Annotated in this window: 61 protein-coding genes (1 of these 61 running past the window's edge); 30 read left to right on the top strand and 31 right to left on the bottom strand. The window is 64.8% G+C overall.

Annotation, left to right across the window (positions count from 1 at the left end; translation table 11 throughout):
• Window positions 1-237 carry the 3' portion of a serine hydrolase domain-containing protein gene (locus tag ACIA8G_RS35560; RefSeq protein ID WP_396423134.1) on the top strand. It extends 582 nt beyond the left edge of the window, so 237 of the gene's 819 nt are visible here — the last part of the coding sequence; its start codon lies beyond the left edge, outside the window; its stop codon occupies window positions 235-237.
• Here the strand turns inward: ACIA8G_RS35560 and ACIA8G_RS35555 are convergent.
• Window positions 221-547 carry a hypothetical protein gene (locus tag ACIA8G_RS35555; RefSeq protein WP_396423133.1) on the bottom strand — a complete coding sequence of 109 codons (327 nt, stop codon included), beginning with the start codon at window positions 545-547 and terminating at the stop codon, window positions 221-223. The genes ACIA8G_RS35560 and ACIA8G_RS35555 overlap by 17 nt on opposite strands.
• 19 nt (window positions 548-566) lie before the next feature.
• Window positions 567-1,391 carry an SDR family NAD(P)-dependent oxidoreductase gene (locus tag ACIA8G_RS35550; RefSeq protein ID WP_396423132.1) on the bottom strand — a complete coding sequence of 275 codons (825 nt, stop codon included), beginning with the start codon at window positions 1,389-1,391 and terminating at the stop codon, window positions 567-569.
• A gap of 356 nt (window positions 1,392-1,747) precedes the next feature.
• On the opposite strand from ACIA8G_RS35550, the gene ACIA8G_RS35545 reads away from it, so the two are divergent.
• From ACIA8G_RS35545 to ACIA8G_RS35520, 6 genes are all read left to right on the top strand, one after another.
• Window positions 1,748-1,936 (top strand): hypothetical protein, encoded by a 189-nt coding sequence (locus ACIA8G_RS35545; protein ID WP_396423131.1) that lies wholly within the window; start codon window positions 1,748-1,750, stop codon window positions 1,934-1,936.
• Between the two features lie 34 nt (window positions 1,937-1,970).
• The gene (locus ACIA8G_RS35540) at window positions 1,971-2,204 is read left to right on the top strand and encodes a hypothetical protein (RefSeq protein ID WP_396423130.1); all 234 of its coding nucleotides are present in this window, start codon (window positions 1,971-1,973) and stop codon (window positions 2,202-2,204) included.
• A 466-nt stretch (window positions 2,205-2,670) separates the two neighbouring features.
• Window positions 2,671-3,333 carry a hypothetical protein gene (locus ACIA8G_RS35535; protein WP_396423129.1) on the top strand — a complete coding sequence of 221 codons (663 nt, stop codon included), beginning with the start codon at window positions 2,671-2,673 and terminating at the stop codon, window positions 3,331-3,333.
• On the top strand, window positions 3,330-4,382 hold the full coding sequence (thiL, locus tag ACIA8G_RS35530; RefSeq protein WP_396423128.1) for a thiamine-phosphate kinase: 1,053 nt from the start codon (window positions 3,330-3,332) through the stop codon (window positions 4,380-4,382). The genes ACIA8G_RS35535 and thiL overlap by 4 nt, the downstream gene beginning before the upstream one ends.
• Window positions 4,383-4,394: 12 nt before the next feature.
• Window positions 4,395-5,153 (top strand): hypothetical protein, encoded by a 759-nt coding sequence (locus ACIA8G_RS35525; protein WP_396423127.1) that lies wholly within the window; start codon window positions 4,395-4,397, stop codon window positions 5,151-5,153.
• Window positions 5,144-5,812: a class I SAM-dependent DNA methyltransferase gene (locus ACIA8G_RS35520; RefSeq protein ID WP_396423126.1), complete on the top strand. Its 669-nt coding sequence runs from the start codon at window positions 5,144-5,146 to the stop codon at window positions 5,810-5,812. Before ACIA8G_RS35525 ends, ACIA8G_RS35520 begins: the two co-directional genes overlap by 10 nt.
• On the opposite strand, the gene ACIA8G_RS35515 is transcribed toward ACIA8G_RS35520, so the two are convergent.
• Both ACIA8G_RS35515 and cmk read right to left on the bottom strand, forming a co-directional pair.
• On the bottom strand, window positions 5,760-6,146 hold the full coding sequence (locus ACIA8G_RS35515) for an HIT family protein (protein WP_396423125.1): 387 nt from the start codon (window positions 6,144-6,146) through the stop codon (window positions 5,760-5,762). The two genes, ACIA8G_RS35520 and ACIA8G_RS35515, sit on opposite strands and share 53 nt — an antisense overlap.
• Before the next feature lie 230 nt (window positions 6,147-6,376).
• A complete protein-coding gene (gene cmk / locus ACIA8G_RS35510) occupies window positions 6,377-7,054 on the bottom strand; it encodes a (d)CMP kinase (RefSeq protein WP_396423124.1) in 678 nt (225 codons plus the stop codon).
• A gap of 877 nt (window positions 7,055-7,931) precedes the next feature.
• Between cmk and ACIA8G_RS35505 the strand changes: the two genes are divergently transcribed.
• The 8 genes from ACIA8G_RS35505 (at window position 7,932) to ACIA8G_RS35470 (ending at window position 16,719) form a co-directional block, all read left to right on the top strand.
• Complete coding sequence (locus tag ACIA8G_RS35505) at window positions 7,932-8,405, top strand: hypothetical protein (protein ID WP_396423123.1); 474 nt, start codon at window positions 7,932-7,934, stop codon at window positions 8,403-8,405.
• Entirely contained in the window at window positions 8,300-9,022 is a 723-nt protein-coding gene (locus tag ACIA8G_RS35500; RefSeq protein WP_396423122.1) for a helix-turn-helix domain-containing protein, read from the top strand. The genes ACIA8G_RS35505 and ACIA8G_RS35500 overlap by 106 nt, the downstream gene beginning before the upstream one ends.
• Window positions 9,019-9,660 carry a DUF2637 domain-containing protein gene (locus ACIA8G_RS35495; protein ID WP_396423121.1) on the top strand — a complete coding sequence of 214 codons (642 nt, stop codon included), beginning with the start codon at window positions 9,019-9,021 and terminating at the stop codon, window positions 9,658-9,660. The genes ACIA8G_RS35500 and ACIA8G_RS35495 overlap by 4 nt, the downstream gene beginning before the upstream one ends.
• Window positions 9,661-9,981: 321 nt before the next feature.
• Window positions 9,982-10,302: a DUF4265 domain-containing protein gene (locus tag ACIA8G_RS35490; protein ID WP_396423120.1), complete on the top strand. Its 321-nt coding sequence runs from the start codon at window positions 9,982-9,984 to the stop codon at window positions 10,300-10,302.
• Between the two features lie 167 nt (window positions 10,303-10,469).
• Entirely contained in the window at window positions 10,470-10,871 is a 402-nt protein-coding gene (locus ACIA8G_RS35485; RefSeq protein ID WP_396423119.1) for a hypothetical protein, read from the top strand.
• Window positions 10,872-11,470: 599 nt separating this feature from the next.
• Window positions 11,471-12,763 carry an NB-ARC domain-containing protein gene (locus tag ACIA8G_RS35480; protein WP_396423118.1) on the top strand — a complete coding sequence of 431 codons (1,293 nt, stop codon included), beginning with the start codon at window positions 11,471-11,473 and terminating at the stop codon, window positions 12,761-12,763.
• A gap of 113 nt (window positions 12,764-12,876) precedes the next feature.
• Complete coding sequence (locus ACIA8G_RS35475) at window positions 12,877-16,185, top strand: tetratricopeptide repeat protein (RefSeq protein WP_396423116.1); 3,309 nt, start codon at window positions 12,877-12,879, stop codon at window positions 16,183-16,185.
• A gap of 216 nt (window positions 16,186-16,401) precedes the next feature.
• Window positions 16,402-16,719, top strand: coding sequence for a hypothetical protein (locus tag ACIA8G_RS35470; RefSeq protein WP_396423115.1), 318 nt, complete (start codon window positions 16,402-16,404; stop codon window positions 16,717-16,719).
• A gap of 591 nt (window positions 16,720-17,310) precedes the next feature.
• Here the strand turns inward: ACIA8G_RS35470 and ACIA8G_RS35465 are convergent.
• Complete coding sequence (locus ACIA8G_RS35465) at window positions 17,311-18,255, bottom strand: hypothetical protein (protein WP_396423114.1); 945 nt, start codon at window positions 18,253-18,255, stop codon at window positions 17,311-17,313.
• A 189-nt stretch (window positions 18,256-18,444) separates the two neighbouring features.
• Between ACIA8G_RS35465 and ACIA8G_RS35460 the strand changes: the two genes are divergently transcribed.
• Window positions 18,445-18,666, top strand: coding sequence for a hypothetical protein (locus ACIA8G_RS35460; protein ID WP_396423113.1), 222 nt, complete (start codon window positions 18,445-18,447; stop codon window positions 18,664-18,666).
• A gap of 57 nt (window positions 18,667-18,723) precedes the next feature.
• Here the strand turns inward: ACIA8G_RS35460 and ACIA8G_RS35455 are convergent, their stop codons facing one another.
• Complete coding sequence (locus ACIA8G_RS35455) at window positions 18,724-18,999, bottom strand: hypothetical protein (RefSeq protein ID WP_396423112.1); 276 nt, start codon at window positions 18,997-18,999, stop codon at window positions 18,724-18,726.
• 297 nt (window positions 19,000-19,296) lie between these two features.
• On the opposite strand from ACIA8G_RS35455, the gene ACIA8G_RS35450 reads away from it, so the two are divergent.
• Together ACIA8G_RS35450 and ACIA8G_RS35445 are read left to right on the top strand one after the other, a co-directional pair.
• Entirely contained in the window at window positions 19,297-19,818 is a 522-nt protein-coding gene (locus tag ACIA8G_RS35450; protein ID WP_396423111.1) for an RNA polymerase sigma factor, read from the top strand.
• Window positions 19,808-21,001, top strand: coding sequence for a hypothetical protein (locus ACIA8G_RS35445; protein WP_396423109.1), 1,194 nt, complete (start codon window positions 19,808-19,810; stop codon window positions 20,999-21,001). The genes ACIA8G_RS35450 and ACIA8G_RS35445 overlap by 11 nt, the downstream gene beginning before the upstream one ends.
• Before the next feature lie 1,446 nt (window positions 21,002-22,447).
• Here the strand turns inward: ACIA8G_RS35445 and ACIA8G_RS35440 are convergent.
• The 3 genes from ACIA8G_RS35440 to ACIA8G_RS35430 all read right to left on the bottom strand — a co-directional run bounded on the left by ACIA8G_RS35440 (window position 22,448) and on the right by ACIA8G_RS35430 (window position 26,376).
• Window positions 22,448-24,028: a hypothetical protein gene (locus tag ACIA8G_RS35440; RefSeq protein ID WP_396423108.1), complete on the bottom strand. Its 1,581-nt coding sequence runs from the start codon at window positions 24,026-24,028 to the stop codon at window positions 22,448-22,450.
• Window positions 24,029-25,165: 1,137 nt separating this feature from the next.
• Entirely contained in the window at window positions 25,166-25,726 is a 561-nt protein-coding gene (locus tag ACIA8G_RS35435; protein ID WP_396423107.1) for a hypothetical protein, read from the bottom strand.
• A complete protein-coding gene (locus ACIA8G_RS35430) occupies window positions 25,723-26,376 on the bottom strand; it encodes a hypothetical protein (RefSeq protein ID WP_396423106.1) in 654 nt (217 codons plus the stop codon). Before ACIA8G_RS35430 ends, ACIA8G_RS35435 begins: the two co-directional genes overlap by 4 nt.
• Window positions 26,377-27,520: 1,144 nt before the next feature.
• Here ACIA8G_RS35430 and ACIA8G_RS35425 point away from each other — a divergent pair.
• Together ACIA8G_RS35425 and ACIA8G_RS35420 are read left to right on the top strand one after the other, a co-directional pair.
• Window positions 27,521-28,117: a tyrosine-type recombinase/integrase gene (locus ACIA8G_RS35425; protein ID WP_396423290.1), complete on the top strand. Its 597-nt coding sequence runs from the start codon at window positions 27,521-27,523 to the stop codon at window positions 28,115-28,117.
• A gap of 200 nt (window positions 28,118-28,317) precedes the next feature.
• The gene (locus ACIA8G_RS35420) at window positions 28,318-28,632 is read left to right on the top strand and encodes a hypothetical protein (protein ID WP_396423105.1); all 315 of its coding nucleotides are present in this window, start codon (window positions 28,318-28,320) and stop codon (window positions 28,630-28,632) included.
• A 152-nt stretch (window positions 28,633-28,784) separates the two neighbouring features.
• Here the strand turns inward: ACIA8G_RS35420 and ACIA8G_RS35415 are convergent, their stop codons facing one another.
• From ACIA8G_RS35415 to ACIA8G_RS35405, 3 genes are read right to left on the bottom strand one after another with little or no spacing between them, the layout of a single operon-like run.
• Entirely contained in the window at window positions 28,785-29,993 is a 1,209-nt protein-coding gene (locus ACIA8G_RS35415) for a hypothetical protein (protein ID WP_396423104.1), read from the bottom strand.
• Between the two features lie 3 nt (window positions 29,994-29,996).
• Window positions 29,997-31,997 carry a hypothetical protein gene (locus tag ACIA8G_RS35410; RefSeq protein WP_396423103.1) on the bottom strand — a complete coding sequence of 667 codons (2,001 nt, stop codon included), beginning with the start codon at window positions 31,995-31,997 and terminating at the stop codon, window positions 29,997-29,999.
• A 1-nt stretch (window position 31,998) separates the two neighbouring features.
• Complete coding sequence (locus ACIA8G_RS35405) at window positions 31,999-33,609, bottom strand: hypothetical protein (protein ID WP_396423102.1); 1,611 nt, start codon at window positions 33,607-33,609, stop codon at window positions 31,999-32,001.
• 1,502 nt (window positions 33,610-35,111) lie between these two features.
• On the opposite strand from ACIA8G_RS35405, the gene ACIA8G_RS35400 reads away from it, so the two are divergent.
• The 5 genes from ACIA8G_RS35400 (at window position 35,112) to ACIA8G_RS35380 (ending at window position 37,965) form a co-directional block, all read left to right on the top strand.
• Entirely contained in the window at window positions 35,112-35,651 is a 540-nt protein-coding gene (locus tag ACIA8G_RS35400; protein WP_396423101.1) for a hypothetical protein, read from the top strand.
• On the top strand, window positions 35,648-36,268 hold the full coding sequence (locus tag ACIA8G_RS35395; RefSeq protein ID WP_396423100.1) for a helix-turn-helix domain-containing protein: 621 nt from the start codon (window positions 35,648-35,650) through the stop codon (window positions 36,266-36,268). The genes ACIA8G_RS35400 and ACIA8G_RS35395 overlap by 4 nt, the downstream gene beginning before the upstream one ends.
• Complete coding sequence (locus ACIA8G_RS35390; protein WP_396423099.1) at window positions 36,265-36,873, top strand: DUF2637 domain-containing protein; 609 nt, start codon at window positions 36,265-36,267, stop codon at window positions 36,871-36,873. The genes ACIA8G_RS35395 and ACIA8G_RS35390 overlap by 4 nt, the downstream gene beginning before the upstream one ends.
• A gap of 263 nt (window positions 36,874-37,136) precedes the next feature.
• Window positions 37,137-37,562 carry a hypothetical protein gene (locus tag ACIA8G_RS35385; protein ID WP_396423097.1) on the top strand — a complete coding sequence of 142 codons (426 nt, stop codon included), beginning with the start codon at window positions 37,137-37,139 and terminating at the stop codon, window positions 37,560-37,562.
• A 142-nt stretch (window positions 37,563-37,704) separates the two neighbouring features.
• Window positions 37,705-37,965, top strand: a complete 261-nt coding sequence (locus tag ACIA8G_RS35380; RefSeq protein WP_396423096.1) for a hypothetical protein — start codon at window positions 37,705-37,707, stop codon at window positions 37,963-37,965.
• A 221-nt stretch (window positions 37,966-38,186) separates the two neighbouring features.
• Here ACIA8G_RS35380 and ACIA8G_RS35375 read toward each other — a convergent pair whose 3' ends face one another.
• The 16 genes from ACIA8G_RS35375 to ACIA8G_RS35300 all read right to left on the bottom strand — a co-directional run bounded on the left by ACIA8G_RS35375 (window position 38,187) and on the right by ACIA8G_RS35300 (window position 49,253).
• Entirely contained in the window at window positions 38,187-38,432 is a 246-nt protein-coding gene (locus ACIA8G_RS35375) for a hypothetical protein (RefSeq protein WP_396423095.1), read from the bottom strand.
• Between the two features lie 368 nt (window positions 38,433-38,800).
• Window positions 38,801-40,810 (bottom strand): DNA ligase D, encoded by a 2,010-nt coding sequence (ligD, locus tag ACIA8G_RS35370; RefSeq protein ID WP_396423094.1) that lies wholly within the window; start codon window positions 40,808-40,810, stop codon window positions 38,801-38,803.
• A gap of 103 nt (window positions 40,811-40,913) precedes the next feature.
• Window positions 40,914-41,219 (bottom strand): hypothetical protein, encoded by a 306-nt coding sequence (locus ACIA8G_RS35365; protein ID WP_396423093.1) that lies wholly within the window; start codon window positions 41,217-41,219, stop codon window positions 40,914-40,916.
• Window positions 41,212-41,541: a hypothetical protein gene (locus ACIA8G_RS35360; protein WP_396423092.1), complete on the bottom strand. Its 330-nt coding sequence runs from the start codon at window positions 41,539-41,541 to the stop codon at window positions 41,212-41,214. Before ACIA8G_RS35360 ends, ACIA8G_RS35365 begins: the two co-directional genes overlap by 8 nt.
• A 188-nt stretch (window positions 41,542-41,729) precedes the next feature.
• Window positions 41,730-41,990 carry a site-specific integrase gene (locus ACIA8G_RS35355; RefSeq protein ID WP_396423091.1) on the bottom strand — a complete coding sequence of 87 codons (261 nt, stop codon included), beginning with the start codon at window positions 41,988-41,990 and terminating at the stop codon, window positions 41,730-41,732.
• A gap of 161 nt (window positions 41,991-42,151) precedes the next feature.
• Window positions 42,152-43,012, bottom strand: coding sequence for a formyltransferase family protein (locus ACIA8G_RS35350; RefSeq protein ID WP_396423089.1), 861 nt, complete (start codon window positions 43,010-43,012; stop codon window positions 42,152-42,154).
• On the bottom strand, window positions 43,009-43,686 hold the full coding sequence (locus ACIA8G_RS35345; protein ID WP_396423088.1) for a formyltransferase family protein: 678 nt from the start codon (window positions 43,684-43,686) through the stop codon (window positions 43,009-43,011). The genes ACIA8G_RS35350 and ACIA8G_RS35345 overlap by 4 nt, the downstream gene beginning before the upstream one ends.
• Window positions 43,686-43,853, bottom strand: coding sequence for a hypothetical protein (locus ACIA8G_RS35340; RefSeq protein ID WP_396423087.1), 168 nt, complete (start codon window positions 43,851-43,853; stop codon window positions 43,686-43,688). Before ACIA8G_RS35340 ends, ACIA8G_RS35345 begins: the two co-directional genes overlap by 1 nt.
• 344 nt (window positions 43,854-44,197) lie before the next feature.
• Entirely contained in the window at window positions 44,198-44,839 is a 642-nt protein-coding gene (locus ACIA8G_RS35335; protein ID WP_396423086.1) for a hypothetical protein, read from the bottom strand.
• On the bottom strand, window positions 44,836-45,204 hold the full coding sequence (locus ACIA8G_RS35330) for a hypothetical protein (RefSeq protein WP_396423085.1): 369 nt from the start codon (window positions 45,202-45,204) through the stop codon (window positions 44,836-44,838). The genes ACIA8G_RS35335 and ACIA8G_RS35330 overlap by 4 nt, the downstream gene beginning before the upstream one ends.
• Window positions 45,205-45,381: 177 nt before the next feature.
• Window positions 45,382-45,858: a hypothetical protein gene (locus ACIA8G_RS35325; protein ID WP_396423084.1), complete on the bottom strand. Its 477-nt coding sequence runs from the start codon at window positions 45,856-45,858 to the stop codon at window positions 45,382-45,384.
• A gap of 204 nt (window positions 45,859-46,062) precedes the next feature.
• Entirely contained in the window at window positions 46,063-47,124 is a 1,062-nt protein-coding gene (locus tag ACIA8G_RS35320) for a DUF3560 domain-containing protein (RefSeq protein ID WP_396423083.1), read from the bottom strand.
• A gap of 81 nt (window positions 47,125-47,205) precedes the next feature.
• Window positions 47,206-47,706 carry a GNAT family N-acetyltransferase gene (locus tag ACIA8G_RS35315; RefSeq protein ID WP_396423082.1) on the bottom strand — a complete coding sequence of 167 codons (501 nt, stop codon included), beginning with the start codon at window positions 47,704-47,706 and terminating at the stop codon, window positions 47,206-47,208.
• 148 nt (window positions 47,707-47,854) lie between these two features.
• The gene (locus ACIA8G_RS35310) at window positions 47,855-48,292 is read right to left on the bottom strand and encodes a hypothetical protein (protein ID WP_396423080.1); all 438 of its coding nucleotides are present in this window, start codon (window positions 48,290-48,292) and stop codon (window positions 47,855-47,857) included.
• 81 nt (window positions 48,293-48,373) lie between these two features.
• Window positions 48,374-48,844: a hypothetical protein gene (locus ACIA8G_RS35305; RefSeq protein ID WP_396423078.1), complete on the bottom strand. Its 471-nt coding sequence runs from the start codon at window positions 48,842-48,844 to the stop codon at window positions 48,374-48,376.
• A gap of 130 nt (window positions 48,845-48,974) precedes the next feature.
• Window positions 48,975-49,253 carry a hypothetical protein gene (locus ACIA8G_RS35300; protein WP_396423077.1) on the bottom strand — a complete coding sequence of 93 codons (279 nt, stop codon included), beginning with the start codon at window positions 49,251-49,253 and terminating at the stop codon, window positions 48,975-48,977.
• Between ACIA8G_RS35300 and ACIA8G_RS35295 the strand changes: the two genes are divergently transcribed.
• From ACIA8G_RS35295 to ACIA8G_RS35285, 3 genes are all read left to right on the top strand, one after another.
• Complete coding sequence (locus tag ACIA8G_RS35295) at window positions 49,227-49,544, top strand: hypothetical protein (RefSeq protein ID WP_396423076.1); 318 nt, start codon at window positions 49,227-49,229, stop codon at window positions 49,542-49,544. The genes ACIA8G_RS35300 and ACIA8G_RS35295 overlap by 27 nt on opposite strands.
• Window positions 49,545-49,583: 39 nt before the next feature.
• Window positions 49,584-50,612, top strand: a complete 1,029-nt coding sequence (locus ACIA8G_RS35290; RefSeq protein WP_396423075.1) for a pentapeptide repeat-containing protein — start codon at window positions 49,584-49,586, stop codon at window positions 50,610-50,612.
• Between the two features lie 387 nt (window positions 50,613-50,999).
• The gene (locus ACIA8G_RS35285) at window positions 51,000-51,161 is read left to right on the top strand and encodes a hypothetical protein (protein WP_396423074.1); all 162 of its coding nucleotides are present in this window, start codon (window positions 51,000-51,002) and stop codon (window positions 51,159-51,161) included.
• Window positions 51,162-51,171: 10 nt separating this feature from the next.
• Here the strand turns inward: ACIA8G_RS35285 and ACIA8G_RS35280 are convergent, their stop codons facing one another.
• The 3 genes from ACIA8G_RS35280 to ACIA8G_RS35270 form a co-directional block, all read right to left on the bottom strand.
• Window positions 51,172-51,765: a hypothetical protein gene (locus ACIA8G_RS35280; protein WP_396423073.1), complete on the bottom strand. Its 594-nt coding sequence runs from the start codon at window positions 51,763-51,765 to the stop codon at window positions 51,172-51,174.
• Window positions 51,766-51,996: 231 nt separating this feature from the next.
• Window positions 51,997-52,740 (bottom strand): hypothetical protein, encoded by a 744-nt coding sequence (locus ACIA8G_RS35275; protein ID WP_396423072.1) that lies wholly within the window; start codon window positions 52,738-52,740, stop codon window positions 51,997-51,999.
• Between the two features lie 142 nt (window positions 52,741-52,882).
• Window positions 52,883-53,863: a hypothetical protein gene (locus ACIA8G_RS35270; protein ID WP_396423071.1), complete on the bottom strand. Its 981-nt coding sequence runs from the start codon at window positions 53,861-53,863 to the stop codon at window positions 52,883-52,885.
• 226 nt (window positions 53,864-54,089) lie between these two features.
• Here ACIA8G_RS35270 and ACIA8G_RS35265 point away from each other — a divergent pair, with 226 nt between their 5' ends.
• Window positions 54,090-54,926 carry a hypothetical protein gene (locus tag ACIA8G_RS35265; RefSeq protein ID WP_396423070.1) on the top strand — a complete coding sequence of 279 codons (837 nt, stop codon included), beginning with the start codon at window positions 54,090-54,092 and terminating at the stop codon, window positions 54,924-54,926.
• Window positions 54,923-55,162: an Rmf/CrpP family protein gene (locus ACIA8G_RS35260; protein WP_396423069.1), complete on the top strand. Its 240-nt coding sequence runs from the start codon at window positions 54,923-54,925 to the stop codon at window positions 55,160-55,162. Before ACIA8G_RS35265 ends, ACIA8G_RS35260 begins: the two co-directional genes overlap by 4 nt.
• Window positions 55,163-55,211: the final 49 nt, after the last annotated feature.

Genomic DNA, 55,211 nt, shown 5'->3' with positions numbered 1-55,211 from the left:
AACGACTGGGGCCTCGGCTTCGAGATCCGCGACGGCAAGTCGCCGCACTGGACCGGCCTCTCCCACTCGCCGCGGACGTTCGGCCACTTCGGCCAGTCCGGCACGTTCCTGTGGGTCGACCCGGACATCTCCGCCGCCTGCGTCGCGCTGACGGACCTGCGCTTCGGCCCGTGGGCCGTCGAGGCGTGGACGCCGTTCTCCGACGGCGTGCGCGCGGAACTCAGTCAGCGAGCCTGAGAGCCAACTGCCGGAGGATCTCCTGCACGTCGGCGTCCTCGTAGTCGTTCTCGTACGCCTGAGCGACGCCGTGGAACGCGTAGAGCAGCCCGGCGGTGAACCAGCCGAACTGCGAAAGCACCTGGTCCATGGCCTGCTTGATCGCCTGGGCGCTGGCCTCGTTCACCTCGCCGTCGACCTTGACCTCGTAGCTGAACACGCCCTCCTGCAACGACTTGAGGGCCATGCGCAGGTAGTCGTTCGACTCCGCGCCGTCGTAGCTGAGCGTCAGGACGCCGAGCGCCCGCTGCATGATCTCGCGCTGCTCCACACCGGAAACGGTACGGGGATCAGCGTCCCCACCTGACCCAGGCCGGATCCTCGGGCACGAGCTGCCGCTCGAAGGCCTCGGCGATGCTGTCGAGGTCCCACTCGTCCCGCTCGAGCAGGGGTTCCTTCGGCGAGGTCTGCAACATGACGTGCAGCCGCCCCCTGGCAAACCTGATCAACTGCCCGGTGACCTTCGCCGCAAGATCGCTCAGCAGGTACGTGACCAGCGGCGCGATCGTCTCCGGCGGCGGACTGGGCACGACGGCCTTGGTATCCGCCACCGACATCCGCGTCCAGGCGATCGGGCACACCGCGTTGACCCGGATCCCCCGATCGTGCAGCTCAGCCGCCGCACCGGACGTGATGCTCGCGACGGCCCCCTTGGACGCGGAGTACGTGAGCGCGGTCGGCTGCCCGACCATCGCCACCGAGCCGAGGTTGACGATCGACCCGCGCCGCATGCTCTGCACGGCCGCGTTGGTGCAGTAGAGCGTGCCGAGCACGTTGATCTCGATGAGCTCGCGCATCCTCGCCGGGTCGTCGTGACCCAGGTCCGCCTGGTACCGGATGCCCGCGTTGTTGACGAGCCCGTCGATCCGGCCGAACGCCGCCGTGCAGGTGTCCACCATCGCCTCGGCCTGCGCGGGGTCCGCGACACTGCCGGGGCTGGTGACGGCCCTCCCGCCTTTGAGGGTGATGAGCTCAGCGACCTGCGTCGCCAGCGGGCCGTCGACGTCGTTGACCACTACAGCGGCTCCGGCTGCGGCGGCGTGGGTGGCGAACGCCCGCCCCAGGCCCTGTCCCGCGCCGGTGATGACCACGGCCTTGCCCGCCAGAATCCCCATACCTCGAGTGTGGCGAGTCCCACTAACTGAGTGCTCAGTCGCGTCGTTGAGTGGCGGGTGGGGGCGCCGAACGGCGTACGTGTCGCGACGACCGGTTGCTTCCCAAACGCTTCCGCAGATCAACCGCTGTGAAAAGTGTGCGCCGTTCAGGTTCGTTCACAGCCGAATGTGCACTTCATGGGGGATCGACGGCTTCGTGCGCTGCCGCTGCTGGCGGGACGTCAAGGCCACGCCGCCGGCCTGCCTCACCGGCCTGATCGTGATCGAGGAAAGGTTCTTCGCCCTCTCGGTCCCCTACAAGGGCAACGAGGAACTCCACGCCGCCCTGGATCAGTGGGGAGAAGGCGCCCGCCCGCATGGACCACGCCTTCGAGAACGTTGGCAACTGGACGTTGTACCACGGCTTCCAGCACGAACTGGCCTTGCTAGGCCGGGACCACTTCTCCGTCCTGCACACCACGCTGCCCGATGGCAACGGCGGCGCCACCCGTCGTCCTCGGCTGCGGCCGCACTCTCCGAACTGGAGCTCTTCACCTGGCTGGTGAACACACCGGCGAGGTCATCTGGGAGCAGATCCACGTGTACGGCGGCCTGGTCGTGATGACCGCCAAGGCCCAGATGGGCTTGGACCTCAACGGCTTCTTCGTCCTCGTGGACTCCGGCGAGGTGTTCTGCTCCACGCGCTTCCGACAGGGAGTCGCCGAGGGCAAGGTGACGTTCACCGATGGTCCGCATTCCGTGACGCTCCCGATCCATCCGATCGGATCCGCATCCCGCAGCCTTGCAGTCCGCACCCCAGCCGCAGAGCCCTGACTTCTTCACCTACTCCGTCAACACCCTGGCCAAGCTCTTCAGGGCGTCAGTCGAAACCGGCATCCCCGTCGTCTGGTGCTGATGTCCGATAAACGCGTCCCAGAGACGAGGCCATCTAGGCGCGAAGCGCCAGCTGGCCGGGGTCCGGAGGCGAAGGCCCGGCAGGGGTTCGGGGGGCTGGCCCCATGCGTGAACTGAGGGAGCGCTGCGCCGCGCATGCCACCTGCCACGGCCGCAACGATTCCATCCGACATCAAATTGCCACCAGCCATCCGAACGAATTCCCGACCAGCCGGAATTCGCCACCAAAGCGATACGGAGATTGATGTCCATAGAATGTCCATTAATCCGGTTGCGACATTCGAGCTAACCTCGGCCAGCACGCACTGATTCGCCATCGAACTGCGCCACGATCTCAGACACGTTGCCCAAGGCGATGTCCGAAGTTCGACACAAGGGGTCGCAGGTGATCAACATGTCGCAGTGCGATGGCGCAGACTTCTGCGAGGAAATCGCCGGAGCCACCGAGACGTCGTTCAGCCGATTCTACGAAGGCGACCCGCCACATCGGCGAGCCTGGTCCACTGCGAACTTCGAAGTGCTCGCCGACATGTCACCTCTTGTAACGGGCCACCTCCTGTTACTCCCCCGCAAGCACTACCTGTCGTTCGCCCAAGTGCTCGGCGACCACCCCGGCGAAACCGAAGAACTACTGAGCGACATCACGAGCATGTACCGCCATACGTTCGGCGAACCGCTGATCTTGGAACACGGTTCAGGTGTCGACCACGAAACTCATGCGTGCATCACTCACGCCCACCTCCACCTGCTCCCGGTCGACGCGTCTGCTGTGGACGAGCTGCTGATCAGCGACGCGCTCTCGTACGTCGACCTCGAATCGATCACCGACCTCCGCAACCCGCCGTGGCTTGAATCGCCCTACTTCCTGCGCCACCACCGAGGGCACAGTCGCGTGTACATGCCGAACGGAAACCAGAAACGTCAGTACCTCCGCTCCATTGTCGGCACGACTCTCGACATCCCCGATCCCGAATGGGACTACGCGGTGATCGTTCGCAAGGACTGCCTGCGTCGAACGATGAAACTGGTCGAAAGCTGGTCACGATGAGATCCGACGAACCCACCCGGCTTGCGAACATCATTGCGAGTCTCTTCCGCGACCAGTCCACCGAGACCGAGCAGATCGTGGTGGACGAAAGAAGCACCGTCGACCTCATCGCCGGAGCAGACGCCCAAGACGACTGCGCGGTCTTCCGCTTGAGCGGCGAGCACGAGTTGGTGGTGGGTTCCGACTACGTCCGGGGCACCAAGTTCCGCCTATACGAAATGGGTCACCTCAGTGAGTACAACCTGGGCTATTATCTTGTTGCAGCCAACTTGAGCGACATCGCCGCCATGGGTGCACACCCCATCGGTCTGCTGTCCGTTGTGCGTTATCCGTCGGACATGAGCGACGAGTCATTCGAAAGCATCATGCAAGGCATCAAAGACGCCTGCACGAGGTTCCGCTGTCCCAACATCGGCGGCGACATCGGCAGTGCCGAGAGGTTGATCCTGTCCGCATCGGCGCTCGGTACCTGCCGGCGTGGGACTGCACTGTTCCGCAGCGGTGCAAAGCTCGGCGATCTTGTCTGCATCACCGCCCCGACCGGGTTGGCCGGAGCCGCCATGGATTATCTCCGCGCGAAGAAGCCCAGTCCAACCGTCGACAACCTGCATCTGGACACGATGCTCGACAGCTGGCGGTACCCCAGCGCACGGGTCGACGAGGGAATCGCGCTCGCCGCCAGCAGACGCGTCACGTCCTGCCAGGACACGTCAGACGGACTGAAGGCGACCATCGAATGCATCGCGTCAGCCAGTGGGGTCGGGATCACTGTCTTCGAAGACTCCGTTCCGGTACCCGCATCCGTCGCCGCGGTCGCTCGCCATCTGGGCCTGGATCCGTTCGTGTTCGTCTTCGGCGATTCCGTCGACTTCGAGCTCACCTTTACAGCACCTCCCGACGCCGTCGACCAGCTGAGGAAACAGATGGCGCTGCACGTGATCGGTGAGGTCACCGACTCCGGCGAGGTCCTGCTGCGCAGATCCGATGGCAGTCACGCATCCCTGCCCGGTGAGGCGTGGAGACACGCTCCCGAAGAAGTCGGCAGGTAATGGGTGAAGCAGATGACGGCCAGGCTGCTGGACAGATCGGCACTGCTCCTGGCCACGATCGGGCTGGCCGGCAAGGCGTACGACGTCCCGTCCAAGCAGTTCTGGGACACGCTCGTCCAAGGCCGGGGTTACGTACCGCTGGTGCTCCTCGGACTGGCAGGCGTGTTCGGTGCGCTCACGCCGTTCGAGAGCCACCACAAGCGGTCAATGCTCGATCGAAACGTCACGAGCCGGCGGAGGATCCTTTCCGGCTTCGGCAGGATGCTCGAGATCAGCAGCAAGATCCAGCCGCCGTTGAACACCGGCGATCTGGCGATGCACATCTGGCGGCGGAAGAGGACGCTGCGGCACCCGATCGGCGGAGTGCTGACCAGGATGAGCACCTACAGGATGTCGACCTTCCCGCTGAATCGGACGTTCACACCGAAGAAGGGGATCGGCATCGTCGGGCAATGCTGGCAGTTCAACAAGGAGATCTTCTTCAACGCCAGCCCGCTCATCGCGATGCTGAACACCGAGGAGAAGTTCGACGAATACGTGCAATCGCACGGTGCCGCAGCTGTGATGAGCCTGACGTGGAAGGACTTCAGCGAGTTCAACCATCGCTCGGCACTGCTCGCCACGCCGATCCGCAACGGACGGAGCCGCTTCATCGGTTGCATCAGCGTCGACGCGAGCCGCGGCTTCGAGGTGCTCCACTGTCGCGAGCTGATCGAGGAGATGACTGAACTCGGTCTGGCGATAGGTCAGGAGAACTTCGAGTGCACGTAGATGATCCACGCCTGACCGCGATCACCGCAGCGACCAGACAGGCGTACGACGAGAACGCCGCTCAATATGCACGCGCGACCGACAAGCTCGAGTACTTCCCTGGCATCGAAGAGGAGTTGGAAAGATTCCGCACCATGGTGCCGAGCGGTCGTGTGCTCGACCTGGGCTGCGGTGCCGGACGCGACACCCGGCATCTCATTTCAGGTGGACGTGACGTGGTCAGCGGTGACCTGAGCAGCGAGCTTCTCAAGATCACCGGCCGCGAGGCGGGCACGAAACTGGTCCAACTCGACCTGCTGGCCCTACCGTTTCGCGACGGTGCGTTCGCCGGGGTGTGGGCATCGGGAAGCCTGCTGCACGTGCCCAGCACCGCCCATCCACAGGCGCTCAACGAGATCTACCGGGTGCTGTCCGACGGTGGAGCGACGGCGATCAGTCTCCGCGACGGCGAGGCCGAGGGATGGCGCCTGGGCGAACGTATGAACAGCAAGCGATGGTTCACCTTGCGCCATCCCGATCAGGTGGCGCAGGAGATGGAGTCCACTGGCTTCACTTCGGTCAGCTGGGCGTACTGCGGGCGGCGCAACTGGTTCATCGTCGAAGCGATCAAGACTTGTGGGCCCACTCATCGGGATGAGGGCCCGGCAGGATCTGCCTGATGCCGCCGCGAGGATCTTCGACGTCTCCCTCGTACCGCGGGATGAGATGGATGTGCAGATGATCGACTGTCCGACCTGCCGCAGCGCCGTCGTTGACGCCGATCGTGTAGCCCTCGGGACTGAACTGGTCGTCGATCTTCTTGCGCGCTTCCTGCATGAGTTCGAAAGCCTCGGCCATCTCCGTCGCGGTCAGATCGAACAGTGACTCAACGTGCCGACGCGGCACCACTTCTACATGGCCTCTGGAGCTCGGGTAGTTGTCCCGGCGGACGACGAAGTTGACGCTCTCAATCAAGATCTCGTTCAGAGAACTGTCATCCAGCTTGCAGAACAAGCAATCAGCCTGGCCACGTGGCCTGGTTCCGGATTCCTTCACCTCGACTGACTGCCCCATAGCGCCCCTTTTCTCACGTACCATCGCAGTCGCCCACTTCAAGCCGAAGCGCCTGGACAACGTAGCGCGACATCTACCGAACCACCGAACACGATCCGGTGTCCACCGTTCGAGTGTGTCAGGTTGTGATCGTCTTCGGACAACCGGTAGCACGTCACCGTCGTTGGAGATCATGAAAACGTTACACTTCGGCTCTCACACACCGAGCTCATTCGACCGAGCACTTCTTTGATGGTGAGCGTCGTCGTATCGATGGTTATTGCGTCATCAGCGGGAACGAGCGGTGAAACAGAACGGGACATGTCCGCCTCATCGCGGCGAATGACGTCCTTGAGGACGTCCTCGTAGGAGCCTCGATGCTCCTGGTCGAGGCGTCGGCGGGCACGCACCTCCGGGCTCGCGGTCAGGTAGAACTTGATCGGCGCGGCCGGAAAGACCACGGTGCCGATGTCGCGACCTTCAACGATGCACCTACTCTGCCGCTCGGCCCACAGTCGAACCAGCTGCGTGACCCGCTTGCGCAGGTCCTCGATCCGAGCGACGTCCGACACGGCGACGTTGACAGATGGCGACCTGAGATCAGCGCTCTGGTACCGATCGGATGTGAGCAGGTCCTGATCGCGACTCTCCCGGAGCAACTCGTCGCACAGAGACACCAGATTCTCCTGATCACGAGTCAGGACGCCTCGCCGCAGGGCTTCGAACGCAATTAGCCGATACGTTCGTCCGCTTTCGAGATAGCCGAGCTTGAACCGTTCGGCGAGCGCTACGCACGTCGTGGTCTTCCCCGCTGCCGCAGGGCCGTCCACTGCTACCACGACGGGGGTAGCCCGGTCGAGCGAATGCATTGCATTACGCTCCACCGAGTGAACTGGAGCTATCAAGTCCATGCGCCAATATAGCACGGGATTTGCTTGCCAGTTGGCGCAACACTCGACTACCGAATGATAACGCCCGCAGCCAATTCCTTTCAGCCAAGATGGACTGGAAGACCCGTATCCCCAGGTCACAGACCAAAAATCGGACAGAACATCCACGTCACACCGCAACGACAGCCGGGATGTTTCATCACTCGAAGCGATTCTTGACGCAATGGAATTTCGTATCGCGTGGATGCTTTTGTTCACAGGATCGCCATACCCGGTGCAACATGAGCCACAGTCGCAAGCATCCAGCCCTGGTGTACCACTCACCACATGGGCGCTGACCGTCACCCGTACGGCGGACGACCCGCCCGCCTTGCCGCCCAGCCGCGCAGCGAGCCCGAGATCTCCTCGCCACCGTCGGAGAGGTTGCAGCCCGCTCGGTCCCAGCCGGCCCAGCAGGGTCCCGTCCAGGAAGTCGATCTCCAGCGCGACACGTTGGCATGCCACACAAGAGAGTCCCTGTTTGCAGCTTCGCAAACAGGGACTCTCTTGTATCGCGCGCTCGACAGGATTCGAACCTGTAACCTTCTGATCCGTAGTTATTCCAGCTGCGTGATTCTGCGTCCGACCCAGTCCGCTGAATCCGTATCCGTGCAGATCAGAAGACGATCGCGTCCACATGATCCGTAGGCGTTCGTACAGTTCTTGAACGTCCGGGCACCCCCAGGGCACCCATTCGGGCAGCCCCAGACAGATCTCCGCAGTCCGCACCGGACCGGTCAACCAGGTCCCTAAGAAGCCTCGGCAGCTATCTCACACGCGCCGAGGCCGGGCTTCAGACCTCGGAGGTCTCCCGCACATGCGCAATACAGAACACAGCCGCACGCCCGTCGACAGCGGGCGCAGCGGAGATGACGCTGTGAACCTCGCAGCAATTCGAAGCCTGCTCGACATCCCCAATCAGCCGCTCGAAGAAATGATCGAGCAATGGTCCGCAGCCCGGACCCGAAGCCTTCTTGCGATGGCGACCTATCAGCGCGCGCCACAGGTCGACGATCTGCTCAGCGAACTCGTGTACGCCACAAGCATTGCCCGGGAAGTGATCTCCGGTCGTTGGTGCGTCGTCGCCCAGCTGCTGCGCACGGGCACCGATAGCGCGCACTTCTGGTCAGTGATCGGCGAGGCGATCGGCATGACCGAGTTGCAGGCCAAGGACGGGTTCCACACGTGGGTGGCGAGTCAGAACGATCTGCGGCACCAGACCGGCAGGTTCGGGTTCACCGACGCCGAGACCAACACGCTGCACCACCTCGCCGAGGCGGCGTCCTGGTGAGCATCGAAGCCATCAACTGGGCGCTCAACGACGCCCCCATCCCACGAGACCGACGCGACGCCTCCAGCCTCGCCGCCGTCCTCATCGGACTCGCAAACCACGCCGGCCCCGACGGACACAACGCCTTCCCTTCCCTCGACACCCTCGTCCACTACACCCGCCTGTCCGAACGCACCGTCCGCTACGCACTACGAACCCTCGAAGAGCTCCAGCTCATCCGACCGTCCGACCCGGACATCGTGGCCGCCTACATCAAGCGCGCAGACCGCAGGCCCAAGGGATACGACCTAGCGCTACGGCCTTTCAACGAGCCAGTGGACAACTCGAAATTCGAGGGGCAAGCACTGCCTCCCGTCGACCAGCACGAGGGGCAAACACCGCAGGAGCGGGGGGCAAACAGGCCCGGCACGAGGGGCAATGGTTGCCCCCGAACCGTCCCTAACCGTCCAGGGAACCGTCCCACGCGGGCTCGCCAACGGCCCTGCGGCCAGTGCGACGCCCGCCCCAGCGATCCCATCTCAGCCCGGGTCGTCTGGCTCGACGCGGAGAGGTCTCGCTCGGCCTTCTGCCCTCGCTGCCACCCCCGCGGCACGCACCCGGCAGAGGCACACCGGTGACCGCCACCAACGGAAGCCTCGCCCTCCAGATCCGGCAGGCCCTGGACGAAGCGCTCGCCCAGGGCCGCCCCGCGCCGGGCCGTCCCACCCTGGTGCGCCTGACTGGCGCCACCGATCACGCCGTCCGCAAAGTCCTGGCGGAGCTGGCGCCAGAGGACACCAGCCCTGGCGCCAGCGCGAATCAGCCCCAGCCGGTCAACGACACCACCAGCACCGCCGGTGGTCTTCTCGTGGCGTGGGCAGGCTTCGTCTTCGGCTCGATCATGTCCATCGCCGCCAACGTGCTCAGTACCTGGCTACCAGCCCAACACCAGCCCACCGACTGGTCGCCAGGACTGGCACCACAAATCGGAGCCGCAGTCTGGCCGATCGGGCTCCTGCTATCGATCGAGGTGCTCTCTCGTGTGCCGTGGCCACATGGCTGGTTCTGGGTCCTCGCTCGATTTGGCGGCATCGGCGTGGTCGCCCTTGGATCCGCGATCATCTCCTACGGCCACCTGCGAGACGTCCTGATCGCCTGGCACTACGAGCCACTGGCGGCCGCTGTCGGCCCCCTGGTACTCGACGGCCTCATGGTCATCTCCGGGTTCGCCCTGCTGGCCATAAGCCGATCCAAGCCAGCTGCTGCGCCTACATAGACGACTTCGTGCGGAGCGATTCCAGACCTGGCCCGAGTCGCGAGCGGCACCCCAGCACAGCACTCACTGGAATTCCCGGCGAGCCCTCGCCAGCTCCGTCCACCAGCGCACATCGACGCTGCCAGCCAAGGCCGACCTGCACCACTCGGCCTTGGACAAAATCAGCCGCCAAGTCAAACGGTCCCGGCTGGCGGCTCCGAACTAAGCCTGCGGCCCGACCAGACGCGCCTAAGACGTCCGCTACTGCCGATGAGAGGGTCTCCTGAGGCAGCCAACTCTAGGTGGGTAACCAGGAACAACGAGGAGAGCGAACCTTCTGACGTGGCTGATGAGCTTTGTAACGTGCCGACGCAGGACAGCCATGTTCGCCTTTTCGCAGGCACTGCCAGTTCTGGCGAACCAGTCTACGAGGTCGTCCCGGCCATGCGGACCTCCCAGACCGAGTACGAGATCCTTGGCAGTCCAGGCCTTGCAACTGGTTGTGCCGCAGGTGATCGCGTCCGGGTCTTCGCGGACGGGAGGTTCGAGGTCGTGACAAGAGGCGGCAACGTGTGCGTCGTGATCTATCCCCGCACGCCGCCAGACGACAGCGCGTTCGTCACGTTGCAGGACGCTTTCGAGAAGCTCGCAGGTCGTCGATGATCCAACCGGCGAAGCGCGCGTGAACCGGCGCTGGCGGGCGTCGACCTGCGGAACGCTCAGATCGCGGCTCGGCCTGCCGGCCCGCGCACGACCTGACGCACTGTCCTGCCGATGAGCGAGCGGAAACTTGGTAGCTCCAGGTGGCATTGGCCAGCGACACTTCTTGCGTGAGTTGGGTTGCGAATTTGATGCTGTCGGTGAGTGGCTGGGACAACAGCACTGCCGCAGAGTTGAGTGAGTGGTTGCGCACGGACGCGCCTCGGCGAGATGACGCGGGCGCCGGCTGTGGCTTTCTCGCCCTGATCACCGACCAGGATTCCCGTTGGGGTGGCTGGAAGAACCCCGAGTGCCATGTATGGGCAGGAGCACTCAATCACGCTGATCTCGACGCGCTTGTTGCGCACGTTGGCAAGATCGATTGGAAGGTACCCCTCGCCGTCCAGATGTTGATCATGGATCAGGAGGAGGGTTTCTTCCGGCTGTGGATGTTCCGCGGTGGGGAGTTCAGGCAGTATGCGCCCCTCCAGCCGGACGACGACGATCCAGCCTTCTTCCCAGTGGAAGTCTGAGCCACCGCACTCTCATGCCGCGAATCGCGAGTTGCGAAGATCGGCACCGAGGACCGAGCTCCGGTCGGCTTGCGTTTACGAAGACCGAGACGCCCTCCGGCTCGTCGCTGAGCCCTGAGTGATGCTGATGCCTACGCTGCCGGTGCGAATGATCGTGAGGTTGTGCGTTGTAGCCTCTGGTGATTCTGCTGACCGCCGCGCAGCTGATTGGTCACGTAGTTCGACGGCTTGTCCACACCGAATGGTTACTGAGTTGCTGGATGTGACCCCTCGGAACCCCGTAATTCCACGTGAGCGGCGTTCGGTAACTTCTGCCAGGCCAGCTGCGACGTCCTGGTGTGGAGCCGTTCACTTCTGGGATCGCCACCAACCTGTCCAGCGACCTGCTCAAGGTGGGGTTGGGGAAAGTCCGCGACGCTGCGCTCGGCAGTGCGGAGCAGCGGGCGCTGGAGAAGGCGTTCGACAGGGCATTCGAGGTGTTGCTCGACGACATTACGCGCGAGTGGAAGCCCGACGATCCTGCGAACGCTGAGCTGGCAGGCCTACTGGGAGGTCAGCTGAAGTCGTTCGCGAGGGACCCGGAGATCGCGGAACTCCTCGTGTCGGTGGCGTTGCGGGGCACAGATTTGCCGATGGAACGGATCCGCGAGCGGTTCGCTGAGTTTGGATTCGACGAGTCGACGTTGCTGACAGACTTGGATCTCGCGATGATGAGGTTTCAGCTCGCGTTGGCTTCCGAACTGCGCGCGGCGGCCGAGGCGGCGCAGGCGCCGCTGTTCAACCGCGTGACGCTCGCCAGGCTGGACTCGATGCTGGAGCGGCTGACGCGGTTCGAACAGGCAGATGCCGCACCTTCCAAACCCAAGGTGCGGCCGCACGGTGTGCCGCAATCGTCGTCGCACTTCGTCGGCCGAGATGCCGATATGCGCGAGCTGCGCACTCGGCTCGGTGCCTCGGGGTTGCAGGTGCTCACCGCGGTGCACGGGTGGCCGGGCGTCGGTAAGACCACTGTGGCGTCCCATCTAGCGAACGACCGCGCGTTCATCGAGGATGTGTTTCCCGACGGCGTGCTGTGGGCCTCGGTCGGCGAGGTGTCCAGGATCGCCGTCGAACTGGCGTCCTGGGCGCGGCAGTTGCGGTTACCTGATCTTGGGCCGGCGACGCCGGTCGAGCAGCTGACCCGTGAGCTGACCACGGCATTGCAAGAACGGCGCATGTTGGTTGTGGTCGACGACTTGTGGGACGCGGCGCACGCGGTCCCGTTCCTGGTGGGCGGCGCACGGTGCGCGACGCTGGTGACGACACGGCTACCCGAGATCGCCGCCGCGCTCACCGCGACGAGAAACGACAACATCTACCGGTTGGGCATCCTGTCTGAGGAAGCGGCGCTCGAGCTGCTGTCACTCCTGGCTCCCGAGGTGGTACCGGCGTACCCGGCGGAGTCGCTCGCGCTGGTCCGTGCGCTGGAATGTCTACCTCTCGCGATCTGGGTCGCAGGGCGGTTGCTCCACAGGGACGCGACGAACGACTGGAACGTCGGGGACTTGCTCGACGAGCTCGCCGAAGGCAGCGCCCTGCTCGCCGAGCGGGCGCCACTGGATCGCGCTGAGCCCGACCACACGATTCCCACCGTGGCGGCGCTGCTACGCAAGAGCACTGACCACCTAGACGAGGAGTCCCGCCTTCGCTTTGCCTACCTCGGTGCGTTTGCGCCCAAGCCCGCCACTTTCGAGCTTGAGGACATGGCCGAGGTGTGGGAAACGACGAGTCCAAAACACACAGTTCACCAGCTCGTCGACCGCGGCCTGCTGGAACCGGTCGGCAGTGGCCGGTTCCACATGCACGCGATCCTCGTGTTCCACGCAAACGCGTTGTTGACGGAGTTAGCGTGACGACGCACCGTACACGCGCATACCTGTTGCACGCCAAGAACTTTCTGCGCAGGCTAGAGCGGCTCCACAAACTACAGGGCGAGGACCTCAGCGCGTCCAACGAGGACCTTCGTATGTTCGAAGTCTTGTGGCCGCAGGTCCAACATGCGCACCGGTGGCTCGCCACGCAGTCAGGCGAGGAGGCGGACGAACTGTGCATCCACTACCCAATGACGGCGCAGCCCTGCTGGATCAGCCTGCTTCCCGCACACGAGCGACTCGACCGCTTGCGTGCCGCGCACACGGCGGCGTACCGGCTTGCTGATGTCAATGCCTCCGGCGCGCTGTCGCACTACCTCGGTGGCGCCTACCTGGAGCTCGGTGACGCCGCGAAAGCCGCTGCCAGATTCGACGAAGCGCTCGGCGTCAGCCTGACGCACCGCGATCCCCGTACCGAAGCGCAGGACCGCGTTGGACTTGGGCGCGCGTATCTGGAACTCGGCTGGCCACAACGAGCAATTCACCACCTGCACCGCGCACTCGACCTCGTCAGAGACACCAACGACCATCTTGGCGAGGCACTCGTCATGCGAAGCCTGGCACGCGGATACCGGGCATTGAACCGGATGAGAATCGGTCACGAGTACGCCCAACAAGCCGCCGCCGTGCTCAGCGATCTGGGACAGGACCTCGCGGCGGCAGCCACGCTCGGCGAGTCGCTGCTCGATCTCGGCGAGGTCGATCCCGATCATCGGGGATACCAGGCGCTGCTGTTCCAGGCCCGGCGAGCGCCGAACACGGACGAGAGGATCGGAGCGCTGCTACGGCTGTCGCGCGGCCACCTCCGCCTGGAGCAGCCATCACACGCCATACCGCTGCTGATTGAGGCACTAGACGTGGCTGGCAAGCAGGCTGGGGTCCACAAGGAGATCGCGGTGCTTGATGTCGCGACCGAGGCAGCGATCGCCATCCACGACTTCGAGCAGGCGCTGACCTTCGCCGACCGCAGAGTGCGGCTCGCTGAACAGATCGACGACATCCAGCAACGCTGGGCGGCGCTAATCAAGCTGGGCGAGGTGTACCGGCTGCTCAACAGGCACCACGACGCACTCGCCACGCACGGCGATGCGATCCGACTCGCCCAGCAGATCAGCCCCTACCTGCGCGAGGATGACCGGCTCGACCTGTCGGACGTGCCACAGCGCGACCTGCCGGACGCGATTTTCGGCATGTCCGCAGCGGCGAACGCCTACGGCATCACCTACGCGGCACTGGCGGCCGACCACCACGCCGCTGGTGACCTCGCCGAGGCCGTCTCGCACTGGGAGCTGGCGCTGCGGTCACCACTCGAATCCAGCTTCGAGGCATGCGTCCTCGGCGATCTCGCGATGGCCTGTGCCGACACCGGTGAGTACTCGAAGGCGATCGAGTGCCACGAACAGCAACTCATGATCATCCGCGAAAGTGGGGATCGCGCCGCCGAAGCAGACATGCTCGGCGAGATCGCAAACGTCTACCGAGCGCAAGGAGATCCGGCTCGCGCCATCGACTACTACCAGTCGGCCTACGCGATCGACGTGCAGATCGGCGCGTACAGCGACATGACCAATGTGCTGATCAACCTAGCGGGCACAGAATTCGAGTCCGGTCACCCACGCCGAGCACTCGGCTACGCCTTGCGCTCGGCGACGCTGGCCCGCAACGGCAGAGATGTCCAGACACTCGCGTACGTCGAGACCGTGGCCGACCACATCGCCCGCGCGCAACCCGACGACACCTCGCGTGGGGATTCGGAGTCGCCAACCGAAGCGGGCGATGTCGAAGCGGCTCGTATGAAGCTGGAACGTGCCGCCCAGACCGGCGACCCAGCCGCCGCGGCGCATCTTGCGCAACTGCTCCGCGCGAACGGCGGCAACGTCGAATCCTGGCTGACGGTCGCACTGACCGACGGTTGCCCAGACTCGGCGGATGCCGCCAACGTGGCCGGAACGCTACTGCTCGAAGCGGGGCAACCCGAGAAGGCACGTGCCGCCTTCGAAAAGGCCATCGTGCTGACCAAGGGGCACGCCGGAGCAATGCTGAACCTCGGCCGGACGCTCGAGCTGCTCGACGATCGACTCGGCGCGCGGGAGGCCTACCAATACGCGGCTCGGACCGATGATCTATTTGTCCAGGCCCCAGCCCTGCTGAGCCTGGGCAGAATGCTGAGCCTGGAGGGTGACCAGGCCGGAGCACTGGAGGCCTACCGGCGCGCGGCGGCGGCCGACGACCCGAAGAGCAGCCCCCTCGCTTGGTTACGCATCGCCTGGCACGCCTTGCGGAAAGATGATCTCACCACGGCAGCCAACGCAGCCGACCAAGCGCTCGCCTCTGGACACCTCGACGCAGTCCCCGCAGCCCTGATCATCTCGGGAGTGGTCATGATGTGGCGAGGAGATCGCACGGGCGCCGCCTCCGCTCTGCGACGAGCGATCTCGACGGCCAGGTCTACAGACCAAGCAGCGGAAGCCACACTCAACCTGGCCGTCATGCTGGACTCTGCGGAAGCCGAACGACTGTGGCTGTCGATCCCAGTCCTGCACGACGACCGCCTGGACCCGCATGTCGCGTCGAGGCTGGCCGACGTCCGGCTGCGTCGGGGCGACCGAGTCGGTGCCATGTCGGCGTGGCTAGACCGGACGGATGGCGACGCCGCGAGCGCGGTCCGAGCGGCGCTCACGCTGAGCAGGTCTCTGCTCGCGCAGGACCTGCGTGAGCAAGCTGGTGCGGTTCTCGAGCAGGCGATCCTGTTCGAGGACGCCGAGACGCTGTCCGGGACGGTCGACGACAGGATCAAACTCCTTGAGGATCGGGACCGGATCGCGTTCTTCCTCCGCGAGGCCGTTGACATCGGCGGGCCGGAACTGCGGCCGCTCGGGGCAGTACGGCTCGGATCGTTGTACTACCACCAGCTCGACGACTCGACAGCCGCTAGAGCCGCCTGGGCTGTCGCGGTGGACTCACGCCACCCGGAACACGCTCCGCACGCGCTGTACGAGATGGCCGTGGCGTTGGAGCAGGAGCACAACTCCGCAGGCGCACGCGTCCTGTACGAGCGGGTCATCGCGGCCGGCACGGCGAACATCACGCCGTACGCCGCGATCAACCTGAGCGCCATTCTCGCCGCTCAACAAGATCTCGACGAGGCCGATGCAATGCTCGACATCGCGATCGAGTCGGACAACACCGAGCAGGCGGGCATGGCCTGGATCAACCGCGGCTTCCTCAGACTGCGCCGACGAGACATTGTCGGCGCGCGCGAAGCGTGGCGACGTGCACTGGGGAGCGGACCGGTTCCTAACGAGATGGCGATGCGCAACTTGGAGTTGCTGTCGGCGGACCGCGTAACCGCGCAGGTCACGCAAGATCAACCTGTCACCGGTGGCGAGAACCTACAAGCCTGATGCCGTGGCGTCCACAGAGCGCAGCACCATGCGCAAGCAGCGCGTCGATAAGAAAGCCGTCGCCCACCGCTGAACGCTCGCGTCGCACAGCTTGTGAGAGCGCTGCTCCATCAGGCTGAAATGCCGCCACTGCCGACACGTTGATCTCCTGCGGGTCGACAGGCAGTGCGAATCCACCTAGCTGCCCAGGGGCCCTGGCAACGAACGGAGAGCGGCATGACAGGTTTCGTGACCGTGCTCGCCGAGGGGGAGGCGGGCCGGGCGGGCGTGGTGGGCTGGATCGTCCTCGCTGTCGTGGCCGGAATCGGCGCACTGTACGCGATCTACCTCGCGACAACCGCCGAGGACAAGCTCATCAGCCGGCTCGGACAGCGCGCGCCAACCTTCTCACCCGCGTGGTTCGCCGTGCTGCTCACCGGGCTCGGCTTGCTCGCCACCGCGTACATCTTCTCCAGCTTCGGCTTTGCCGTGCTCGGAGGCATCTTGTTGTTCATCGTCTGGCGAATCTCGGAGCATCCGGACACACCGTTGTAACCCGCCAAGTTCAGTCTGCGCCCCGCCTTCGCGCGAAGCAGCGATGGCACGGCGCACCAAACAGTCGCCTACTCCCCAGATCGGCCTGTGGTTTGTGTCGGTCCTGCTGCCCAGGCTGCGGTCGGGGACTGAGGCGTGGGCTCGCCGCAGCCCTGCGGACCTTTCTCCAACCGACTCGCAGTGATCGCGCCCGACGGCAGTGTCTACTGCGGATCGAAGGCCGCGGTCTGCTCGTTGACACTCGCGAGAACGTCCGCACCACGATGACGCGGAGCAGTGTCGAGGACAATCCGGCTTGGTTCGCCCAAGTCCACCTCACATGGCGGCAAGCCGCTGAATCTCCGCCATGACTGTGGACCGAATGCCTGCCCATGCCGTTGGCCGACCGTCTTGCCGACCATCACAATTGAGTCCGCATGCTCTGCCTTACGCACTCTCATACCGCCGAGGTGCACGCACGCAGGCCCAGAGGACGGAGAGCCGATGGTCCCGTGAGCGCTGAACCCCAGGAGATCATGGGCTGAACGTATGGTTCGGCGGCTCGTGAAACCCGATCCGAAGGACAGGGCGGACCCCTGACCAAAGTCGGGGTTACAACCGCTTGGCCACAACCTCCAACGCGTCCCGGTTCAACGAAATGTCGGCGACAACGCGAAACCGGTGAGCTGGAAGACCGGCGCCGTCGTCTCGAGCAGCGAACTCCTTGTAGTTGCGGAGCCGGCCATCGGGACGGCGACGCTCATCGGGCACACGGTCGATCAATCTGAACGCTGTCAGCGCGCGATGTGCCTCGTACACGTCGCGACTCAGTCCGTACTCGGCTTCGCGAACGCTCCCCGCGACGAAGACGCCGCCTTCCCGGTGTCGGCCGGGATAAGTGGCCGCGAGGTGGCGCAGCATCAGGTAGGTCGCGATCTCCGCCGGCAGGAGTACGTGCACCCAGCCCTTCAAGAAGAAACCGGAGGGGAGCGACAGGCGCCTGAACCAGTCGTGTTGCGGCACCGTGTACGGCAGGAACGGCTGACTGCCTGATTCATGCCCGAGCTCGAACCGCTCGAACCTGCCGTGACGCGTGGCCTCGCCCGCAAGGCGGGCCAGGTTCGACGCGGCCAGCGCCCGAACAGCGGACTTCGCCTGCCGAAGCCGGTTGTCCAGCTCGGTCGCCCGTTCCACCGACGTCTCCGTGCTGGCGCTCGCGTCGGCGGCGAGGAGTTCAAGCCACCCGATCTCGCCCTCTTCTGTGCCGTGCAGCGCTCGGTCGTTGCGGAAAGCGCTGCCCGGCCGGTGCCTGCACTGGGCGTCGAAGAGGGCGACCAGATACATCTGAAGCGCGATGCCGCGAGGGGTGATCAGGCTGGACAGCGGCGACCTGTCTCCAGATGGCGCGACGATCAGTTCCTGCCTGAGGTGCACCTTGCTGGGGCGAAGGCCCTTGGTGTGCACCTTCACCCGGTTCAAGCACGCGGTCTCGTGCCCGCTCTTCAACCGCTCGAGGCGTTCGAGCCGCTTGAGGCGGCGATCGGCGTCACGTGACACAGGTCTCAGCGTACAACTCTGACCGATTGGCCGCGACGGATTGGCCCGCACGTAGTTCCCGGTTAGCTGACTTGCTTAACCCGAGACGCTTAATGCGGGCCAATCCGTCGATCAACAGCGGGTGCGTCGAGCCCGCCTCTGCGCCCAGACTGGCCGCACAGCACACGCCAGCAACAGGAGTACAGAACAGTGGACGACTTTCTGCCGCAGCGCGGCCTGATCGACATCGCGGCCACGTGCATCCCGGTGATCGTCATGACGCTGGCGATCTTCCTGGTCAGCATCACGATCGTGCTTCTTCCGGAGGCACGCCAACACGCAGCCCTCAAGGTCATCGACCGCCTCAACACCGTGGTGCTCACCCTCATCGGAAAGGCCACCACATCTGGGCGCCGGGCTATCACGAGGTGAGAAACGGCTGCGGCCCCGACCGATGTGGTCGGGGCCGCAGCCGTTGACGAACGATGATCAGTGGCCCGCGGCCATCTCCGCCGCCAGCCGGTCGTCACCGCTCGCCTCCTTGAGCGGCTTCTCTTTAATGAACACCACCGCGAGCAGCGCGAGCACCGCGAACGGCACGCCCACCTGGAAGATCTCCGCCGTCGCCTGAGCTGAACAAGCCCGACCGACCTTGAATCGAGCTCTGCCGACCAGCAAAGTCCGATTTCCGCAGGTCAACGCACGTCCTCGAAACTCCTCCTTTCGCGTTTGCACGCAGCAGGCACCGAGACGTACTTCGACCATGTGACAGGTTCTCAGCTCAGCTCAAGCGACGATGACGCCGCAGAGCCGTCGATATCACGCTCAGGTGACGTGGCCGCGATGGTCACCCTCGCGAACGCGATGTTTGCCGGCTTGGCGGCGACCTACGTTGCGACGCAGTCGGTGTTGATAACTGTCTTGGCAGCCTCGCTGGTCGCGTTCCTGTCAATCGCAGTCGTGGTTCGTCGACAGCGCCACAGCGGTCGGTAGCACTAGCCATGTCACGAACGACACCACTGAGGGACTGCAGCAACGGTCGTATGAGGCTGAGGAGGCGGCATGTCCAACCCGCCTGAGAGTTTCGACGACTTCTTTCGACGCGAGATCCGGTCCCTGGTGACCTTCGTACTGAAACTCGGATACGACGCTGAGGATGCACGAGACGCGGCAGCACAGGCAATGACGATGGCCTACCAGCACTGGGAACGCCTGACGAATCCCTTGGCCTGGGTGCGTGTAGCTGCTCAACGCATCGCGTTACGCCACGCAAGGCGCAAGCGTGCCGGAACAGCTTGTGCCATCCAACTCTGGAGCGAGTCCAGAGAAGTCGCGGCTGCTCCCTCAGAGTTGATCGAAGGGAACCACCGAGTCCTAGCGCTCCTCGACATTCTGCCGTCACAACAGCGCGAGGTGATGGTGTGGCACATGGACGGCTTCGAGACAGACGAAATTGCGCGGCACCTGGGAGTATCTGAAGCTACCGTCCGGTCGACCAAACGCCACGCCCGGAACCTCCTAAAGAAGAAGCTCGAGGATCTCACCCGCCGGCCCGGAGAGGAGGGACCTGGCTATGGATCCTAACGATGTCGACATCGACACCTGGCTGTTCGAGGCCGATCGCGACCTAGAGGCGAGCACACCAGCGGAGATCGATGTTGAGGCCATGCTCGCTCAGGTTAAGCAACACGCAACGGCTGGCGCATGGAGTCCCGAGGGGCAGCACTTGTCTCTGGATGCCGTGACAGCGTTCGTAAACGGAGAGTTGTCGCCGAACGCCCACGCCCGCGCTGCAGCCCATGTGGCCCAGTGCGGCATCTGCGCCACGGAGATCGAGACTGTTCGTCGCCACGCAACAGGGCGCCCGCTGCCTGAGCAGTCCCCCATGCCCGCAGATAGCACATCTGTACCTCCGTCCGCGCAGGATGCTCATGAACCGCTGCCGATCTACGAGGCCGCGCTATCTAGTTGGTTTGGAGCCGCATCTACGCAGAGTCAAGCAGTTGACGCCGCCGAGCCGAGTGGTGTGGTCGCCTCGTCTGCCGGTGATTGGACCTCACCAACAGACGAAGGTTGGCAGGCCGCGCAAGGGCTTCTCTCTGGCGATCATGCCAAGACCAGAACAGCATCAGGGCTTCCCAAACGGGCGCCAAAGAGCAGCACTTCGGCACCGCCGCTCCCTCCGCCCACCGCGACAACACAACGGGATCTCGCTGACGCGGTCCGTGCACGCTTTTCGAGCTGGCAGAAGGGACTACATGCGGCCGCTGATGCTATGAGCGACCCCTCCCTAGACGAGGAAGCTCAAGCCACGATGGGCTCTTACAGGAACGCCAAGGCTGAGTACGGCGAACGCGACACTGCAGGTTCCCGCATCAACGCCCCTCATCCAGCGGCGCAGGATAGTGCCATCAGGGACTACGGCAATCCTTCCGGAAACGGCCCAAATCAGTTCGACATAACCACACGTGAGGAATTCATCCGCGCACTGAATCAGCTTCGCCAGTCGAAAGGGCTGTCGTACAAGCAGGTCTCGGACAACACAGGAGATCTGGCGCTACCGAAGAGTACTGCTCACGCGTTGTGCACTTTTCGATTCCCGAAGCGGGAAGACCAGCTTCGGGCGTTCCTCGTCGGATGCGGGGAGACGGCCGAGACTCTCGAAAACTGGGTGGATCGGTGGCGGCGCGTTAACACTGGCTCTCAGCGTTCGGTCTCGCCACGTGGTGACTTGTTAGTCATGGAAGCACGCTCTGGAAGCAAATAGGGAGCAGCTCTGCCCTCTGAATGCGCCTGAGCAGCACTCAACGGACCTGAACAGAATAGCGCTGACCTGCGGAAGTCATGTTTCCGCAGGTCAGCGCAGCATCGGTGCCATAGTTCACACAGAAGGAGTCCTGGAACCGACCTCAACGGCACTCAACTGCACCAAACCGCTGGTCAACGGACCTCAACGACCTCACAGCAGACCTCCAGTCGAGCCCCTGAGCGCTTAGATTTCGTGACCAAGTGCCCACTCGCGCTTGAGAGCCAAGGCGATGTCCCCAAGGCACCGCGTTTCCGGAGTTCAGTGACGCGGGAGGTGCGCGACGGAGGGACGACCGAGATGAGCGGAGGAACCCGGCCTTCACGCTCTCAACGACTTGACTGAGACGCGAACACCGTGAGCTTCACGGCGACGGCAACATGGTGAGACTCACGACCTGTGCCATTTCCTCACATGCCGCTGATCGAGGGCCGGACGGCTGCGCTCATGCCCACCGGATTCCAACTCAGGCCAGGCGATATCCACATCGCAGACTACGACCCACGCAACAACAACTCCTCCTCTAGTAAAGCCGTTAAGAATGCCTCTGCACATGACGTATGAGCCGCCTCAGAACTCTTTAGACTTAGAAGCCCTTACACTTCCTATCAGCAGCAAGGACAAGAGCGCTGACATCACTGTCGAGTGCCGTGACGAAGACACTAAGGACGACTGTCAGCCAGGCAGAAGTATCGGCTACTATATCGAGCTCACGAATTCCGCCGCGCTGACAGCGACGAACTCCTCAGACCCTCACGCGTGCGTCGACCAAGAAGGTTACAGTGGCTCACAAGTCCCAATACAGCTGGAAACATACTATTGCGTGCGGACGAATCAAACATTCGCCGTCATCCGTATCACCTCTGCTCCCACCGCTCGCCCAGCCAAGCAATCCGATGTGGTCACTGTAGACATTGAGGTCACATCAATAACAAGGCGCTAACCACTTGAAGATCGAACGAGGCGCCAGGCCGTCTAACAGGAAAGCCACACCGAGGGAGCGACGCAGGACAACCTCAATAGAGGTATTTGGAGAGCAAAACCGATACGCGGGGAGACATGCCACGGCGTCGCTTCGCTATGGTCCGACCTTCCGGGCCACGGTGAAAGCAAAGGACGGCAAGAAACCCTGTCGCTCTCCGCGGTGCTCAACGCATCAGCTCGGGGCTCGACCACCTAAACGAGCTCACTGGCGTTCGAGGAGATCGAGCGCGAGTCGCCATCCTGGTGACTGCAGCCTGGGTCGGCAACGGCCGCCATCGGGTCCGCGTTACCAAGGTCGAACTCGACACCTAGACGGCGGCTCTTACTCACACAGGGATGACATGACGAGCCAAGATCCGTCATTCCCCACAGGCTAACGACGATGTCTCACGGTGACAAAGAACGCTTCAAACCAGACAACTCTCACACCGACAGATCAATGAAGTCGTGCGCCCGGCGGTTGAGAGCCAGCACTGCCAAGATGGCAGGACGGAATAGAACCGCCAGCCGTGCTCCTGAGATCACCTGCACATCCGCGATGCCACCGCGGTAGCCAATCGTCGCCAGTTCAGCTCCGTTGCCCCAATCACGGATACGACACACCGTTGAGTCCCACGAGGCAATAAGACCGTTCCCTGCGGTGTAGCGGACTCCACGGTCGCCACGAGCGATCTCGATCCAGTGTACATCCGGATTCTGGATACTGAATCCCATCAGGTTTTTATGGGCGTCACCCGCCAAAAGGGTCTGGCCGTAGACACCTAGCAGCCGCGAGCACTCTGCCGTTGCAATCCAGAGCCTGCGTCCATTGAGCGTGAAGCGGCTAATAACGTGTTCCTCAAGGGCGATATGACCGTCATCATGGAGGACGAATTTGTCGCGACTGCCCCTACTCCACCAACACTTCCCGCTCACCAGATCAATAATCGCTACACTGTCGGGCCCGGTGGTTAGCACGGCGAGTCGATGACCGCGTTTGCCAATGATCTCATGCCCTCGGCCGACTGACGGCATGCGCTTGCGCCAAGTAGGGTCAAGCATGTTCGTCAACCTGCCATCGCGGGTCAGGTCTAGCGTCCATGGGTCGTCCGAAACGCGAGTCAGACTGCTCGCCGCAATCGTGAAACTATCACCCTTAATACGCCACCCGCGCGGCTCCCGGTCGATGTACATCGTTTCAAGCGGCATGGCGGCTTGAAGTATAACGCCGCCATGACTTGGTGCGCGTACAGTAAGGGCTCGTTCCGCAGCCTCCGCATGGTTATCGACACCCTCAAGTAGAACGAAATGCTCGTTCCACTCCAGTGCCGGCGGAAAGAACCAACCAGAACGCTGAACCCAACCGGGCGAACTGCCATCTCTCGAAGAGTAGCCCCTCATAGCGCACTGATCAACGAGCGCTAGCACCTCGCCAGCGAACGACAATCGTACGGACTCGTCAAAGAACTGGCTAACGTCCTGCGCCCAAACCTGGGTCAGTCCATGTAGGCGGGCACGCAGATCACCGGATACCGGGGGCGCCGAAACGGCTCCCGCCAAAGACTGCTGCGGCATGACGAGTGCATCCTTGACATTGCCATCAAGGCTCTCCCGCAGATGCTGCACCTTTTCTGCCTCGGATGCGAAACCGAGTTTCCGCAGGAGTTCATTACCCCATTCCAGGGTCTCCTTTGCGTATTCCAGGCCCTTTCGCTTGCTCGCATGCGCCCAGGCGTTGCGGGCTGCAACAAGATTTACGAGGAGTTCCGATCTCAAATCTCGACCGACCGAACAGGCAAGATATGCTGGATCTGCCAGGATTCGGAGACTCAGCGTCAAGTCGCCTTTGTTTAGACGACCACTGCCATAGATACCGCTGTCTCTGATTTCCTTGAATCGGCCAAACCACCCGGTCGTACCAAAGACCTTGCACATCTCTTGATCAACAAGAGGCGCCAGCGCCTGTTCCATAATACCGAGAGCAGTCCAGACAACACCGCCGTGCTCAGGAGTGAAGACTGACATGAAGTTTCCTAATAGCAGGCGAAATGGTGAACAAATTATGTCAGCGACAACGTGTCTCCAGGTTTAGTCGGAGTCGCTGCAGTGGGTCCTCGAGCACCTCCTGATCGAGCGCGAACTCGAACGACAGTGAAACTCGCCGATTGGGTACCACCACCAGGTAGCAGCTCGCCGCCTCGAGCAGCCCGCTGGAGATCAGCCTCTCCCGATCTCCAGCGCTGACCCGGTCGCTTGATGCCCTCATCGAGCTACCAGGTCAGCACTTACGCCTGCACACGACCCGCCACGGCGCGACACATCAGCATCATCGCCGCAACCGGTCGACTCGTAACCATGAACGCGCCAGACATCGACGGCCAATGAAATTCCACGTGAACCAACCTTCCAGCAACGCACTCTCATGCCGCTGATCGTGTGCCGAGCAGAGACGCGCTCATGCCGATGCGGGGTGTACGCCGGGGTAGATCGACCTACGCTAGCGGGATGATCCAGATCGGTTCGAGGGCACGCAGGCTGCCGGCACCACCCTCTGTCGTCTGGGAGTCACTCGTGGAGCCGCATCGGCCAGGAACTCGTCCGTGGCTCAGCTTGCTGCCCGACGAAGTCGCCCCCAGGGTCATGGAAGCAGACAAACCCAACCGAGTCGTGTGGTCATCGCTGTGGCCGAGCAGGCCACGCGATCAGGTGCACTTTGCGCTGACGGCCGCTGCAGGCGGAGAGACCTCACTCAGGTTCACCTTGCTCACGCCCGACGACGCCCCCGACCAAAGCAAGACAGGGCATCTTCGACGGCGGCTCAACCACCTGCTTTTCGCTGATCTTCGTTTCTCTTACAGCCAGTGACAGCGGCAATCCTCGAACGTCCTCTTCTGCCGCTGATCGTGTGCCTTCACCTTGGCCAACCTCGCCGCCGCGCATCAAGAAGCCGGACACCACGTCGACGCCACGTGTCGTGACCCATTCGGCGAGGGTGCTGCGGCCGCGGGTGGGGTCAAACCAGGTGTTGCGGTGGTGGTCGCTCTCGGTGTCGGCGGCGTAGTTGCCTGCGGTGCGCTGTGTGGTGAAGCCGGAGATCGAGACGGTGTGGCCGTCGCCGACGCGGTCGCATCTTGGTACCGAAGCCTTACAGCCCCTCTCTATTCACTCGTCGGGGCGCTTGAATCTGTACCAGCTAGGGATCGAACGAGGCTCGGCTGAGTCCGTGCCTAATTCCTTTTTATCTTGAATCCGAGTGTCCCAATTTTTGAGGCTATCTAGCAGTCTCTCCTTCAGTTGGCCTATCTCGTCATGGGCCACTTCGGTCTTGTCGCCAAACTTTAACTTCTCCGGGGTGACGACTTCGATATGCAGTCGCGAAGCGTAGTCGGAAGTTGCAGGTGGCAACTGGCGTGAGGTTACAATGAGCGGTTTGACGCCAACCTCGTCGATTTGCTTGCCAGTCAAGCTCGACAGATTCGCGTACTCGTCAAGCTTACCGCTGTCGGTCGAATCCTTGACGCTCGACCCAAAACGTACGACCGTCGATACATCCAGATCCCCTTTTCCTCCCTTGATCTCAATTGGGAAGAGATTTCCCTTCGGGGATGTGGCAATGACATCAAACCCACTGTCGAGCGGCGCCTCTTTAAGCCTCCATCCAGAAGGGCGTAAACTCTTGCCGACCTCATCAACGATTTTTCTCTCAAGTTCGAATTCTTTCATTCGATCCTCCAGGAAATTCCCTTGCCTCGATTGGACGCAACCGCGACCACCACGGCTGCAACGGCCGGCACAACTAGCTGGCCCACGACCCACCACGCAGCGGGAATCTGCGCGGCGGGTACGATGCCTAGAACGAGCCCCATCGTCAAGGTGGCCATCGACATGGCACCGACAAGGACAGGTAGTCGCAACTCAGAGCTGTCCGTTACTAAGCCGCTTAACGATGGTCGGCGCCCCGTAATGATCTCGGAACCTCCGCTAGTGATCGCCGCTCCGCAAAATTGTGGCCGCTCGCCATTGTGAATTAAGTGTTTTGCGTGAAGGAGTCGCCGCCAAATCTCTTCGACTGCTCCTTTGGTATCGACACCGATACCGGGTTCCACCTGAATGTCGAAGCGACTTAGTGTCTGACTATCCACCACTTCTTCGTATTGGAAGTTCGTGATGACTGTGAAATTGCTCTTATCGTGATATGCGGAGACAAAGAATTTCGAGTGCAAGGGTTCAAACTTAGTCATCTGCTTATAGAATAGAGACCTTTTCAATGCGGCCTCGGAGTTCGGGAACAACTCCTCGACCTTGGCCTTCGCTACGCTCTCTTCAAGCGGAACCCTCACGGCTACCGTCGCGATTATTGGGCTGCCAGCCATTACCTCACCTCGACGCATGTTGGATGCCTGGAGCCGCCAGGTGGGTCTAGATCCACACCTGGGGTATCGAGACCTGGAGGCCGGTCGTTACGAAGACTGATTTACGCAAGGACCGCATGGAGGCTGCGCCGCAACGCCGGCGGTGTGCCTTCGGACTACTATCTTGGGAAGTTGATCTAGCGGTGGGAAGAATCAGTCGGCGCCATCATGATCGCTGCTCGTAGTTGATCACGGCGTTGCTCAGTGAGGTGATCTCACCAAGGTTCCCGAAGCCACCGTCAATCGCCTGCATCTCGGCGGTGACCCGGAAACCGAGACTATGGCCTACGCCGACGCCCTCATCCGCGTAACACTGTCATCCAGTTCGCCGACGGCAAGATCGCCTCGGTAGCGTCTGATGACGAAGCTTGGGTCTCGCTGCCGGGCCCCACCTACGCTGACGATCAAGACGCACTGCAGGACGTCGGCGATGCGCTCTCAGTCGTCCCCGGTCTGGTCGTTCCTGACGAGTTGTGGGACGGCAAGATGCACGTAGAACATCACCTCGACCGTCAGTTGATCACGCAACCATGGACAGAGCCATGGCAAAGGCGGAAAGGAAACGCTCGTGGTCGGTGGCGCCGGTCAGGCGGACGAGGGTAGGGCGGCCTGGTGCTGGCCTACCTGCGGCGAGTGCGTCATCGAGCGCCTGGCGGACCTGGAGTACGACGTCACCGTTCGTTGCGGTCACCGGTGCGCCTCCGCGGGCTCCTCAGCGTTGGCGTAACTGTGATGCGTTGATCCGCGAGGTACACACGTGGACACCGTTGACCTTGATCCAGGAAGACTCGCCATCGATGCTGCTGCTACGTAGGGGTCGCGAGCAGTGCCGGATCACGCCGCTGATCAACGCACTGTCATGCCGCAGCGGGTGTGATCGGGTAGCTGGCACACCGAGTGTCGCCTGTCGTCGAGGCATGACTCAAACAGATGCGTCGTCTCTTGATGTTGTGCTGCGGTTAGCGGCTGCCGCGTATCTCGGCCGCTACACGGGTGTCTCCCGGTTGCACTCGGAGCCCGATCTGCGGTTGTTCTTCACCTGGTGCGTCGAGCGTGATCTCCCGCCGCTGGCGGCCCAGCGGGCGCAGATCGAGTTGTACATGCGCTGGATGCAGGAAGTGCGCCGGTTCAAGCCCTCCAAAGTCTCGCGCCGCATGGCCGTCGTGACCGGGTTCTACCGGACCTGCGTGATCGACACAGTGCTCGAGCACTCACCCGCCGACTACGTCCGCCGACCACGAGTACCCAACGAATCACCTGTGCTCGGGCTTTCACACCTGCAGTTCGAAGCCCGGCTCGCCGCCGCACGCGAGTCAACCAACAAGTTCGACTTCGCGTTGATCGCGATGCTGGGACTGCTCGGCCTCGCATTTCCGAAGCCAGCCACGCCGATGCCGACGATCTCGGAGAAGAACACGGCCACCGGGTCCCGCTCGTACACGGAAAAGGCGGCAAAGAGACCCTCGTGCCCCTGCCTCTCGCGGTCGGACGGGCCATCGACCACGCCGTAGACGACCGGTCAGCGGGGCCGATCCTGCTCAATCGGCGCGCCAGGCGGATGGATCGACACTGCGCCACCCGCCGGCTACGACGGCTGGCCGAAGCCGCCGTAGTACGGCTGCCTCCACTGCATCCCCACCTACTACGACATACCTACGTCACCACCATGCTCGACGCCGGAGTCGATCTTCGCGACGTCTAAATCGCGGCCCGGCACGCCGACCCACGCACCACCATGCGATACCACCGCGCCCGCATGAACCTCGACCGCCACCCCAACTACATCCTCGCCGCCTACATGGCCTCAGCCACCTGACAACACACCTGCAACGAACCGGGCCGTCGTATCGCAGGCGCCCATGATGGCGGCCAAACTGGCAAGCCAGGAAGGAGTGATCGAGGATGATCGTCCGAGGATGGAGCAACGGATCGCCACGGCTCTCCGGTGCGGGCTACGGACTGCGGCTCTCCGCCGCGGATCGAGATCAGCACTTCCGCCGCGAATGGACATCCATTGAGATCGACCTTGGTCCCTATGGCGTGACCAACGTGGCCCTGTCCGCCTCGTTCTGGCGAGCCTGCACCGAATTGCGAAGCGCGGACGTAGGCCATTGGCTTGTCGCCCACCAGCTTGCGCCATGGCCGAAGGGTGTACCCCCGCACCTCAACCTCGAGCACCTCGGCGACGCCCGCGTCCGGCTCACCAAACCAAAATAGGCACGCGCTGGACGAATGTCCGGCCATGCCGATGAGCGGACGTACCTCGAGCACAGATTCGCCCGATGAGCGGATTTGCATTGAGTAACCGATGGCATGGCGCTGGTGTGCCGGCGGCGGTCGATCGTGCACGAACAAACGGGCTCAAGCAGCTAGCGCTTCAGGCCGTTCTCCTTCAGGGTCTTGAGTAGGCGCATCATCCGAGTGAACTCCGTCGGCGTGAGCGGTTGCCGCGACAGCCTGACCTCGCCGGGCACGTCGAAGGTCGCAACATACAGACCCTCATCACGGAACTCACGGAGCACCGCCCCCGCCAGGTCCAGGTTGCTTGCCCCCGGCCCGAGGCGTTCGGCGATGCGGCGACCGATCTCGTTGTTGAGTTGATCGGCGACGGTGTCCGCTTCGAAGAGCGCATTCCCAGGCGTGGATGCGAGTTTGAACGACCGACGGGTCGTGTCAATGACCGGATTGTTTTCGTGTGCGAATCCGACCTCGACGGCGCGCTGCCGCCCGTACTCTCTTGTGATGATGGCCTGGCCGAATGTGTGCCGGAAGGCATTCTGTTGGCTGCCGTTTCCACGAACGGTGCCTCGGTCGTCGGCCGACTGGCCGGGGAAGATGATCCCGGCTGCCGCGAGCACGGTGTCGTCATTCCGGGGCACGCCGAGATTAATCAGGAAGTTGGTCACGGTCTTGGTGAGAGACGACAGCAGCCACAACGCGAATGCCGGATGGCCGAAAGCCAGTTTCCTCTCCCGCTGCTCACGCGTCAGGGTCGGATCCGCATAGATCCCACCGAGGGCTGGATCGGCGGCGAAGACCTCTAGCTGGAGAGGACCCAGGAGTCGGGCGCTTCTCGGCGAGCCGACGATGCTGGGGGGAATCGGCCGAACCACCTTCCTTTTCGGCGGCGTCCGGGGCGGAGCGTCGAGTCTGTTCGACGTGGCCCGCTGAGTGTCGTCGATCCTCGGCTCCGCCGTGATCAGCGGTGGCGGGGTGAGGGGTGTTTCGGCCGGGCCGGCCACCACTTCACCGACGACGCTGTGGCCGGTCTGACTTGCCCAGGCTCGGGCCGTGGTCCCGGTGCCCAGGCCGGTCCAGCTCGTCTCGTATGTCGAGCCGTCTGCCCGGGCGAACCGCCAGACGTGGCGCTCCTTCTCCAGTTGCCCGTACTGACGGGAGAACGTCTCGAAGGCCTGCTGCTCGGGACGGCCGCCGGTAGGACGCCCATAGGTGCTGGGAGCCAGTGCCCGCAGGCGCGCCGACTCGAGTGCTGCGGCCTTGCCGGGATCGATCGTTCGATCCCGCGGTGGAACGGCTCGATCCGCGATCCTGCGCGGATCCAGATCACCCTGCGCCACCGCTCAGTCCGTTCCGACGACGACGCCGGTGCCATCGCTCACCACGATGTGCTTGTCGATGTCGGGGTCGTCGTCCTTCCCGGCGAACAAGCGCCTCGCCAGGCGGAGGTTTTCCAGCTCCTGATGCCGCACATCGGCCTGGACCTTCTTCACGTCGAGGGCGCGGTGGATCAGCTTGAAGTCCTCCAGCAGCGGATGCGTGCCTACGAGGGCCTCGATGTACAAGGAGGACGTCGGCACGATCACGAGGTCGGAGCCGGCCCGGGGGGAGGCCAGCTTCTCCACTAGCGCGGCCCGGATCTGCTCGTAACGTTCCTCGAACCGTTCCGGTTCCCGCTCGTGTAGGCAAGCAGCCAGTCCGGTGAGTTCCTCGACCGTGAGCTCGCCGAACTCGTCGGGGTCGCGCAGCACCAAGTCGTCGCCGACCTCGAGATATTCCTGCATCATGCGCAGTGTCAGATAGTTGTTCTCCTTGAGCGCAAAGATCGTGTAATTGCCCTTGAAGCCGAGCACCTCGTCGAGATCGGCGACATCGACCAGCTTGCGGTTCACCACAGTGGTCTCCGGCAGGGGCAGCTCGACAGCTCCGACCTCGCGGCCCAGCAGATCGTCGGTGAGGTTGCCGCCGTCCCTCAACACCTCGACCATGACGCCGTCGGAGGCGAACTCGACCATCGGGACGTCGATGTTGTAGAGCCGGAAGTATCGCTGATCGGGTGGTTCGTGACTCCACACCGCCTGCATGTAGTACAGAACGTTGTCCTTCACGTGCACCCGCAGTCGGTCGATCGCGGCCACGTTGTCGTAGTGCTCGCGCACGGCGACCGAGAGTTTGTCGATGGCCACCTGCAACGCACTCACGGCCAGCGTGAACTGGTCGAGCAGCCGGGCACGTTCGCGTTCGGCCCGATCGCGTGTCTCGTTCGCGTAGTCGACCATCAGCTGTGCCGCGTCGACCGCGCCGGTCTCGGAGGTGCCTGCGATGCCGAGCGGGTCGAAGATCCCCTTCACGATGTCGATCAGACCCTGTTGCTCTTCGGCTGAACCCAGACTCTGGACGGCGGAGAGCACGTCCCGCTCGCTCGCGCTGAGGATGCCCATCTGAGACCGCACCTGCACACCGAGCGCCTCGACGACCTTCTTCTGAGCCTCGGCGTTGGACTCGAGGATCGCGATGTTCACCTCGGCGCCGACGAAACTCTTCGTGAGGTAGTCGAGGACGGGACGGAACGAGTCGTCAAGGAGGGCCCTGCGCAGGATCCAGTCGTGAGCCACCAGCCACGAGTCGTCGATCGCATCTGGGGCCGGCACGTCGTTCGCGACCAGCGCGACCGGGATTAAGCCGTGCAGTCGTTCCCGGAGCCGGTAGGTGCGCTGCAGTTCGTACAACAGGTAGGTGACCGCGAGTTCGTCGTTCGGGTTCTGGATCTCGCGGAACGAGGTCTCCTCGAGCTCCGTGCTGCCCACCGTGTCGATCTCGGTGCGGTGCTGTTGGCGGTACTCCTGGGCGCTCTTGTGCACGTTCTCGTGGAAGGTCCGCTTGGTTTTCTGCGACTCCTTCTCCTGCGACCCGGCGACGAGCTGGCCGGCGGTGACCTTCATCGTCTGGTCGCTGCCGAAGCTTTCGTTCGCGGTCAGCTGGAAGTTCGTCTTCTTGGAAGCCTTTTCGACGATCTCGGACTCGGCGCGGCCGGTGTCAGCTGTCTCGTTCCGCTGAGTGCGGAGGTTGTCGTCGACCTCCTTTTGCGCCCGGCTCCGTTTGTCGACCCGGCGCGTGGTGTAGCGCTGGACCTCCTTCGGGGCCAGTGGAATGGTGGTGATCAGGTCGCCGACCTGGTAGCTCTGCGACTCCCAGGTCTGCCGGTAGGTGGTCAGGACGCCGAAGTTGACCGAGTCGGCGGCGAAGACGTCGAACGCGTAGGGCTGTTTGAGCATCCGGTCGAGGTCGCGCAGCAGGTTCTCGAGGCGCGATGTCCCAGTGCCGTTTCCGTCGGCGATTGCCATGTCAGGAGTCCTTCTCCCAGCGGAAGATCACCCGCATGCGGTCGGGCATTTGGTCCGGCAGACCTGCGAGCAGGTAGTACCCGGTGTGGACGCCAAAACCTATGCCGGGCGCGGCTTTCTGGAACTCCAGCACGCCGTTCTGCAGCTGCGATGTGTAGAGCGGCAGCAGGTTGTAGCTGCTCTGCTGCCACACGCCGGTGTCGCGGGGGTCGTTGGAGATGCGGAACTTCGAGATCTCGTTCCCGCGGGTGTCGAACTCCCGGAACTCGATGCCCTTCCACCACCAGGCCTTGGGGCCGTTCTCGATCACGATCTCGACGGTGCCGGCGGGGGCGGTGTCTGGTTCGAACCGCACCACGATCACGTCGTTCCCGACGGGTAGGGGGCCGGGGAACGAATCCCAGGTCAGTTGTGTTTTGCCAGCGAACAGGTTGCCGATCGCCTCGATCAGCGCGCCGCCGGGGTTGAGGATGGCGTCGGCTAGCGGATCGCCGGTCGGGCCGCCGAGCAGTACGGTCTTCGCCACGTCGACGGCGGTCGTGCTCTGGCTTACCGGGCTGCCACCAGACACAGCCGGCCGAACCTCACCGGGTGTGGCGTCGACCGTGATCTGCGCGAGGTCGCGCACCTCCTCCATCAGGCGTTTGAGGTCATCGAGGGTGTCGATGCCCTGCGCCTCCGGGTCGAGGCCGGCGAAGGTCTTCAGCTTGACCGCCTCCTCGTACAGTTGCCGGCCGGTCGATTCGAGCTTCCCGTCGAAGACCTCTGTCCACACGCCCTGGAATGCGATCCGCAGGCTGGTGAAGTCGTGGTACGACGTGACGTCGGCCGGGCCGGAACGCAGTTCGAAGGTGGCCAGGCCTTTGCGGACGGTGCTCTGGTCGGCACGAGCAGGCACCTCGAAGGCCGGGGCGGTCTCCGGGGTCCGCATCGCCGCGAGAAGCTCCTTGATCTTCGTGAGCACCTCGGGCCAGTTTGGTTCGTCGTTCGGCGGATCCTGGGATTTCGGGGGTTTGGGTGGCCCGGCGGCCTGATCGATGCCTAGGTCGCGCGGTGTCGATAGCGTCGTGATTGCGTTCAACAGATCGTCGGCCTGTGCCTCCGCGTGGCAGACCGATAGCGGATCGGACGGCGGCAGCGGCACCGAGTCGCGCAGCCGCTCGAGAAGCACAGTCAGCGGAACCCATCCGACACGCTGGTCGTTCGCGTCGCTGGTGTCGATGGTCTCCAGCAGAGCTGGCGTCAGGTGAAGGCGTAACCGCCCGCCTTCCGACGACGCCCTCTGCTGCTCGAGCGCTCCGTTGGTCTGGACGGTCTGCAGTTCGAACAGGTCGTCGCCTGACGCGAAGTAGGTTGTCTTACAGCGATCGACCTCCGAGATCCGACCTGGGTAGAAGCCGGAGAAGGCGGTGGCCGCCTCTGCCCGCAGTTCCAGAGATTCGGCGGTGATGTCGACCAGCTTGTCGCGCAGCGCCTCTCGCACGACATGGTCGCTGTCGAACAGTTGCTGGACCGCAGCGCCGTACCGCTCGACTGGTGCCTCGACCGTCGGTGGTCCGGGCACCGACGGGCCTTCTTCGATGGCACCAGGTTCCATCGGTTGTTCGGACATGTCGCGCCCCCGTGAATACGGACGAAGATTTTCAGCCTAGGCTCAAGCTAAATTTCCTGACAAAGTCATACTGGATGCATCAGCGGCTCTTATGCTCGCGGGCATAGTCGGGGTCTGAGTCCGCTGGTTTCCAGTAAGCGGACCAGGTAGTTGGTGAGATCGAGGGAAGCAGGGGCGGTAGTGGCGTACGTGTTCGAGGCGGTCAGTCCGCCGGAAGTGTAGGATCGGTCGAATTCGGTTGACGTGTTGGCGTCGACTCCCGGCACTAACATGATCAACGACTGCGGCGCCGATATTGTGCGATCTCGCCCTCACGTAAGAGTGACCTGCGGTAGAGTTGTCCGAATCAATCAAGCGTTACGCCAATCGTGCAGATCGACTCTGCAAACGGCGCTGGTTTACGCATGTCATCCAACGCGGCCAGTCGGCGTTCGACTAGGGTCTTAATGCTCAAAAGTGTCGTCACTGGTCATGTTGTACGCGTATTCCATGTGGCCGACCGTCTATTTGTATCGGTTATGGCTCGTTTTGTTGGCAGGTTCTTCGTCGTTAGATCTGGCCGTTGCGCCGTTCGTACGAATCGGTTAGCTCCAGGAGGCACTGCGTGCTCATGGGTTCCGCTCGCCTGAGCCGAGCCACGGAACCTGGGAGGCCGGCGCACTCGCCAGCATCACCGAAGCCGTCACCCACTACCGCACCCTCGCCAACACCAATCCCAACGCATTCCTACACAACCTCGCCTCCTCCCTCAACAACCTGGCGAACCAGCAATGCGAGCCTAGGGATAACGAAGCGGCTCTGGTCGCTTGGGAAGATGTGTGGACGGGCTCGACGCTACGTCGAAAGTTTTCCTCGGAATCGAGAGATATCTATGGAGATCCCAAACGGTTCATCTGACCCATCGACACTCCCCGATCGGCTCTGCACACGCCCCACCAGGCTGCCACCAATCCAACTCCACGACCTCCGACACGGAGGCAACGGCGACGCTGACGGACAGGATCTACGTGAAGGTGCCTCAGGAAACGTTGGGTCATTCGCAGATCCAGACCGCCGGCAACCCTGTGCACGAGCTCGCTGCCCAGGGTGCCCCGCGACGCGCGGGAGAAGACGATCCACCCTGCTTCGGACACCGTCCAGGAAACCTGGCCACCCAGAACGCTCGGGCACCCACAAGATCCACACGGCGAATTCGAAGATCAGGAAAATGATCAAGAGCAAAGCAAAACCCCAGCTAGACCGAGGTCTGTCTGGGGTTTGTGTGGCGCGCTCGACAGGATTCGAACCTGTAACCTTCTGATCCGTAGTCCTTCGAACTACGTGATTCTGCGTCCGACTCAGTCCGCTGAATCCGTATCTGTGCAGATCAGACGTCGATCGCGTCCACACAGTCCGTAGGCGTTCGTACAGTTCTTGAACGTCCGGGCACCCCCAGGGCACCCATACGGGCAACCCAGACAGACCTCCACGGTCCACAACGGACCGGCCAAGCCAGAACCAAAGTGACCTCGGTAGCTCTCGCGCGCGCCGAGGCCGGGCATTGGACCTCGGAGGTTTCCGACATGCACATGGGTAGTACAGATCACGACCGCAAGCCCACCGGCGCCTCAGGCAGCGAAGGTGGTGCTACGAACACCGAGGCGATCCGGAGCCTGCTCGACGTCCCGAACCTGCCGCTCGAAGAGCTGATCGAGCAGTGGTCCGCGGCACGGACGCGAAGCCTTCTTGCGACGGCGGCCTACCAGCGCCCGCCAGAGGTCGACGATCTGCTCAGCGAACTCACTTACGCGACGCACATTGCGCGGGAAGTGATCTCCGGCCGCTGGTGCGTCGTGGCCCAGCTGCTTCGTGCCGGCGCTGACGGCACGAGCTCCTGGGCGGTGATCAGCGACGCGATCGGCATGACCGAACTGCAGGCCAAGGACGGATTCCACACCTGGGTAGCCAGTCAGAACGATCTGCGGCACAAGACCGGCAGGTTTGGATTCACCGACACCGAAGCCAACACGCTGCACCACCTCGCCGAGGCGGCGTCCTGGTGAGCATCGAAGCGATCCACTGGGCGCTCAACGTCGCGCCGATCCCACGAGACCGGCGTGACGCCTCCAGCCTCGCCGCGGTTCTCATTGGGCTGGCCAACCACGCCGGCCCAGACGGGTGCAACGCCTTCCCTTCCATCGACACCCTCGTGCACTACACGCGCCTGTCCGAGCGCACTGTCCGCTACGCGCTGCGGACGCTCGAAGAGCTCGTGCTCATCCGATCGTCCGATCCGGACATCGTCGCTGCACACATCAAGCGCGCAGACCGCAGGCCCAAGGGCTACGACCTAGCGCTACGACCTTTCTACGTAGCTGTGGACAACGTGCTTCACGAGGGGCAAGCACTGCCTCCCGTCGACCAGCACGAGGGGCAAACACTGCAGGAGCGGGGGGCAAACAAGGGCAGCACGAGGGGCAATAGCTGCCCCCGAACCGTCCCTAACCGTCCAGGGAACCGTCCCGTGCGCGACCTCGAACGGCCCTGCGGTCAGTGCGACGCCCGCCCCAGCGACCCCGTCTCGGCACGAGTGGTGTGGCTGGACTCGGAGAGGTCCCGCTCGACCTTCTGCCCCCGCTGCCACCCCCGCATGACGCACCCGGCGGAGGCGCACCGGTGACCGCTACGAACGGAGATCTTGTGCTTCAGGTCCGGCAGGCGCTGGACAAGGCTCTCGCCGAGGGCCGCCCCGCGCCAGGCCGCCCCACCCTGGTGCGGATGACTGGCGACACCGATCACGCCGTCCGCAAAGCCCTGGCGGAGCTGGCGCCAGAAGACACCAGCCCTGGCACCAGTGGAAACGCCGACGGCCGACTGGTCGCGTGGGCCGGGTTCGTCTTCGGCTCGGTCATGTCCATCGCGGCCAACGTGCTGAGCACCTGGCTACCGGCCCAGTACCAACCCGCCGGTTGGTCACCAGGCCTGGCACCACAAATCGGAGCCGCGGTCTGGCCCATCGGGCTGCTGCTGTCGATCGAAGTGCTCTCTCGGGTCCGCTGGCCAGGTGGCTGGCTCTGGATCCTCGCTCGGTTCGGCGGCATCGGCGTCGTCGCCCTTGGGTCCGCGATCATCTCGTACGGCCACCTGCGAGATGTGCTGATCGCGTGGCACTACGAACCGCTGGCGGCTGCTGTCGGCCCCCTGGTACTCGACGGCCTCATGGTGATCTCAGGGTTCGCCCTGTTGACGATCAGTCGATCCAAGCGAGCTGCCGAGCGCACATAGATGCGCTCCGCACGCGACTTGAGGCGCAACCCAGGTCGCGAGCGGCGCCCGGCACGGCGCTCCTCTGGCGTGTTCGCCTGGCGCCCTCGCGCCAACACCCGACCACGTTCCGCCAGTGGACACCGCCGTCACCAGCCGGCCAGGCCGACCGAAGCCGCTCGTTCTTCGGCGATGTCAGCGACCAAGTTGGTCGACCCGCTTGCACGCACCTGCAGAACCTGCTTTGCCGACCACACGACCAACAATCAGGAAGGCGCAACAGCATGAGCACCAAGCAACTCGATGGCCGCGAGCTCGTCGGCCAGAACTGGCTCTACGACGGTCCGCACTCCTCGGACACCGTCATGGAAGCCGCTCGCGCGATCGACGAACTGGTGACCTATCTCGGGAATGCCACCGGCCCCGGCAATGGCAAGACGACGCTCAAGTTCGGGCCGACTGTCTACCGCGTGCTCGGCGCGCTCAGCGGCACTCTCGCAGGACTCGATCAGGTCCTGGAGCAGCTCTGCGACGCAGAGACTCGCATCGGCAATACCGCCAAGGCCTACGACGACCGACGTGACCGCCCGGCCGCCGCCACCACCTGCGAGGTCGTGCAGCTCGTCAGATTCGCGCGCAAGCACCTGGAGTCCGTGCACTCCCACATCGCGCTCGCGCACAGTGCCGCCTCGCACATCGGCCACGACTGACTTCCCAACCACAACCTAGGCACTGCACGTAGCGGGCGAAGGGCTCTTGCGACTCTATGGACATGCACACGTACCTCCTTTCGTAACCAGGGCGCAACAACCGGCGATACACCCACACCTGGGGGAATAGGAAGGGACCGTGATGGCGGAACGGGACCTGACGTGCATCGGGGCGTGGCTGGTGCTCACCACGTCGGTGGCCGCGCTGCTGTCGGCCGGGGTGATCAATGTTCTGCTCGCGATCACCGAGTCCGTGTTGTGGCCGCTGGTTCCCGGCGTGGGCTGGCCGGTGATCGCCGCCGTCGTGACAGCGTTGGCGCAGGCGGCTACACCATCCAGATCGAGAACGCGCCACGCGGCACGGGTGCCAATGGACGCAGGAGCCCCAGTTCGTCCTTGGTGAAGTACAGCCGCCACCTTTCGTGCGCGAGAGTCCGGGCGTGCCCCGCCAATCGCCTCGTGCTTGATGGCCTCTGGTGGATGGCCGGCGCGCGGAGAACCACGCTGCTAACCATCCCGACCGCAGTTGGCCTCCCCGCCGCGGGGACGAGATTGCGGGCCATCGCAGTGACGTCGGCGCAGGTCACACGACCACCACCGGCAGGCGTTCAGCCGATCAGGCGATCAGATCGGTGGTGTGGCCGGGTGGTTGTCTGGCCCCACGGCCCGGAACCACTCAGTGCGATGCTCCTGGTTGACGCTGGCGACGTTGCCCGCCCTCAGCGCGTTGGCCGCGTCGGGTGCCACGACGTTGCCGCATTCAGCGGCAGGGACCTTGAACCAGCCCGAACATCCGTTGACGCACGGGTGCTTCATCTCGGTCAAGATCAGCGCGCCATCTGGACCGGGCACCGGTTGCTGCCAGGTCATCGTGCCCGTTTCGTCACACAGATCACAGGGATGGTCAGGCGGCACCACACGCGCAAGCATTCACCAGCGATCGGTTACGTCCGAATCGCGCCACCGGAACGGGTGAAGAACTGAACGATTACCGTCTCGTCGCGACTTGGTCCTCAGCGGCTAGACGGGGTATGCCGCTCGGCGGTTCGTTTGGAATCGTTCGCCCTTCACGCGGGTGGAATGAACCAGGTGAAGATGGCACTACGAGCCAGGTAGGGCGTGGCGCCCGACTCCAGCACGACGCGTTGGATGAAGCGGTGCAACGGATTGACGCCCCAATCACCTACCCCGAGGGCCTGTGGAGCTCGCTCCGCAGGCCCTCGCCGCACCCGTCAGATCTATGCCAAATCGCCAGAATCAGCCAGAACCAAAGCGCGGTCCTGTTCGACCCGCGCGAAGAGGTCACCAAGGTCTGAAGCCCGATCGAGCACCTCGTCTGCGGTGAACCTCAGCTGCTCCGGCTTTCGGCAGTTGCGGATCTCGGTCCAGGTGACTGGTGTGGCGACGGTTGGCTCGTCGCGGCCGCGCAGCGAGTAGGGCGAGATGGTGGTCTTGGCGGTGCTGTTCTGGCTCCAGTCGATGAGCACTTTGCCCTCGCGGCGGGACTTCGCCATGTTGGCCGTGATCTGCTCGGGTGCCTCCCTCCCGAGGGCTGCCGCGATTGCTTTCGCGTAGTTCGACGGAGCTTGCGCGCTGTTCACCTCGATGCCCGCATAGATCTGCAGACCCTTCGATCCGGACGTGGTGGCCACCGGCATAAGCCCATCGGCGACAAGCACCTGGTGCAGCCGTTCAGCTACCCGGCAGCAGTCAACGATCGTGGTACCGGGTCCGGGATCAAGGTCGAACACGAGTCGATCCGGCAAGTTGGGCGTACCGTCAGAAACAGTCCATTGAGGAACGTGCAGTTCGAGCGCGGCAAGGTTGGCGGCCCACACGAGTGCAGCGAGTTCCTCCAGCAGCGGATAGCGAACGATCTCGTCAGCGTCGGCTCTACGTCGTGAGCCGCCGCCGCGCAGTGACACGGTTGGCAGCCAGCCGGGTGCGCTTGCGTCGGTGTTCTTCTGGAAGAACATCTGGCCGTGGACCCCGTTGGGGAAGCGGACGAATGTGACTGGCCTGTCGCGCAGGTGCGGCAGCAGGACCGGTGCGATCCGGCTGTAGTAGGCGATGACCTCGCCTTTGGTCGTGCCGTCCGGGTACAAGGGTTTGTCCAAGTTGGACAGCGTGAGCGTGCGCCCGCCCGCGTTCACCGTCACGCGGCTGCCGATCTCGGGCAGTTCGGCGGCAGGCTGTGGGCTGGGGCGACCAGGTTGCGGTGTGGTCACCTCGGAGGGATCGCGGTCAGCGCGCAGGCCACGCCACGCGGTGTGTCGCAGCCGGCCGTCATCGCCGCGGGTGAACTGCCGGAACCGAACCTCGCCGACCAGCACCGGATCCACCCACCGGGCTCGCACCACATCCTCACGCGGGGGTGTGGCTGCGAAGGGGTGATTGGAACGCTCCAACGGTTGTAGCCGGTCGCGCAGCTGATCGCGGTCCAGCCGGGTGAAGCCGGTGCCGACGTCACCGATGTAGACCAGCTCGCCGGTGTCCGGGTCGTGCGCGCCGAGCAGCAAGCCGCCCACGGTGCCGGTAAACCCGCTCTGGCCGGGCCGCCATCCGCATACGACAACTTCCCACGTCTGCACCAGCGGGTGCTTGCACCAGAAGTCGGGCCGCTTGCCTGGGATATAAGGGGAATCGAGGCGCTTGGCAACGAGTCCTTCGTGACCTTCCGCGGCGACGCGCTCGAGCAGCCGCTGTGGGGTCAGGCGTTCGGCGGCCAGCTCGTCGGCCGTGAAGGACGGCACCACGGCGACCTTGAACAGATCGGGCATCGGGAGTTCGGTGAGCTGGCGGCGCCGCTGCTCGTACGGCTGGCCGAGGAGGAGCTGGTGATCGAGTTGCAGGAGGTCGAAGGCCAGGAAGCGGGCGGGAACGTCGATGAACGGTTCGTCGCGCTTGGCGGTGCGGTGTTTCTGGAAGCGGCCGCGTCGTTGCTGCAGCAGGCCGAAGTCGATCTGGCCCGCCTCGTTGTAGACCACGACCTCACCGTCGAGCACCGCGGCGCGCCCTCGCAGCGCCGCGGTGAGCACGCCGATCAGTTCGGCGAACTCGGCGGTGAGATCGAGGCCGTTGCGGCTGGTCAGCATCGTGGTGCCGTCTGCGGCGATCCGCATCGCCACGCGGTAGCCGTCCAGCTTGTACTCATACGCCCACTGCGGCCCCTCGCGCAGGTGGCCGCCGTCGGGCTTGGCGAGCATCGGGTCGATCCAGGCAGGAACGGAGTCCTGTGCCACACGCATGGCGACCTCCGCTCCCAGGACGTTGCTCAGTCGCCGGGAATCCGAAGGTAACCCGATCGGCCTAACTTCGCGCGTCAGCGCCGATCGGGATCGCCAGAACTATCTAGAGCTTCCGGAGCACGTGGAACGGCACTAACTGGTCGGCCACATACAGCTTGTCGCGGCGGCCATCGGCGTACCCGATCTCGTAGTTGACGACACCGAGCCAGTCGCCCTCGACGCCGGGGAAGCGTCCGTGAAGCCGCCCTGGCACTACGCCGGTCAGGTCGAGGCCAGTGGGGATGACGTGCTTCTCGGCACCGGGCCTGCGGGCGAACAAGCGGTCCAGGCTGACCGCGACGCCGGTGAGCACAGCCCTCCGGCCGTGCACATCATCGCCATCCCAGATGGTGAACGGGCTGCTAAGCACGTCGACCGTCGCTCGAAGTCCGTGCCGCCTGCGGTCGGCGCAGGGCGAGCTCGAAGTAGAGCTCCTCGGACAGCTCGGCTCGCTCGGGAGCGGGTGCCGTGGCCGTCAGCCGCCAAGAGTGATCAACGCTGTCGGTGGCACAAGCCAGGCAGCGGATGCGAGCCTCACCGTCTCGCACGACCGCGCGGAACTCGGAGTGGCCGAGGGTGTGCCGGCCGAGCTTGCATCTCGCTGGTAAGACGGCGACCAGCTGGCCGGTTGAGTCGTACCTGCAGGTGAGGTTTCCGTCCATTTGGGACGGTTCGAGCAGCTGCCGATCCATGACGTGAGAAGCTACCACCGTATTCGCACATATGTTCGGCTGGACGCGTGCGGCGCCCTGTGTTGGCTGAGGGGCGAGTCCGGGCCGCACTCGAGTATCGGAGTCGGATTGCCGTACGGATCGGTTCTCGGTCGGGGCTGACGACCGCCACGCGGTGCGGAAGCTGCGTTCGTCGTGCACAAGCGCCTCTAAGGAGCCAGATGCAGCCGATCCCGCTGCTCGAACGCGCCGACGCCGCGCTCATCCAGGAACACCAGCCAGTCCCGCAGCGCCCGCGCGTAGGCCTCCCACGTGTTCGGCGACAGCGCGCCCGACGTCGGCAGTTCGCGCAACCACTGGTTCGCCGCCACCACCGGCCGCGGGCACCTCGGCCCGTCCTCGAACAGCGAGTCGTCGTCCACGAGGACCGCATGCCGGTCCGCACCAGCGGCTCGAACTCGACGTCCCACGACTCCCAGCCGTCTGATCGAAACATGATCACGTGCATGACGGCGGAAGCTAGACCCGTTACGCCGCAGCGCACAACGCGCTACCTCGGCGTTCGCGATGACCCAAGCACCGGACGTGCGACACAGAGAAAGTGCACGCCTAATACACGGCCGCCGCCCCGTCACGCCGGGAAATGCATGGTGCGGTCGCCGAGCACGAACACCTCTCCGCGCACGTGCCTCCTCACCGCGGTGAGCAGCGCGGTGACTTCCACCTGGCGGCCCTCTGAACTTAACTCGCTCGTAGACGGCATCGGCCCGAGACCATCGATGTTGCGGGACTCCTGAGCGATGATCTGGCCGGCGTCCAGCACCTTCGTGGCGTAGTGGGCAGTGGCGGCGATCGTGCGATTGCCGTACTGACGAACGCGGGCGTACGGGTTCGCGCCCCGGTGGCGCTGAGTGTCATCGTGGTGGGCGTTAATCACCGTTACGAGCCGGCACACCTCCTCCGGCACGATCTGCATAAATCGCGCCATGACAACCAAATCCGCATCTGTCCGCTTGATCAGCTGCACCAATTCGGCGTGTGCGGTCACGGCGCCGTCAGGGTCCGCTGGCCAGTCGATGTGGATGTACGGCACGCTGTAGACCTCGACAAGTCCTCGCAGCAGCTGATGATTGGACGCGACGGCGACGATGTCACCGTCCAAACGTCCTTGCTGCTGCAACGCCAAGAGTCCGTGCACGCAATGGTCTGTGCGGCTGGCCAGCACGAGGATCTTCGGGCGTTCCAGACTTTGAACCTGCCAGGCCTCCAGCAACCAGTGAGATACGCGGCTCTCAAGATCTGCCTGGAGCTCGTGCAGCCCGGCCAGGCACGAGAACTCGATCCTGACGTACGCCAACTTCTTGTCTCGATCGCTGAACGCCCGGACGTTTGTGCCCAGCCTCGCACCGAGGCCACGCAGCCAGCTCTCCAGCGAACCCCGCAAGTCGGTGTCGCAGGGGCCGGCAATCATCACTACGTACGACCGCATCATCGGCGCACCTCCGCACGGAGTTCCCAGCGAGAGAACAGCAGCAGAGCGATCGCAACCACCGCGAGTGCGCGACACGGCGAAAGTGCAGACCTAACGTGGTGGACGGTGATGACCGGGACCAGCTCGCACAGTGCCGGCGGCAGGATCTGCATGAACCGGGCCATCACCATCAGGTCAGTGCCGGTGGCCTTGACCAGTTCGGTGAGCTCGGTGTGCGCGGCCGCGACGTCGGTGGGGTCGCCGCCGGTCACCGGCCAGTCCAGGTGCACGAACGGCACCTTGTAGGCCTCGACGAGCGGGCGCAGCGCCGCGTGGTTGGCGGCGACGGTCACGATGTCGCCGGCCAGGCGGCCGCGCTGGTGCAGCGCGAGCAGCTCGTGCGCGCAGTGGTCGGCGAGGCTGGCCAGCACGAGGATCCGTGGCCGGCGCCGTGACTGCAGATGCCAGGCTTCCAGCGGCCAGGTGCCGGCGACGCCGCGCAGGTCCGCCGTGAGCGCGTCCACGCTCTTCAGACAGCTGAACTCGATGCGCGCGAGCACGACGTCCTGGTCGGGGACATCGATGATCCTGATGTTGGTGGCGGGCACGGCGCCGTGCCCGCGCAACCAGCTCAGCAGCACGTCGAGCAGGCCGATTCGGCGCGGCTGGGCGGCCAGCAGCACGTAGGGGTCCATCACCGGCCCGCCTTCGCGCCGGCCGGGCATGGTCGTGGTGAGCGCCAGAACGTCGGCGCGGCCGCCGCGATGACCAGGTAGAGCACGACCAGCAGCGCCGTGCCGGTCCGAATCCGGATCGTGTCCAGTGTCCGGCGTGCTCGTTGGCCGTATGGCGTGCCTTGCATGCGCGTCCTGCCTTCCCCCAGGCCCGGCGGGGCAGGGACACGCTGGTGCCGCTGCTCGACCGCGAGGCCGTGTGCCAGGTTGGAATCCAGGTCGCGAGCGTCACGGACGGCGCGGTGCCGCACATCCGTGGAATTGCCGAGATCGTCTACCTAACGCGGGCGATGAACCCGCTGGTCATAGAGGACTGGTGCGGCCGGTCAGCGCCACCGAGCCACGACCAGGGCGTCCAGGTCTGCGCGCACGGCCAGTCCTTCTCCAGCTGTCGACGGCGGCTGTCGAGGCGGGCTGGCGGACCGCACGGCAGAACTCCTGCAGCACGGAAAGGGCGCGTCGTCGGGTTGTGTCACTTCACTTTCTCCGGCTGGACGTCGGCGCCGTCGGCCTGGTCCTCGCGGTTGATGTGGCCGAGGTGATACCGCAACGTGCCGACGCTGACCTTGAGTTTCTGGGCGAGGTCGACGTTGCTCAGGGGTGGCTGGCCGGCACTAACGCGCTTGGCGAGCAGGGCCCGGATCCGCTTCTCAAGGGCGAGGGACTTGGCGGGCCGGCTACCGGTGGTGCCCTTGGGCCGGCCGGTGGGGTTGTAGCCGCCGTTCGCGGCGCGTTCGGCGCGTTGCTGCAGGAACGCGGTGATGGTGCTGCGGTACCAGTGCGGCACACCGAACTTGTGGTCGTCCGGGGCGGGGAACGTGCCGCGCTGGTGGCCGGACTCCCACGCGGCCGGCTTCATGCCGGCGAACTGCGCGGCCTCGATCCGGTCGAGCAGGTCCTCGCCGGCGTCGGTGTCGGGCAGTGCGGGGATCGGCTCGCCGTTGGCGAATGCCGTGGCCTGCTGCTTGTCCCACATCAGCTGCCGCTGGCTGCCCACCGGGGCCGGGTGGCCGGCCTTGCGCCAGGGCTTGTTGCGGTTTCCCTGCGACTCGGTCAGGCCGTGCAGCTGCATGATCTCGACGCGGTCGACGACGTCACGTCCTGCGCGGATCATCGGCCGGCCCCCTGCAGCTCGAGGTGCAGCTCGTGGCGCAGGCCGGCGAGCATCGCGAGGTTGAGGTCGACGCAGGCGGGATCGGGGGACGGGGCGATGCGGATCTGCTCGCCGTCGAGCAGCAGCACGAACGCGCCGAGCTCGCCGCGCAGCACGCGCATCTCCGCGGCGTCGAACGCCTCCTCGAGCGCATCGGCCGCGCTCGAGGCTGTGCCGCCGGCGAGCGCTGTCCCCGCGGCGCCAGTCCCCGCGGCGCCGGTCCCCAGAACGCGGCCGGCGGTGTCGTGGACGTGCCCGGCGTGCGCAGTGTGCCGGCGCGGCGGGTCGTCGTGCTCCACGACGAGCTGCCAGACGTGCGGGTCCATAGTTCCTCCTTGGGGTCGCGGGTCGTGCTCGGTCATCGACGTGTGGCGGTCGGTGTGCGGTCTCACCGTCTCGTCTTGCGCGGGACGCGTGGTGGCGACCCGCGTGATCTGTGGACAACTTCCGCAGCTGTGGACAACCGGGGGTGAGGGGGACCCGGTGCCGGGTCCCCCTCACGCTCAGTTCTCCGGTTTCACGATGTCAAGTGCCTTGAGCCAGATGCTGGTGGTGGTGTTCCACGCGGCCTGGTCGAGCAGCAGCCACGTGACCGGGCCGACCCGGATCTCCAGTACCGGCCACCCGGCGGGCTTCCTCGGCGGCACCAGCCGCGCGTAGGTCCCCGGTTGCGCGGAGAGCTTGAGCACGACTCCGGTCACCAGCTGCTCCAGCGACGGCCGCCCGATCACCCTGGCGGGCAGGGCCTTGGGCAGCCGCTGGGCCACCACCGCCGCACCCCGCCATACCCCGGCCACGTGTGGGACCGTGAGGTGCGGCTGACCGATCCGGCACAACACCGGCCCGATCTGCAGGCTGACCATCGGATCGGGAGTTCCCCAGCCCTGCACGTCGATCTCGCCGAACTGCTCCCCGGCTACCGTGACCACGGTCGACTGCACGAACGCCACCTGGGCCTCGACCACCGTTGCTGCGGTCATCAGTGTGTTTCCCCTCTGTGTAGTTGTCGCGGTTCGTTGGTTCGGGTCGCGACACCCTGGCCAACGAAAATAACTATAGCAGAGATCGTGAGCGCAGGGCAAACGCGACCTGTGCAGGAACGGTTTACGCAGGTCGGCGGACTTGCCGTGTCGTCGCTCGGCTGCGGTGGCGTGCGGAGGTCGTCCGCACGCCACCGTGAGCGGCTACGTCGTGGTGTTCCCGGCAGTCGCGTTCGCGTCGTCACCGGCCGGGCGTGGCCGGTGGTCCTGGATCTCGAAGTGCGGCCGCTTCAGACCCGCCATGTGGACGGTGTCGACGACGATCGTCGTGGGGTTGACCTTGACGACCACGCCCCAGTCGTTATGGGTCTTGACCAGGTCACCGGGCTTGATGTCCGCGACCGTGCCGCCCCATGCGCGGCCTTCGCGTACGTGCTCGGCGTAGAGCTCGCGGGAGTGCTCCAGCTCGGCCTGCAGGTGCTGCTGGCGCTCCAGGAGCTGCGTCCGCCAGGCGCCTTCGGCGGGCTTGGTGACGGTGCGCATGTACTCGTTGCCGTGGCCGTCGAGGTGGCGGCGGACGTTCCCGGCGAGCTCGCGGTCGATCCCGCGCAGGTCGGTCTGCACCGTGGCCATGCGGCGGGCCAGCGTGATCGGGTTGCCGAGGCTCGCGGCCGTCGTGCGGGCGGCGTCAGCGCGCCACGCCGTGGTGGTCGCCTGCTGGTCCAGGTCGATCGCCTGGCGCGTCTTGGCGTGCATCCTGTCGCGGTCCCGGAATGCCTTCGGGGCGCTGTAGTGGTCGACCAGGATCGGCTGCCCGCCAGCGAAGCGTTCGCTGATCCTGTCGACCGTCGCCCGCGCGGCCGAGGACGCCGCGCTCAGCCGCGCAGCCTTGCCGTCGAGGGCTTCCGCGCGCCGCTCGGCCTGCTCATGCTTGTCCGCCCGCACCTGTGCGGCGTCGCGCGGCGTGCCATCGATCTCCACGGACACTGTGAAACCCAGTTCCCGCAACGCCGTGGCGGCCTGCTCGATGCGGTACCGGTAGGGCGCCTTGTCCCGGCTGCGCGGGATGTAGAGCACGCCGTCGCGCGTGGCCCGCCACTGCACACCGGTGCCGCGCAGCGCGGCGAGCACCCCGTCGCCCTTGCGCGACCCGACCACGGTCGTGCCGTCCGCACTGGTGTGGCCCAGCACCAGGTCTGGTTCCTGGGCCTGGTCGAGCACCTGGTCCGGCGCCGTGGTCTCGGTGTGCTCGGTCGTGTTGTTCATCGTTGGTTCGTCCCTTTTCGGTTCGTGCGTTGTCGCGGTCTGCCGGGTTCGGGTCGCGACACCCGAACCCGGCAAGAAAAACTATAGCAGACTTAGTGTGTGAACCTGCGGAGAGGGTGCCTGTTTCACGCGTCCGCGCTGTTCAGCGGGCCGGACCAGGTATTCACCGACGGGATGGAACCCCAGTCTGCGATACCAGGCCGCCAACGTCGCGGTGTCCGGCGGCGGGTGCTCGGCGACCAGGCCGGGGAACTCGAACGCGGCGGCGCACAGCTCGACCACGCGGCCGGGGTACCGGGCGAACAACGCGGCCAGCAGCCGTGCGGCGTGGCCGCGCCGACGGTGAGCGGGTTCGGTGTGCACGTGCTCGATGTAGAGCCGGTCCCCGCAGTCCCAGGCGCTGACCTGGGCCACGTCCTGGCCGTGCTGGCGGCAGACGAGGACCGTGTGCGTGGGCGACTCGCCGGGATACCGCACGATCCGCACGTCGTGGTGCGCCGGCGCCGAGCGCTCATGCTGGCGGCGGGGCGGCGGCATGTGGCCGGCTGCCGGGGTGTCGGCCTGGTCGGTCAGGATGCTCATGGTTCTTTCCGTGGCGGTAGAATGCCGAGCTGTGGTTTCGTCCCGGCTCTGGCTGGGTTGTCGCGGGACTACACGAGGGGCCGGCATCGCGACCCCGCCTTCACCGGCGGGCTTGCCGACCCCTCCTCCCATTTCTGGGCCGTGCGGCTCAGCTGTCGTCGCGCTCGGCCAGCCGGATCTCGATCGCGGCCGCCGCTTCGCTCGGCGTCATGAACGCGGGAACGACGAACAGGCCCGCTTTCACGGCGGCGCCCAGCTGCCCGCGCCAGGCCTGGGCGGCCATGGCGGCGCCGTCCTGCGGGCAGTCTGAGCAGGACTCGTCGGGGGCGAAGCAGTCCACGACCCGATCCAGTAGACCGGGGGTCTCGATCCACACCACCGCCACGGTCTGCGTGCGGTCCGGGGCGCAGCGGTGCGTTTCGAGGTCCCGCGCGGCGGTGAACGTGGTGGCGCGAACGTGGCCCTCCTCATCGCACGCGGGGCAGTAGAACCGGGACGTGGTCACGTCGCCGTCACCGGTGGTGGCGGTCGAGTGGCGCAGCTTCCTGGTCACGGGGACGAGTTCGAGCTCGGGAGTCGTGGACATCAGGGTTTCTCCGTTCGTCGGCGGGTGTCGCGGTGGCGTGTGGCCCGAGATCGCGACACCCCGGGCCACACGAGGAATTGGTCAGTCCTGAGCGGGCACTGCGACCCGCTTGCGCAGGCGCGTCTCGATCTCCGTCCTGGCCATGTGGTCGGTGAGGTACTCGGGGACCGGGAACAGCGCGGCGGCCGCCGTGAAGCCGTCGAGGCATTCCTCGCGGTCGACCTGCTCTTCGGCGTGCGCGGCCGCGCCGGGGCAGACCTCGCCGAACGGCCCGTACTCCAGGCAGTACCCGCACTGGGCGGCGGGAACGGGCTCGGTCTCGACGTCGCGCGTCCACGCCACCTCGATCTGCCCCTCGGCGTTGAGCGTCCACACCGCCGCCACGAGGCGCACGTTCTCCGGGGCGCACACGTGGTCGGTGACCCGCGTCTGCGCCTGCTCCTGGGTGCGTTCGCTGGTGTTGTGGTCGCACTGCGGGCAGATCGCCGTGTACGACCGGAAGCCGTAGACCAGGCCGAAGGTGATCACGGGGGCCGCGGTAATCGTCTGCATGGGTGTGTGTCTCCAGCTCGTGTGCGGGTTGTCGCGGTCTGCCGGGTTCGGGTCGCGACACCCGAACCCGTCAAGAAAAACTATAGCAGACTTAATGTGCAGGCGGCAAAGCTGCATGTGAAAGGTGTCGTCAGGCGGGCGGCGCGACGGAAATCTGGTCGACGTGCAGCCACTCGTGGGTCTTGGCGTCAGGCTCGTTCACCTGGTGCACCAGTCCGTCGTCGCGCAACTCCTGTAGGAACTTGTACGTGGTGCCGAAGCTGGCCCGGCGGCCCCTCAGCGCCCACGCGGCGTTGTTGGCCTGCAGCGTGGTGAACGCGGTCGCCCGCTGCTCGATCCACGTCTGGAGGATCTCGATCTGCTGCAGGGTGTGCGGCTGCGGATGACGACCGAACCTGGGGTGCCGCATGCGGATATCCCTTTCCTGACTGGAGGAGTCGACGGTGCGGCGCGCGGCCGCTACTCGGCGATCCGGAAACCCCGCCTGCTGGCGATCGTCGTCAACCTCAACGACCGCCTCCGCGAAGCCCATGACTGCGGCTGGCTCGGCGAAGTCGACGGTCTCAAAGTCAGCCTCGACGCCGCCAACCAGAAACTCACCCAGATGCGCAAAGTCCGCGCCCAAAACCCACTGATCCAACTGAGCCCGACACGCGCGTTCACACGCCCGGATCGGAATGCATCCGCTCAGCCATCGTGATACCGAGCAAACACCCAACGGCGGCTTCCGCTCAGGAGCATGTCCATAGGAGCATGGACGATCGTGATGCGACGAGTCCACTGGCCCCTGACGCTCGGCCTGACCTGCTTGCTTCTCCTCATACTTGCCAGTCTTGTGCTGATCCCACAGCTGTTGTATCCACGCCTCACCGACGGCGAATTGCTTGCGGTGAGCAGCCCTGAGACGCGCATCCAGTTGCAGCAGGCACAGTCGCAACTGCAGAACGGCGCGCGGTCCGCCCTCCTTCAAGCAATAGCTGGTCTGTTGGTGGTTGCAGGAGCGATTGCGACGTGGCGCCAAGTCCAGGTCAACCGTGAGGGCCAGATCACCGAGCGCTTCACGCGTGCCGTTGATCAGATAGGAAGCGAGAATATAGACGTTCGCATTGGGGGGATCTACGCGCTCGAACGTGTTGCTAAGAACTCCACTCCAGATCGACCCCAGGTTCAGTACATCTTGGCGGCATTCATTCGAGGCCACGCACCGTGGCCTCATCCAGCTGTTAATGACGGGGAGTCCTCCGCTGGCACGACGCCCGACTCGCTGCCCTGGCTCTACGTGCGATGCCCAGATGTCCAGGCTGCATTGAACGTCCTTGGCCGCCGCCAAATATCGCCAGGCACTCTTCGTCTCTATTTGTCCCGCGTCGACCTTCGTAGCGCAAACCTGGACAACGCTAGGCTGATTGGCGCGCAGATTCGCCACGCCAACCTCGCCCGCTCTTGGATGGTGGCTGCAGTGTTCAATAAGAGCGACCTGTGCTACACAAACCTCAGGCAGGTTCGGGCAACCAAAGCAAGCTTTGCCAATGCCATCCTGCGAGGCGCAACCCTGGAAGGCGCCGACCTTCATGAAGCCGACCTCCGAGGTGTTGACCTCAGAGGTGCGGACATGAGGGCCCGGAACCTCGAGTACGCCGATCTCACTGGCGCCATTGCTAACGACCGAACCCTCTGGCCTGAAGGCTTCGATGCAAGCAACGTTGTCATGGCGAGCGAAGCCACCACGGAGGATGCCCCACCGCCAAGCGTGGCAGAGCCGCGCTGAGTCCGTAGTCCGGAGAAGGTAGTCCTCGATCGTCCAGCCCTGCAGCACCGGGATCCACCAGATGTGCGGGAAGTTCTCCCTCAAGTAGAGCAGGGAGTCGATCGTGTACTGCTGGTGCAGCCACACGGTCAGGCCGGTCTTGGCGATCACGTCGTGCTCGCACATCATGTCCTGCGGCGCGGCCCACATCGACGGCACGCCGAGGTCCTCGGCGTGCCGGTAGGCCGCGCCGCCGTGGTCGTCAGGCGAGAGTTCGTACTCGCCGTGCAGTGCCAACTGGTTGTAGCCGCCGGAGTCCAGCGCGTAGATCGTGAACGCCTTCGGGAACGCATCGCCCCGCAGCCGCTTGTACTTCGCCAGCGACGGCACCGTCGGGAACATCAGCATGTGCATCGGGAACAGCAACCGGCGCAGCTCGTCGTCGACGATCTGGTCCAGCTCGGCCGCGAGCCGGTCGTACCCGGTGGACATCGTGACGTCCATGATCCGCTCAAGGTGCCGGGGGCGATGCGTCCCGAGAAAGTAGGTCTGCACAGCGGGTTCTCCTGATTCCGCCGGGTCAGCGCGACACGGGAACGGACGGGCACACCCGCGTGAGCGGGGTGTGGGTCACCTGGCCGAGGTAGTCGTCGCACGCGGCGAGCAGGAGGTCCTCGAAGCCGGTGCACTCGTTGGCCAGGCGCGCGGCCCAGGGTCCCCGGCAGTGCGCCTCCAGCTCGAACAGCATCGTGCCCAGCCGCAGCTGCAGGCCCGTCACCGGCCGGGCGTCCAGGTCGACGCCGCGCGCGTCCATCAGGTGCAGCGCGCCGCAGAACAGCTCCCGCACGACCGCGCTGAACTCCTCGTCCTCGAGCCGTGCCGCATCCCGGTAGGCCTGCACCGCCGCCTCGGCGACCGGCCTGGGCGTGCCGCTGAACACGTCTTCGAACGCGATCACGGCGATCAGCGCGAGGCCGGCGTGCATCGTGTTGTCGTGCACCACGTCCTCGCGGCGGCTGCCCCACCGCCGCGCGTCGTCGCCCAGCCACAGCGCCGGGTCCAGCTCGTCGAACGAGGCCGCGGGCACGTGCGGCTGCGGATCGGCCGCCGTGGCCAGCACGGCGGGGTCTCGCGGCGCGAGCGTGCGGAAGTTGGTGGTGTGGAAGCTGAACATGTGGTTCTCCCCAGAGGGTCTGTCGTGTTGTCGCGGGCCTTGCCGGGTTAGGGTCGCGACACCCAAACCCGGCAAGAAAAACTATAGCAGACTTAGCGTGCGTCCGTCAGGTGGAGTGCGCGCTATGGACAACGGCTTGTGACTCCCTCCTTGCAAAACGTCCGTTCTGCAAGGAGGGAGCGGGGTGACCTGAGGGTGGTCGTTGAGCCTGCCCTCAGGTCACCTGGGTTCTCAGTCAGTCGTGCAGTCGTGCAGGAAGTCCGCGAGTGCGTCGTGTTCGACGTCGCCGGCGGTGCGGCCGGGCATGGCCAGTGCGTCGGCCCACAGTCCTCGTGAGGCGTTGCGGATCTCCCTGTACAGGGAGACCAGGTCATGGGCCAGTGGTCGCGCATCCGGTTTCGGGGTGCTCTCCAGCCGGATCTCGTAGGCCTCGGCGAGGTGGCGCAGATCGGTCAGCAGGCTGCACACCAGCACGTCGAACGCGCCCTTCTGGGGGTGCTGGATCCCCTCGCGGTAGGCGGCCAGTGCGAACCCCACGGCCTTGGGGCCGTAGGACTGCCAGGGGCAGGTACGAAACGCCTTGGCTGCCACTGTGGCCTGCGCAGCCTTGCGCGTCCTGCTGCCCGCAGGGCTCTGCATGAACCACAGCGACGGGGTCAGGTTGGCGGCGGTGTCGACGTCGGGTTGCACCCGCTCGGCCACGCCGGAGAAGTCGTCACGCGCGAAGCTCTCCGCATCGCCGTACCACCGGTCCACCTGAGCGGTGAACTTCGCGGAACCCCTACGGGTCTCGAACCATGCGTCGTAGCGCAACTCGCTCTTCGTGGTGTCGGCGCCGTTGTAGCTGATGTCCTGCCAGTTCTGCGGCGTGACCTTCTCGCCGTTGATGAACACCGCCAGGCTGGTCACGGTGCCGCTGTTGCCGTTGACCTGGACCGCAACCTCGACCGCCAGATCCTCAAAGTTCATTGCCACGTGCGGTTTCCTCTCGAATTGCCGTGTTGTCGCGGGATGTGTCCGGTCCGGGTCGCGACACCCGGCCTGACAAGAAAAACTATAGCAGAGATAACGCGCAACTGGTGGGTTTTTGGCTCTGGAGAAGAAGAAATTCGGAAATTCAGCAGGGGGTGACGCCGACGACCAGGTAGCCGACTCCGCCGGTCTGGGTGCGCAGGGAAAGCCGTCCGAGCTGAGGACCCGGCGGCCGCGTTCCGGTGGTGGCGCTGGCCCAGGTCAGCGAGCACGCGTCGACCGTGACATGGCCCGGTGCGCCCGGGATGGAGTAGGCGCCGCGCGGGTTGGCGTAGTTCGTCGCGTCGGTGACCTTGGCTGACAGCGCGGTGATCGCGTCCGCGCACGTGGCCGCGCCGACGACCCGCGCGAACTGCTCCCGGCCGGTGTCGGTGAACATCGATTCGCACACATCGGTGTTGCCACGCCCGATCGCGGCCGCCAGCACCGCCGGGTAACCCGGCGGGTAGCTGGGCAACCAGCGGGCGCCGGTGCTGCTGGTCGTCGGGGGCGGCACGTGCCGGGCGGCCGCCGAGCTGGGCGTCGAGCTGACGGCCGGTGGCGTCGATGTCGCCGGGCACGATTGCCAGCCGGTGATCAGGTAGCCATTGCCATGCTGGCGCTGCATCTCCCAGCGGCCCAGACGGGGGCCCGCGTCCACGGGCGGGCGGGTGAAGGTGTTCCAGTAGACGGCGCACGCGTCGACCGTCGCCCGGTCGCCCTGCACGCTGATCGCCGTCGCTGCGTCGTAGATCGGCAGCTCGTAGCGCCCCTTGTCGGTGATCTGGCCGGAGAGCTTCTCCATCGCCGCAACGCAGTCGCCCTCGCCCTGCGCGGCCGCGAACACCGGCCTGATCGGCTCCGCCAGCAGGAAGCACGCGCGGCGCGTCTCCCGCCGGGCCAGCAGTGAATGGAAGACCTGCAGCTCGTCCTGCGGGCTGCGCGGCAGCATCTGCGAGACCTGGTAGTCGTGCGCCTGCTCGGCCTGCTGCCGCTGCACCGTGAGCACCTGCAGGTGCTCCGACGCCACCCCGAGCGAGCCGACCACGCCCAGCGCCAGCCCCGGTACCAACAGCTTCCACTGCATGATCACCACTCCCCTGGCGCACACGCGCACGCCTCCCCCGTGAGTGCTCCAGCGTCGAGAGCCCGCCGCGCCACCCGCATCGGTGAGACCACCGATCCGCCCTACCTAACTTCCGCCGACCCCCACCCTGTTTCCACCTATTTCCGCTGGTTAAGCCCGTACGACGGTCCCTGCGGAGGTACACAGAGGACACGGGGACGGTGATCAACACACCGGGGGTGAGGGGATGTGCAGAGCACGGCATGAGGCGCCGCCGCACGGGCGCCGGTGTCCAGGCCACAGCGACCGGCAGCGGCGGGAGCGGGCGAACATCCGGCAGCGGATGGGCCGCTACGACCGGGCCTGCCGGGCCAACAACGACGCGCAGGACTGGGACAAACTCGACCACTACGTCGCGCTGCTCGACCGCGACGTCGCCGCTTTGCAGCGGCTGACCACGGACCGCGCCGCGGACGCCAGTCCCCCGCCTCTCCCGCCCACCCAGGCCGGGGAGTTCACACCAGAGGTCACGTGGAAGCTCAGCGACGACGAGCTGATGGCCGCGCTCAGCGGCCTGCACGATGATCCGGCCGCCCAGGAGCAGATCGTCGCGACGCTCGAATGGCGCGAAGATCTGGCCCGGCAACGTGACGCCGAGATCGCCGCCTGGGAAGCACAGAAAGAACACGAGCGGCGCGAACGCGCGGCCGCCGAGTTAGCCGAGATCGACGCCAGTCCCCTCACGAACCCCGCTCGCCGCCCTGGCCGCAGACTGTCGCCGGACAAGGCGTGCCGCGAGGAGTACGACTCGTACCTGTTCACGGCCTATATGCAGGCGGAGACCGAGTGTCGAGGCCAGCTTCTTTCCCGTGACGGCCTGGCCGCCGGGATCGACCCGCACAGCCTGTTCTCCGGCCCTGCCGCCCGCGCGCGAAAATACGCGAGCGAGGAACTGCGCACCTGGTGGGGCAGGAACAGCAGGATCACGTTCGCCGAATGGCGGTACTCGTGGTTCGGCCGAGAATCCGACAAGGACGCGGCGCGCACCGCCAAGGCACAATCGCTGGGAGAGGTGACCGCATGAACGAGCCGAACCCGGCTGACATCCTCGGTCCGAACGATGTTCTCGACGCACAAGAGCGAGGACGCGCGGCCGCCCTGGCCGGAACCGGGCCGGACTCCTGCCCGTGGAAAACCGCCGCTGACGACCGGGCACTCGCGCTGCGCTCGATGTGGATTCGCGGCTACGCCCAGGGCCGAACCGAACTCCGGGAATCCAGAAACATCCAGAGTTGCTCACGCCAGTCCCCTAGCGGGTAGCTTCCTTTAGAAGACAAGCGGATCACCTGGTGGCACAGGCCCGTCATTC

This window comes from Lentzea sp. NPDC051213 (assembly GCF_044455585.1).
GTDB lineage: Bacteria > Actinomycetota > Actinomycetes > Mycobacteriales > Pseudonocardiaceae > Lentzea.
The sequence above is the reverse complement of the archived record's forward strand: the minus strand, read 5'-3'. Positions and strand labels throughout refer to the sequence as shown.

What these genes read in the sequence shown, in the direction of transcription:
- ACIA8G_RS35470 (WP_396423115.1), top strand. Translation starts at nt 16,402, where the DNA reads ATGACAGGTTTCGTGACCGTGCTCGCCGAGGGGGAGGCGGGCCGGGCG.
- ACIA8G_RS35295 (WP_396423076.1), top strand. Translation starts at nt 49,227, where the DNA reads ATGACGACCGAACCTGGGGTGCCGCATGCGGATATCCCTTTCCTGACT.
- ACIA8G_RS35430 (WP_396423106.1), bottom strand. Translation starts at nt 26,376, where the DNA reads ATGGCTGGCAGCCCAATAATCGCGACGGTAGCCGTGAGGGTTCCGCTT.
- ACIA8G_RS35360 (WP_396423092.1), bottom strand. Translation starts at nt 41,541, where the DNA reads ATGGATCGGCAGCTGCTCGAACCGTCCCAAATGGACGGAAACCTCACC.
- ACIA8G_RS35550 (WP_396423132.1), bottom strand. Translation starts at nt 1,391, where the DNA reads ATGGGGATTCTGGCGGGCAAGGCCGTGGTCATCACCGGCGCGGGACAG.
- ACIA8G_RS35405 (WP_396423102.1), bottom strand. Translation starts at nt 33,609, where the DNA reads ATGTCCGAACAACCGATGGAACCTGGTGCCATCGAAGAAGGCCCGTCG.
- ACIA8G_RS35315 (WP_396423082.1), bottom strand. Translation starts at nt 47,706, where the DNA reads ATGAGCATCCTGACCGACCAGGCCGACACCCCGGCAGCCGGCCACATG.
- ACIA8G_RS35345 (WP_396423088.1), bottom strand. Translation starts at nt 43,686, where the DNA reads ATGGACCCCTACGTGCTGCTGGCCGCCCAGCCGCGCCGAATCGGCCTG.
- ACIA8G_RS35450 (WP_396423111.1), top strand. Translation starts at nt 19,297, where the DNA reads ATGTCCAACCCGCCTGAGAGTTTCGACGACTTCTTTCGACGCGAGATC.
- ACIA8G_RS35260 (WP_396423069.1), top strand. Translation starts at nt 54,923, where the DNA reads ATGAACGAGCCGAACCCGGCTGACATCCTCGGTCCGAACGATGTTCTC.
- ACIA8G_RS35435 (WP_396423107.1), bottom strand. Translation starts at nt 25,726, where the DNA reads ATGAAAGAATTCGAACTTGAGAGAAAAATCGTTGATGAGGTCGGCAAG.
- ACIA8G_RS35280 (WP_396423073.1), bottom strand. Translation starts at nt 51,765, where the DNA reads ATGTTCAGCTTCCACACCACCAACTTCCGCACGCTCGCGCCGCGAGAC.
- ACIA8G_RS35455 (WP_396423112.1), bottom strand. Translation starts at nt 18,999, where the DNA reads ATGGTCGAAGTACGTCTCGGTGCCTGCTGCGTGCAAACGCGAAAGGAG.
- ACIA8G_RS35525 (WP_396423127.1), top strand. Translation starts at nt 4,395, where the DNA reads ATGACGGCCAGGCTGCTGGACAGATCGGCACTGCTCCTGGCCACGATC.
- ACIA8G_RS35440 (WP_396423108.1), bottom strand. Translation starts at nt 24,028, where the DNA reads ATGTCAGTCTTCACTCCTGAGCACGGCGGTGTTGTCTGGACTGCTCTC.
- ACIA8G_RS35545 (WP_396423131.1), top strand. Translation starts at nt 1,748, where the DNA reads ATGGACCACGCCTTCGAGAACGTTGGCAACTGGACGTTGTACCACGGC.
- ACIA8G_RS35475 (WP_396423116.1), top strand. Translation starts at nt 12,877, where the DNA reads ATGTTCGAAGTCTTGTGGCCGCAGGTCCAACATGCGCACCGGTGGCTC.
- ligD (WP_396423094.1), bottom strand. Translation starts at nt 40,810, where the DNA reads ATGCGTGTGGCACAGGACTCCGTTCCTGCCTGGATCGACCCGATGCTC.
- ACIA8G_RS35290 (WP_396423075.1), top strand. Translation starts at nt 49,584, where the DNA reads ATGTCCATAGGAGCATGGACGATCGTGATGCGACGAGTCCACTGGCCC.
- cmk (WP_396423124.1), bottom strand. Translation starts at nt 7,054, where the DNA reads ATGCATTCGCTCGACCGGGCTACCCCCGTCGTGGTAGCAGTGGACGGC.
- ACIA8G_RS35380 (WP_396423096.1), top strand. Translation starts at nt 37,705, where the DNA reads ATGGCGGAACGGGACCTGACGTGCATCGGGGCGTGGCTGGTGCTCACC.
- ACIA8G_RS35270 (WP_396423071.1), bottom strand. Translation starts at nt 53,863, where the DNA reads ATGCAGTGGAAGCTGTTGGTACCGGGGCTGGCGCTGGGCGTGGTCGGC.
- ACIA8G_RS35335 (WP_396423086.1), bottom strand. Translation starts at nt 44,839, where the DNA reads ATGATCCGCGCAGGACGTGACGTCGTCGACCGCGTCGAGATCATGCAG.
- ACIA8G_RS35350 (WP_396423089.1), bottom strand. Translation starts at nt 43,012, where the DNA reads ATGATGCGGTCGTACGTAGTGATGATTGCCGGCCCCTGCGACACCGAC.
- ACIA8G_RS35310 (WP_396423080.1), bottom strand. Translation starts at nt 48,292, where the DNA reads ATGTCCACGACTCCCGAGCTCGAACTCGTCCCCGTGACCAGGAAGCTG.
- ACIA8G_RS35410 (WP_396423103.1), bottom strand. Translation starts at nt 31,997, where the DNA reads ATGGCAATCGCCGACGGAAACGGCACTGGGACATCGCGCCTCGAGAAC.
- ACIA8G_RS35505 (WP_396423123.1), top strand. Translation starts at nt 7,932, where the DNA reads ATGCGCAATACAGAACACAGCCGCACGCCCGTCGACAGCGGGCGCAGC.
- thiL (WP_396423128.1), top strand. Translation starts at nt 3,330, where the DNA reads ATGAGATCCGACGAACCCACCCGGCTTGCGAACATCATTGCGAGTCTC.
- ACIA8G_RS35445 (WP_396423109.1), top strand. Translation starts at nt 19,808, where the DNA reads ATGGATCCTAACGATGTCGACATCGACACCTGGCTGTTCGAGGCCGAT.
- ACIA8G_RS35305 (WP_396423078.1), bottom strand. Translation starts at nt 48,844, where the DNA reads ATGCAGACGATTACCGCGGCCCCCGTGATCACCTTCGGCCTGGTCTAC.
- ACIA8G_RS35320 (WP_396423083.1), bottom strand. Translation starts at nt 47,124, where the DNA reads ATGAACAACACGACCGAGCACACCGAGACCACGGCGCCGGACCAGGTG.
- ACIA8G_RS35265 (WP_396423070.1), top strand. Translation starts at nt 54,090, where the DNA reads ATGTGCAGAGCACGGCATGAGGCGCCGCCGCACGGGCGCCGGTGTCCA.
- ACIA8G_RS35300 (WP_396423077.1), bottom strand. Translation starts at nt 49,253, where the DNA reads ATGCGGCACCCCAGGTTCGGTCGTCATCCGCAGCCGCACACCCTGCAG.
- ACIA8G_RS35330 (WP_396423085.1), bottom strand. Translation starts at nt 45,204, where the DNA reads ATGGACCCGCACGTCTGGCAGCTCGTCGTGGAGCACGACGACCCGCCG.
- ACIA8G_RS35325 (WP_396423084.1), bottom strand. Translation starts at nt 45,858, where the DNA reads ATGACCGCAGCAACGGTGGTCGAGGCCCAGGTGGCGTTCGTGCAGTCG.
- ACIA8G_RS35340 (WP_396423087.1), bottom strand. Translation starts at nt 43,853, where the DNA reads ATGCAAGGCACGCCATACGGCCAACGAGCACGCCGGACACTGGACACG.
- ACIA8G_RS35420 (WP_396423105.1), top strand. Translation starts at nt 28,318, where the DNA reads ATGATCGTCCGAGGATGGAGCAACGGATCGCCACGGCTCTCCGGTGCG.
- ACIA8G_RS35375 (WP_396423095.1), bottom strand. Translation starts at nt 38,432, where the DNA reads ATGACCTGGCAGCAACCGGTGCCCGGTCCAGATGGCGCGCTGATCTTG.
- ACIA8G_RS35385 (WP_396423097.1), top strand. Translation starts at nt 37,137, where the DNA reads ATGAGCACCAAGCAACTCGATGGCCGCGAGCTCGTCGGCCAGAACTGG.